General features: G+C 72.8%; 59 protein-coding genes (2 of these 59 running past the window's edge). 33 read left to right on the forward strand and 26 right to left on the reverse strand.

Going from position 1 to position 53,902, the window contains the following annotated elements; translation table 11 throughout:
• Positions 1–1,321 carry the 5' portion of a phosphoglucomutase (alpha-D-glucose-1,6-bisphosphate-dependent) gene (gene pgm / locus ACIBTU_RS01335; protein ID WP_399123803.1) on the reverse strand. It extends 302 nt beyond the left edge of the window, so the window shows 1,321 of its 1,623 coding nt (coding positions 1–1,321); the start codon lies at positions 1,319–1,321; the stop codon falls past the left edge of the window.
• 93 nt (positions 1,322–1,414) lie between these two features.
• The gene (locus tag ACIBTU_RS01340; protein WP_399123804.1) at positions 1,415–2,158 is read right to left on the reverse strand and encodes a Clp protease N-terminal domain-containing protein; all 744 of its coding nucleotides are present in this window, start codon (positions 2,156–2,158) and stop codon (positions 1,415–1,417) included.
• 235 nt (positions 2,159–2,393) lie between these two features.
• Between ACIBTU_RS01340 and ACIBTU_RS01345 the strand changes: the two genes are divergently transcribed.
• Both ACIBTU_RS01345 and ACIBTU_RS01350 read left to right on the forward strand, forming a co-directional pair.
• On the forward strand, positions 2,394–2,888 hold the full coding sequence (locus ACIBTU_RS01345; protein ID WP_399123805.1) for a hypothetical protein: 495 nt from the start codon (positions 2,394–2,396) through the stop codon (positions 2,886–2,888).
• Between the two features lie 400 nt (positions 2,889–3,288).
• Positions 3,289–3,729 (forward strand): OsmC family protein, encoded by a 441-nt coding sequence (locus tag ACIBTU_RS01350; RefSeq protein ID WP_399123806.1) that lies wholly within the window; start codon positions 3,289–3,291, stop codon positions 3,727–3,729.
• Positions 3,730–3,761: 32 nt separating this feature from the next.
• On the opposite strand, the gene ACIBTU_RS01355 is transcribed toward ACIBTU_RS01350, so the two are convergent.
• On the reverse strand, positions 3,762–5,474 hold the full coding sequence (locus ACIBTU_RS01355; RefSeq protein WP_399123807.1) for a chitinase: 1,713 nt from the start codon (positions 5,472–5,474) through the stop codon (positions 3,762–3,764).
• A gap of 197 nt (positions 5,475–5,671) precedes the next feature.
• Between ACIBTU_RS01355 and ACIBTU_RS01360 the strand changes: the two genes are divergently transcribed.
• The gene (locus ACIBTU_RS01360) at positions 5,672–5,968 is read left to right on the forward strand and encodes a DUF1905 domain-containing protein (protein ID WP_399123808.1); all 297 of its coding nucleotides are present in this window, start codon (positions 5,672–5,674) and stop codon (positions 5,966–5,968) included.
• A gap of 15 nt (positions 5,969–5,983) precedes the next feature.
• Here ACIBTU_RS01360 and ACIBTU_RS01365 read toward each other — a convergent pair whose 3' ends face one another.
• On the reverse strand, positions 5,984–6,484 hold the full coding sequence (locus tag ACIBTU_RS01365) for a DinB family protein (RefSeq protein WP_399123809.1): 501 nt from the start codon (positions 6,482–6,484) through the stop codon (positions 5,984–5,986).
• 255 nt (positions 6,485–6,739) lie between these two features.
• Here ACIBTU_RS01365 and ACIBTU_RS01370 point away from each other — a divergent pair, with 255 nt between their 5' ends.
• From ACIBTU_RS01370 to ACIBTU_RS01395, 6 genes are all read left to right on the forward strand, one after another.
• Positions 6,740–7,171, forward strand: coding sequence for a hypothetical protein (locus ACIBTU_RS01370; protein WP_399123810.1), 432 nt, complete (start codon positions 6,740–6,742; stop codon positions 7,169–7,171).
• A 57-nt stretch (positions 7,172–7,228) separates the two neighbouring features.
• The gene (locus ACIBTU_RS01375; protein ID WP_399123811.1) at positions 7,229–7,678 is read left to right on the forward strand and encodes an ATP-binding protein; all 450 of its coding nucleotides are present in this window, start codon (positions 7,229–7,231) and stop codon (positions 7,676–7,678) included.
• A gap of 162 nt (positions 7,679–7,840) precedes the next feature.
• On the forward strand, positions 7,841–9,151 hold the full coding sequence (locus tag ACIBTU_RS01380) for a hypothetical protein (RefSeq protein ID WP_399123812.1): 1,311 nt from the start codon (positions 7,841–7,843) through the stop codon (positions 9,149–9,151).
• 49 nt (positions 9,152–9,200) lie between these two features.
• The gene (locus tag ACIBTU_RS01385) at positions 9,201–10,079 is read left to right on the forward strand and encodes a universal stress protein (protein WP_399123813.1); all 879 of its coding nucleotides are present in this window, start codon (positions 9,201–9,203) and stop codon (positions 10,077–10,079) included.
• Positions 10,080–10,130: 51 nt separating this feature from the next.
• The gene (locus ACIBTU_RS01390; protein WP_399123814.1) at positions 10,131–10,940 is read left to right on the forward strand and encodes a MerR family transcriptional regulator; all 810 of its coding nucleotides are present in this window, start codon (positions 10,131–10,133) and stop codon (positions 10,938–10,940) included.
• Positions 10,941–11,129: 189 nt separating this feature from the next.
• Entirely contained in the window at positions 11,130–12,338 is a 1,209-nt protein-coding gene (locus tag ACIBTU_RS01395) for a glycosyltransferase (RefSeq protein WP_399123815.1), read from the forward strand.
• Here ACIBTU_RS01395 and ACIBTU_RS01400 read toward each other — a convergent pair.
• From ACIBTU_RS01400 to ACIBTU_RS01410, 3 genes are all read right to left on the reverse strand, one after another.
• On the reverse strand, positions 12,325–12,648 hold the full coding sequence (locus tag ACIBTU_RS01400) for a hypothetical protein (RefSeq protein ID WP_399123816.1): 324 nt from the start codon (positions 12,646–12,648) through the stop codon (positions 12,325–12,327). The two genes, ACIBTU_RS01395 and ACIBTU_RS01400, sit on opposite strands and share 14 nt — an antisense overlap.
• Positions 12,649–12,718: 70 nt before the next feature.
• The gene (locus ACIBTU_RS01405; RefSeq protein ID WP_399123817.1) at positions 12,719–13,519 is read right to left on the reverse strand and encodes a family 1 encapsulin nanocompartment shell protein; all 801 of its coding nucleotides are present in this window, start codon (positions 13,517–13,519) and stop codon (positions 12,719–12,721) included.
• A gap of 5 nt (positions 13,520–13,524) precedes the next feature.
• Entirely contained in the window at positions 13,525–14,511 is a 987-nt protein-coding gene (locus ACIBTU_RS01410) for a Dyp-type peroxidase (protein ID WP_399123818.1), read from the reverse strand.
• Between the two features lie 303 nt (positions 14,512–14,814).
• On the opposite strand from ACIBTU_RS01410, the gene ACIBTU_RS01415 reads away from it, so the two are divergent.
• The 4 genes from ACIBTU_RS01415 to ACIBTU_RS01430 all read left to right on the forward strand — a co-directional run bounded on the left by ACIBTU_RS01415 (position 14,815) and on the right by ACIBTU_RS01430 (position 18,921).
• On the forward strand, positions 14,815–15,855 hold the full coding sequence (locus tag ACIBTU_RS01415) for an NAD(P)-dependent alcohol dehydrogenase (RefSeq protein WP_399123819.1): 1,041 nt from the start codon (positions 14,815–14,817) through the stop codon (positions 15,853–15,855).
• A 135-nt stretch (positions 15,856–15,990) separates the two neighbouring features.
• Positions 15,991–17,214 carry a cytochrome P450 gene (locus tag ACIBTU_RS01420; RefSeq protein WP_399123820.1) on the forward strand — a complete coding sequence of 408 codons (1,224 nt, stop codon included), beginning with the start codon at positions 15,991–15,993 and terminating at the stop codon, positions 17,212–17,214.
• 191 nt (positions 17,215–17,405) lie between these two features.
• A complete protein-coding gene (trpS, locus tag ACIBTU_RS01425; protein WP_399123821.1) occupies positions 17,406–18,473 on the forward strand; it encodes a tryptophan--tRNA ligase in 1,068 nt (355 codons plus the stop codon).
• Positions 18,474–18,492: 19 nt separating this feature from the next.
• Positions 18,493–18,921: a hypothetical protein gene (locus tag ACIBTU_RS01430; RefSeq protein ID WP_399123822.1), complete on the forward strand. Its 429-nt coding sequence runs from the start codon at positions 18,493–18,495 to the stop codon at positions 18,919–18,921.
• Here the strand turns inward: ACIBTU_RS01430 and ACIBTU_RS01435 are convergent.
• From ACIBTU_RS01435 to ACIBTU_RS01465, 7 genes are all read right to left on the reverse strand, one after another.
• Positions 18,902–20,152, reverse strand: coding sequence for a cytochrome P450 (locus ACIBTU_RS01435; protein WP_399123823.1), 1,251 nt, complete (start codon positions 20,150–20,152; stop codon positions 18,902–18,904). The genes ACIBTU_RS01430 and ACIBTU_RS01435 overlap by 20 nt on opposite strands.
• Positions 20,149–20,781: a GTP-binding protein gene (locus tag ACIBTU_RS01440; RefSeq protein WP_399123824.1), complete on the reverse strand. Its 633-nt coding sequence runs from the start codon at positions 20,779–20,781 to the stop codon at positions 20,149–20,151. The genes ACIBTU_RS01435 and ACIBTU_RS01440 overlap by 4 nt, the downstream gene beginning before the upstream one ends.
• Complete coding sequence (locus tag ACIBTU_RS01445; protein WP_399123825.1) at positions 20,762–21,121, reverse strand: DUF742 domain-containing protein; 360 nt, start codon at positions 21,119–21,121, stop codon at positions 20,762–20,764. The genes ACIBTU_RS01440 and ACIBTU_RS01445 overlap by 20 nt, the downstream gene beginning before the upstream one ends.
• Positions 21,118–21,537, reverse strand: coding sequence for a roadblock/LC7 domain-containing protein (locus ACIBTU_RS01450; RefSeq protein ID WP_399123826.1), 420 nt, complete (start codon positions 21,535–21,537; stop codon positions 21,118–21,120). Before ACIBTU_RS01450 ends, ACIBTU_RS01445 begins: the two co-directional genes overlap by 4 nt.
• Positions 21,538–21,637: 100 nt before the next feature.
• Complete coding sequence (locus ACIBTU_RS01455) at positions 21,638–23,389, reverse strand: sensor histidine kinase (RefSeq protein WP_399123827.1); 1,752 nt, start codon at positions 23,387–23,389, stop codon at positions 21,638–21,640.
• Positions 23,390–23,847: 458 nt separating this feature from the next.
• Positions 23,848–24,126, reverse strand: a complete 279-nt coding sequence (locus tag ACIBTU_RS01460; RefSeq protein ID WP_399123828.1) for a zinc-ribbon domain-containing protein — start codon at positions 24,124–24,126, stop codon at positions 23,848–23,850.
• Between the two features lie 76 nt (positions 24,127–24,202).
• Positions 24,203–24,844, reverse strand: coding sequence for a MerR family transcriptional regulator (locus ACIBTU_RS01465; protein ID WP_399123829.1), 642 nt, complete (start codon positions 24,842–24,844; stop codon positions 24,203–24,205).
• Positions 24,845–24,962: 118 nt separating this feature from the next.
• Between ACIBTU_RS01465 and ACIBTU_RS01470 the strand changes: the two genes are divergently transcribed.
• The 3 genes from ACIBTU_RS01470 to ACIBTU_RS01480 all read left to right on the forward strand — a co-directional run bounded on the left by ACIBTU_RS01470 (position 24,963) and on the right by ACIBTU_RS01480 (position 27,605).
• A complete protein-coding gene (locus ACIBTU_RS01470; RefSeq protein ID WP_399123830.1) occupies positions 24,963–25,442 on the forward strand; it encodes a DUF4188 domain-containing protein in 480 nt (159 codons plus the stop codon).
• Positions 25,443–25,543: 101 nt separating this feature from the next.
• Entirely contained in the window at positions 25,544–26,035 is a 492-nt protein-coding gene (locus ACIBTU_RS01475) for a peptidylprolyl isomerase (protein ID WP_399123831.1), read from the forward strand.
• A gap of 250 nt (positions 26,036–26,285) precedes the next feature.
• Positions 26,286–27,605, forward strand: a complete 1,320-nt coding sequence (locus tag ACIBTU_RS01480; RefSeq protein WP_399123832.1) for a S28 family serine protease — start codon at positions 26,286–26,288, stop codon at positions 27,603–27,605.
• A 21-nt stretch (positions 27,606–27,626) separates the two neighbouring features.
• On the opposite strand, the gene ACIBTU_RS01485 is transcribed toward ACIBTU_RS01480, so the two are convergent.
• Together ACIBTU_RS01485 and ACIBTU_RS01490 are read right to left on the reverse strand one after the other, a co-directional pair.
• On the reverse strand, positions 27,627–28,451 hold the full coding sequence (locus ACIBTU_RS01485; RefSeq protein ID WP_399123833.1) for an SAM-dependent methyltransferase: 825 nt from the start codon (positions 28,449–28,451) through the stop codon (positions 27,627–27,629).
• 51 nt (positions 28,452–28,502) lie between these two features.
• Positions 28,503–30,794 carry an FUSC family protein gene (locus ACIBTU_RS01490; RefSeq protein ID WP_399123834.1) on the reverse strand — a complete coding sequence of 764 codons (2,292 nt, stop codon included), beginning with the start codon at positions 30,792–30,794 and terminating at the stop codon, positions 28,503–28,505.
• A gap of 106 nt (positions 30,795–30,900) precedes the next feature.
• Between ACIBTU_RS01490 and ACIBTU_RS01495 the strand changes: the two genes are divergently transcribed.
• Complete coding sequence (locus ACIBTU_RS01495; RefSeq protein ID WP_188335215.1) at positions 30,901–31,101, forward strand: hypothetical protein; 201 nt, start codon at positions 30,901–30,903, stop codon at positions 31,099–31,101.
• A 22-nt stretch (positions 31,102–31,123) separates the two neighbouring features.
• Here the strand turns inward: ACIBTU_RS01495 and ACIBTU_RS01500 are convergent, their stop codons facing one another.
• The 3 genes from ACIBTU_RS01500 to ACIBTU_RS01510 all read right to left on the reverse strand — a co-directional run bounded on the left by ACIBTU_RS01500 (position 31,124) and on the right by ACIBTU_RS01510 (position 34,068).
• Positions 31,124–32,758 carry a penicillin-binding transpeptidase domain-containing protein gene (locus ACIBTU_RS01500; RefSeq protein ID WP_399123835.1) on the reverse strand — a complete coding sequence of 545 codons (1,635 nt, stop codon included), beginning with the start codon at positions 32,756–32,758 and terminating at the stop codon, positions 31,124–31,126.
• 86 nt (positions 32,759–32,844) lie between these two features.
• Complete coding sequence (locus ACIBTU_RS01505; protein WP_399123836.1) at positions 32,845–33,720, reverse strand: SGNH/GDSL hydrolase family protein; 876 nt, start codon at positions 33,718–33,720, stop codon at positions 32,845–32,847.
• Positions 33,721–33,906: 186 nt separating this feature from the next.
• A complete protein-coding gene (locus ACIBTU_RS01510) occupies positions 33,907–34,068 on the reverse strand; it encodes a hypothetical protein (protein WP_399123837.1) in 162 nt (53 codons plus the stop codon).
• 152 nt (positions 34,069–34,220) lie between these two features.
• Between ACIBTU_RS01510 and ACIBTU_RS01515 the strand changes: the two genes are divergently transcribed.
• On the forward strand, positions 34,221–34,703 hold the full coding sequence (locus tag ACIBTU_RS01515) for a GNAT family N-acetyltransferase (RefSeq protein WP_399123838.1): 483 nt from the start codon (positions 34,221–34,223) through the stop codon (positions 34,701–34,703).
• A 42-nt stretch (positions 34,704–34,745) separates the two neighbouring features.
• Here the strand turns inward: ACIBTU_RS01515 and ACIBTU_RS01520 are convergent, their stop codons facing one another.
• On the reverse strand, positions 34,746–35,267 hold the full coding sequence (locus tag ACIBTU_RS01520; RefSeq protein ID WP_399123839.1) for a hypothetical protein: 522 nt from the start codon (positions 35,265–35,267) through the stop codon (positions 34,746–34,748).
• Between the two features lie 180 nt (positions 35,268–35,447).
• Here ACIBTU_RS01520 and ACIBTU_RS01525 point away from each other — a divergent pair, with 180 nt between their 5' ends.
• The 4 genes from ACIBTU_RS01525 to ACIBTU_RS01540 all read left to right on the forward strand — a co-directional run bounded on the left by ACIBTU_RS01525 (position 35,448) and on the right by ACIBTU_RS01540 (position 39,349).
• The gene (locus tag ACIBTU_RS01525) at positions 35,448–36,773 is read left to right on the forward strand and encodes a lipase family protein (RefSeq protein ID WP_399123840.1); all 1,326 of its coding nucleotides are present in this window, start codon (positions 35,448–35,450) and stop codon (positions 36,771–36,773) included.
• Positions 36,774–36,816: 43 nt separating this feature from the next.
• Positions 36,817–37,284 carry a RidA family protein gene (locus tag ACIBTU_RS01530; RefSeq protein ID WP_399123841.1) on the forward strand — a complete coding sequence of 156 codons (468 nt, stop codon included), beginning with the start codon at positions 36,817–36,819 and terminating at the stop codon, positions 37,282–37,284.
• Positions 37,285–37,430: 146 nt separating this feature from the next.
• Positions 37,431–38,453 carry an SPFH domain-containing protein gene (locus ACIBTU_RS01535; RefSeq protein ID WP_399123842.1) on the forward strand — a complete coding sequence of 341 codons (1,023 nt, stop codon included), beginning with the start codon at positions 37,431–37,433 and terminating at the stop codon, positions 38,451–38,453.
• On the forward strand, positions 38,450–39,349 hold the full coding sequence (locus tag ACIBTU_RS01540; RefSeq protein ID WP_399123843.1) for a hypothetical protein: 900 nt from the start codon (positions 38,450–38,452) through the stop codon (positions 39,347–39,349). Before ACIBTU_RS01535 ends, ACIBTU_RS01540 begins: the two co-directional genes overlap by 4 nt.
• A 7-nt stretch (positions 39,350–39,356) precedes the next feature.
• On the opposite strand, the gene ACIBTU_RS01545 is transcribed toward ACIBTU_RS01540, so the two are convergent.
• From ACIBTU_RS01545 to ACIBTU_RS01555, 3 genes are all read right to left on the reverse strand, one after another.
• Positions 39,357–39,848: an HPP family protein gene (locus tag ACIBTU_RS01545; protein ID WP_399123844.1), complete on the reverse strand. Its 492-nt coding sequence runs from the start codon at positions 39,846–39,848 to the stop codon at positions 39,357–39,359.
• A 106-nt stretch (positions 39,849–39,954) separates the two neighbouring features.
• Positions 39,955–40,083, reverse strand: a complete 129-nt coding sequence (locus tag ACIBTU_RS01550) for a hypothetical protein (protein ID WP_399123845.1) — start codon at positions 40,081–40,083, stop codon at positions 39,955–39,957.
• 246 nt (positions 40,084–40,329) lie between these two features.
• Positions 40,330–40,803 carry a peroxiredoxin gene (locus ACIBTU_RS01555; protein WP_399123846.1) on the reverse strand — a complete coding sequence of 158 codons (474 nt, stop codon included), beginning with the start codon at positions 40,801–40,803 and terminating at the stop codon, positions 40,330–40,332.
• Positions 40,804–40,993: 190 nt separating this feature from the next.
• Between ACIBTU_RS01555 and ACIBTU_RS01560 the strand changes: the two genes are divergently transcribed.
• From ACIBTU_RS01560 to ACIBTU_RS01575, 4 genes are all read left to right on the forward strand, one after another.
• On the forward strand, positions 40,994–41,842 hold the full coding sequence (locus tag ACIBTU_RS01560) for an isocitrate lyase/phosphoenolpyruvate mutase family protein (RefSeq protein ID WP_399123847.1): 849 nt from the start codon (positions 40,994–40,996) through the stop codon (positions 41,840–41,842).
• A 65-nt stretch (positions 41,843–41,907) separates the two neighbouring features.
• On the forward strand, positions 41,908–42,318 hold the full coding sequence (locus ACIBTU_RS01565) for a hypothetical protein (protein ID WP_399123848.1): 411 nt from the start codon (positions 41,908–41,910) through the stop codon (positions 42,316–42,318).
• Between the two features lie 100 nt (positions 42,319–42,418).
• Positions 42,419–44,026 carry a phosphodiester glycosidase family protein gene (locus tag ACIBTU_RS01570; protein WP_399123849.1) on the forward strand — a complete coding sequence of 536 codons (1,608 nt, stop codon included), beginning with the start codon at positions 42,419–42,421 and terminating at the stop codon, positions 44,024–44,026.
• A 151-nt stretch (positions 44,027–44,177) separates the two neighbouring features.
• Positions 44,178–44,462: a hypothetical protein gene (locus tag ACIBTU_RS01575; protein WP_399123850.1), complete on the forward strand. Its 285-nt coding sequence runs from the start codon at positions 44,178–44,180 to the stop codon at positions 44,460–44,462.
• Here the strand turns inward: ACIBTU_RS01575 and ACIBTU_RS01580 are convergent.
• Positions 44,383–44,880 carry a hypothetical protein gene (locus ACIBTU_RS01580; protein WP_399123851.1) on the reverse strand — a complete coding sequence of 166 codons (498 nt, stop codon included), beginning with the start codon at positions 44,878–44,880 and terminating at the stop codon, positions 44,383–44,385. The genes ACIBTU_RS01575 and ACIBTU_RS01580 overlap by 80 nt on opposite strands.
• A gap of 147 nt (positions 44,881–45,027) precedes the next feature.
• Between ACIBTU_RS01580 and ACIBTU_RS01585 the strand changes: the two genes are divergently transcribed.
• Positions 45,028–45,675: a hypothetical protein gene (locus tag ACIBTU_RS01585; RefSeq protein WP_399123852.1), complete on the forward strand. Its 648-nt coding sequence runs from the start codon at positions 45,028–45,030 to the stop codon at positions 45,673–45,675.
• Positions 45,676–45,764: 89 nt separating this feature from the next.
• Here ACIBTU_RS01585 and ACIBTU_RS01590 read toward each other — a convergent pair whose 3' ends face one another.
• Positions 45,765–47,129 carry an FAD-dependent oxidoreductase gene (locus tag ACIBTU_RS01590; protein WP_399123853.1) on the reverse strand — a complete coding sequence of 455 codons (1,365 nt, stop codon included), beginning with the start codon at positions 47,127–47,129 and terminating at the stop codon, positions 45,765–45,767.
• 229 nt (positions 47,130–47,358) lie between these two features.
• Between ACIBTU_RS01590 and msrA the strand changes: the two genes are divergently transcribed.
• The 3 genes from msrA to ACIBTU_RS01605 all read left to right on the forward strand — a co-directional run bounded on the left by msrA (position 47,359) and on the right by ACIBTU_RS01605 (position 50,337).
• Positions 47,359–47,871 carry a peptide-methionine (S)-S-oxide reductase MsrA gene (msrA, locus tag ACIBTU_RS01595; RefSeq protein ID WP_399123854.1) on the forward strand — a complete coding sequence of 171 codons (513 nt, stop codon included), beginning with the start codon at positions 47,359–47,361 and terminating at the stop codon, positions 47,869–47,871.
• Positions 47,872–48,145: 274 nt separating this feature from the next.
• Entirely contained in the window at positions 48,146–49,387 is a 1,242-nt protein-coding gene (locus ACIBTU_RS01600; protein WP_399123855.1) for an alanine--tRNA ligase-related protein, read from the forward strand.
• Positions 49,388–49,554: 167 nt separating this feature from the next.
• Positions 49,555–50,337, forward strand: coding sequence for a hypothetical protein (locus ACIBTU_RS01605; RefSeq protein ID WP_399123856.1), 783 nt, complete (start codon positions 49,555–49,557; stop codon positions 50,335–50,337).
• Between the two features lie 64 nt (positions 50,338–50,401).
• Here ACIBTU_RS01605 and ACIBTU_RS01610 read toward each other — a convergent pair whose 3' ends face one another.
• Positions 50,402–50,914, reverse strand: a complete 513-nt coding sequence (locus tag ACIBTU_RS01610; protein ID WP_399123857.1) for a hypothetical protein — start codon at positions 50,912–50,914, stop codon at positions 50,402–50,404.
• 471 nt (positions 50,915–51,385) lie between these two features.
• On the opposite strand from ACIBTU_RS01610, the gene ACIBTU_RS01615 reads away from it, so the two are divergent.
• The 3 genes from ACIBTU_RS01615 to ACIBTU_RS01625 form a co-directional block, all read left to right on the forward strand.
• The gene (locus tag ACIBTU_RS01615) at positions 51,386–52,135 is read left to right on the forward strand and encodes a hypothetical protein (RefSeq protein ID WP_399123858.1); all 750 of its coding nucleotides are present in this window, start codon (positions 51,386–51,388) and stop codon (positions 52,133–52,135) included.
• 2 nt (positions 52,136–52,137) lie between these two features.
• Positions 52,138–52,752: a TetR family transcriptional regulator gene (locus ACIBTU_RS01620; RefSeq protein ID WP_399123859.1), complete on the forward strand. Its 615-nt coding sequence runs from the start codon at positions 52,138–52,140 to the stop codon at positions 52,750–52,752.
• Between the two features lie 193 nt (positions 52,753–52,945).
• Positions 52,946–53,902: the 5' portion of an alkane 1-monooxygenase gene (locus ACIBTU_RS01625; RefSeq protein WP_399123860.1), read on the forward strand. The gene runs 249 nt beyond the window's last position; 957 of the gene's 1,206 nt are visible here — the first part of the coding sequence; its start codon is at positions 52,946–52,948; its stop codon lies off the right edge, out of view.

The raw sequence follows: 53,902 nt of genomic DNA on the forward strand, positions 1-53,902 counted from the left end.
AGGCGGCGCCGGACGCCCCGTGCTCGGCCGCGAGTTCCGCGTAGTAGGCCGACGGCGTCTTCCCGGTGACGGCGGTGATCTCGGCGGCGAGCAGGGCCAGCAGGATGCCGTCCTTGTCCGTCGTCCAGACCGTGCCGTCCGTGCGTACGAAGCTCGCGCCGGCGCTCTCCTCGCCGCCGAACGCCACCGAGCCGTCGACCAGTCCGGGCACGAACCACTTGAACCCGACCGGCACCTCCACCAGTTCACGCCCGAGCGAGGCGGCGATCCTGTCGATGACGGCGCTGGAGACCAGCGTCTTGCCGACGGCCGCCGACGCCGACCAGTCGGGCCGGTGCGTGAACAGGTAGTGGATCGCGACGGCCAGATAGTGGTTCGGGTTCATCAGGCCCGCGTCCGGGGTGACGATGCCGTGCCGGTCGGCGTCCGCGTCGTTGCCGGTCAGCAGGTCGTAGTCGTCCCTCCGGGCGAGGACCGAGGCCATGGCGGGCGCCGAGGACGGGTCCATCCGGATCTTGCCGTCCCAGTCCAGTGTCATGAAGCGCCACGTCGGATCGACCTCGGGGTTCACCACTGTGAGGTCGAGCCCGTACATCTCGGCGATCCGCGCCCAGTAGTCGACGCTCGCGCCGCCCAGCGGATCGGCGCCCACGCGCACCCCGGCCGCCCGGATCGCCTCCACGTCCACGATGTTCCTCAGGTCCGCGACGTAGTGCTCACGGAAGTCGTACGGCTCCCAGGCCGGCTCGGCGTCCGAGCGGGGGGACCACGCGGGGTCCTCCAGCAGCTCGTTGGCGCGGTCCGCGATCCACGAGGTGGTCGTCGAGTCGGCGGGACCGCCGTTCGGCGGGTTGTACTTGAAGCCGCCGTCGCGCGGCGGGTTGTGGCTCGGCGTGATCACGATGCCGTCGGCGCGGTCGGCGGGCCCCGTCGCGTTCCAGCGCAGGATCGCGTGGCTCAGCGCGGGCGTCGGCACGAAACCGTCGTGCGCGTCGGCCAGCACCCGCACCCCGTGCGCGCTCAGCACGCCGAGGGCGGTCTTCAGCGCGGGCCGGGACAGGGCGTGCGTGTCCGGGCCGATGAACAGCGGGCCCGTGATGCCCTCGGCCGTGCGGTGTTCGACGATGGCCTGCGTGATCGCGGCGATGTGCTTCTCGTTGAAGGCGCCGTCGAGGCTGGAGCCGCGATGGCCACTCGTGCCGAAGACGACACGCTGCTCGGGGCGCGTGACGTCGGGCTCCCTCGTGTAATAGGCGTCGATCAGCTCGTCGAGGTCGACGAGGTCGTCCGGCCGGGCGGGGGTTCCAGAGCGGTCAGTCATGGGAGCAGTCTCCCATCCGCGGCATGGGCGGGACCTGGACGCCCGGCGACGTGTCCGGTCCGGCGGCGCGCGGCCACCGGACCGGACGGACCGTCAGCCTTCGGACCCTTCCTGAGCGTCCTGCGCGTACTGCTCCAGGACCCGGGCGATGTCGGCCTCGGACGCCTCCTTGGTGATGCCGAGTTCGGCGAGCACGCCGGTGCCGTTCGCCTGCTCCAGGAGTGCGAGCAGGATGTGCTCGGTGCCGACGTAGTTGTGCCCGAGGCGCAGCGCCTCACGGAACGTCAGCTCCAGCGCCTTCTTGGCGTCCGCGTCGAACGGGATGAGCGCGGGGACGTCGTCGCCGCCCTCCGGCAACGCCGCCGTCGCCGCCTGCCGCACGGTGTCGAGCAGGACGCCCTGCGCGCGGATCGCCTTGGCGCCGAGGCCGTCCGGCTCGTGCAGCAGCCCGAGCAGCAGGTGGGCCGTGCCGATGGAGCTGTGACCGCCGGCCTTCGCCTCGTTCTGCGAGGCGACGACGACGTTGCGCGCCCGCGGGGTGTAGCGGTTGAAGCCCTGCTGCGGGTCGAGGTCGCCCTCGGAGCCCTTCGCCACGAAGCGCTTCTGCGCCGCCTGCCGGGTGACTCCCATGCTCTTGCCGATGTCCGTCCAGGAGGCGCCGGAGCGGCGGGCCTGGTCGACGAAGTGGCCGATCAGGTGGTCGGCGATGTCGCCGAGGTGGTCTGCGGCGAGCACCGCGTCCTGGAGTTGTTCGAGGGCGTCGGTGTGGACGTTCTTGATGGCCTCGATCAGGTCGTCGAGGCGTACGGGCTGATTCATGCCGACCGGATTCGTCATGAGGCAACCCTAGGTTGACAGTGCGGGGGTGTCAACCTTCAGTTGACACTCTGCTTCGGGAGGTGATCGGGGAAATGCGACCCGAAGGGTCTGCATTTCAGGGGCGCGGGGAACTGCGCGACCAGCCCCCACCGGCCGTCGGTCGGCGACGAAGAGGCGGAGCTACGGCGCCGAACCGGACCCGCCCCCCCGCGTAGGCTGCCGACCCGTCGACCCTCAGGGAGGAACGAGAACGATGCCCGCCGCCCACGTCACCCTCACCGACGTACTGGCCACCGCCGCATCGGACGCGACCGGCGCCCTGTGGCGCCTGGAGGGCGCGGCCCGCCAACTGGACGCGAACATGATCCGGCTGCGCCCGGACACGCGTGGCACCGCCCACGTCGAGGCGGACCTGGACGTACTCCTCCTCGTGGTCGCCGGAGGCGGCACGCTCCATCGGGCGGACGCCGACGAGGAGTTGGCCCCCGGCGTCCTCGCCTTCGTCCCGCGCGGCGAACAGCGAGCCGTGAGCTCGGGCCCCGACGGCCTCGTCTACCTCACCGCCCACCGCCGCCGCCCCGGCATGACGATCCGCCGCGCCCCGAGCGCCGTGACGGCGGAGGGCGGCGAGGCGCCGTGCCTGCTGCCCCGGGTCTGCGCGGAGTGCGGCCGCGTGACCGAGGACTCCGCCGCGCGCTACTGCTCGCGCTGTGGCGAGCGCCTGCCGACCGCGGAGAGCCGGCCGTAGCGATCGCCGCGCAGCCGTCCGGCCATAGTCATCCGGCCGTAGTTCCGTCGACAAGATCGCGCCAGTGGTCGTATTCCGAACTTCGGTGTCCGGCATGCGTACGGCCCCTCGCGCCCGGAGTACGTCACTTCCGGCCACTGATTCAACACGGACGGTTGCCGAAAGCCGGGGGTCCGGGATGAGATCGCGCCCGGCGCGCGGCAGACTCTGGCCCGCGGCGGACACCGGCTCCCGCTCCGGCCGCCGCGGAGTGGGGAAGCACCACCCGGGGGAGCCCGCGCGTGTGGGGCGCGCGGGCTCCCCGACCCTGCGGGACCACCCCCGCCCGGACCACCCCCGGCCCCCCCCCCGAGCCTCCGCTCCGGGGGCGCCGCGCGGCCCGCGTCGATAGCGTTCCGCCATGGCCGACTACCGCATCGAGACCGTCCGCAACGGCGATCGCGACTGGACCGCCCGCAACGACCGGGGCGCCGAGGTCCGCATCGCCCCCGCCGACTCCGCCGGCGCCCAGCCCTCCTTCACCCCCGTCGAGCTGCTCCTCGCCGCCCTCGGCGGCTGCGGCGGCCTCGTCGTGGACCGCACCGCCCGCACCGTCGAGCACGACGCGCTGCGCATCGTCGTCGAGTCCGTGTCCCGTCCCGAGGACGACGGACGCATCGGCGCCGTCCGCGTCTCGTACGAGATCGAGCTGCCCGAGGGCGACACCCGCGCCGCCGAGACGCTCGAGCGCGGCATCCGCCTCACCCACGAGAAGTACTGCACGGTCAGCCGCACCGTCGAGCACGGCGCCCGCGTCGAGGCACTGGGCCCCGACGGGACGATGCTCTTCATGGGCGGCTGACCGCGGACCGATCCACCTCTGCCACGGCTCCGCTACGGCAGGGCGTGCACCTTCGGCCCGACCGCACTCGACCAGGCGCCGCCCGCCGTCGCGTCCCAGTTGGTCGACCAGGTCATTGCGCCGCGCAGCCCCGAGTACGTCTTCGACGGCTTGAACGTGCCGCAGCCCGTGCCGCGCGCCAGGCAGTCGAGGGCCGCGTTGACCACCGACGGGGCGACATAGCCGCTGCCCGCACCGCGCGTGGACGCCGGGACGCCGAGTCCGACCTGCGAGGCGTCGAGGCCGCCCTCCAGCTGGATGCAGGCGAGCGCGGTGAGGAAGTCGACCGTGCCCTGGCTGTAGACCTTGCCGTCGCAGCCCAGCATCGAACCGCTGTTGTAGTACTGCATGTTGACGACCGTGAGGATGTCCTTCACGTTCAGCGCGGTCTTGAAGTACTCACCCGCCGTCGACTGCATGTCGATCGTCTGCGGCGCCATCGTCAGCACGAACTTCGACCCCGCCTTCGTGGCGAGCTGGCGCAGCGCCTTGGTCATGTACGTGGAGTTCAGCCCGTTCTCCAGGTCGATGTCGACGCCGTCGAAGCCGTACTCCTGCATCAGCGCGTACGCGCTGTCGGCGAAGGCGGTCGCGGAGGCGTCGCTGTTGACGGAGATGCTGCCCTTCTCGCCGCCGACCGAGAGGATCACGGACTTGCCCGCGGTGTGCTTCGCCGCGATGTCCGCCTTGAAGTCCGCGGCGGAGGCGTACCCGACCGCCGGGTCCAGGTTGAACGTGATCTGCCCGGGCGTGGTCGTCGCGTCGGCGAAGGACACGGCGATGATGTCGTACTGCGCGGAGACGTCACGGAGCTTCTGCACCGTCGCGCCGTTGTCGAAGTTCTGCCAGTAGCCGGTCAGCGCGTGCGCCGGCACCGTCCCGCCCCCGCCTCCGCCGCCCCCGGACTTCGCCGTGCGCGCGCTCACCGCCGTGGACCGGGCCGACTCGCCCGCCGCGTTCGACGCGCTGACCTGGAAGCTGTACGCGGTGTCGGCCGCGAGCCCCGTGACGGTCGTGGCGGCGCCAGCGACGGAGGCCACCTTCGTGCCGTCCCGGTAGACCGTGTAGCCGGTGGCGCCCGTGACCGGCGTCCAGGACAGGTCGACGGACGAGGCGGTCACCGTGCCGGCCGCGAGCCCGGCCGGCACCGCCGGGATCACGACCGGGTCGGTGCCGCCGCCCCCGTCCGGGCCGCGCACGTCGATGTCGTCCGCGTAGTAGGCGCTCTGCCCGTACCAGCCGTGGGTGTAGATCGTGACCGACGTCGTGTTCGCGCCGGTCGTGAAGCTCGTCGTCAGCTGCTGCCAGGACGATCCGCCGGGGGTCCAGGTCGAGACGTCGGTCGTGCCGGTGCCCCGGGCGCCGAGATACACGTAGCTGCCCTGCACCCAACTGCTCATCTGGTACGTCGAGTTGGGCTTGACCGCGACGGTCTGGCTGCACTCGGCGGTGTCCTGACCCGAGGGGGTCGCCTTGAGAGCCTTGGCGCCGCCGTGCACGGGGGAGGTGACGGCGGTGCCGCTGTTCGCGCTGCACGTCCAGCCGCTCAGGTCCGCCTCGAAACCGGCGTTCTTGGCGACGTTCACATCGGCGGCCTGGGCGGGCGCGGCGAGCGTCGTGACGCCGAGCGCCGCGGCCGAGGTGACGGCGAGCAGGGCGCCGAGCCGCCGGCGGGTGCCGGATCTGCGATGACGTACACGGTCCACGGGTGCCTCCGGGGGGAGAGGTGAGGAACGGGAGTGAACGGTGGCCACCGCTGCTGTGCGCCAAAGTTGGTCCAGACCAATCGAGTTGTCAAGGGTTCACGTTCCGACCGGACGCGATGAGTTCTCCGGCGGCGCGCGGTCAGTACGGGTGGGCGGGCCGCACCGGACCGGCCCTCAGACGATCACCGGAGGCCGCGATGAGCGCGCACGCGAACGCCGGAACGGCGCTGAACAAGGAGTTCAGCGCCGTCCTGGAGAAGAGCCCGGAGCCGGGCGGATGGACCTATGTGGTGTGGCCGGAAGCGGCCGCCTTCTTCGGCACCCGGGGCCTGGTCAAGGTCCGCGGCACCGTCGACGGCCGCCCCTTCACCAGCTCCTTCATGGCTCTCGGCGACGGCCGCCACAAGCTGCCCGTGAAGGCCGAGCTGCGCCGGACGATCGGCAAGGAGGCGGGCGACTCCGTCATCGTCCGGCTGGAGGAGCGGCTCGGCTGAGCGGGCCCCGGCGGCTCAGAGCAGGCCGCGCACGTACGCCGCCTGGCCGGCGTGCTGAAGGTCGTCCGACAGCACGCTGAGCAGCCGGACGCCCAGCGACACCGGCGGGTCCCACCGGGTGTCGACGATCCGGTCGAGCGCCGCGTCGTCGAGCCCGGCCAGGAAGGCCACGGTCTGCTCGTGCACCGCGTCGTAGTACTCGCGCAGCACCGCGCCGGATTCCACCCGCACCTCGCCGACCTGCTTCGGCGAATGCCCGTACCCCGTGTCCGCCTCGGGCAGCGGCAGGTCGAAGCGCTCGGCCCAGCCCTGTGACCGCCACACCTGGTCGCGCCCCGCCGCGTCCGCCATGTGGTCGTCCTGCACCCGGGTGAGGTGCCAGATCAGCCAGGCGACGGAATTCGCCTCGGCCGTCGGGCGGGCATGAAGATCCGCCACGGAAATACCGTCGAGGACCGCGTGCACTTCTTCGCGAATTCTTCCGTAACCGTCGATGAGTACCTCGTGTGAGCGCATGAGCAGCAGTGTCGTCCACCGTGCCGGTTTCGGCCAATTCTGGGCCCTGCTTTGGTAAGAGACTGGCGTGAATGCTGTGGTGACAGTGGGTCCTGAGTGTCGATACTCAACAGGTGGGATGGTTGAAATCCGTTCCGCGACAACGGGACACGGCACGTCGAGAACCGCATCGCCGGCTGTTCCCGCCGCCGCGCTCGATCACTGATCAATTGCTCACCAAGTACTGATCAATGACGTCAGGCAATGGGGGAGATCGTGCACGACGAATTCCTGTGCCATGTCACCGCGTACGGAATCTGCGGCGGACGGCGCGTGGGGGTCCCGCTCGGTACCTACCGCGCCCCGACCCTGCCACTGGCTCTGTGGTGGTTACGGGACCGGGCGACCTGGATCGCCGAGCGCCTCGACCCCCGCCCCGGGCTCCCGCACTTACCCGACGGGGCCCTCGTGCCCGTGGCCGAGGACGCCCCCGACGTACCGGCCCGGCTGCGCGCCTGGTGCGCCGACGACGGGCATCAGGACCGCGCCGCCGAGGAGCTGGCCGACGGCCGGCTGGTGCGGATCGCCGCCCGCGACGACACGACCGAGTACGAGCTCCTCGCCGAATCCGTCGACGCCCTGCGGATGGCCAGGACAGCGCTGCGCGTCACACCCCCCGGCAGGACTGCCCTGCCCGTCCCGGGGTAGCAGCCCGCTGCGGAAGCCTCCCCGACGGAGGTCCTCCCGGTGCGAGAGAGACGCGGAATGACCGAAAGATTCGACGAGGCGCCGTCGCCGAGACGCGGCGCGGCGACCATGGAACCCCTGTGGCGGGCGACCCACTACTCGGGCGGCGCGGGGTGCAGCGCCCAGGCGCGTGCCTTCGCGGAGGCCTTCCTGGCCGGGCTGCGGCAGACCTGGAGCGTGGCCCTGGACAGGGTGACCGCGGGCGACGTCCTGCTCGTCGTCAGCGAGCTGATCACCAACGCGGACCGGCACAGCCCCGGCCCCTGCGTCCTCGAGCTCGAGGGAACGCCCCGCCAGGTCACCGTCACCGTCTACGACAGCGGGGCCGCCGTCCCGCGCCGCCGGCCGCGCGATCCCGCCCGGGTCGGCGGACACGGACTCGAGATCGTGGGCGCGCTCGCCGAGCTCAGGGTGGAGCGCGTACCGGTCGGCAAGCGCGTCAGTGCCGTCCTGACGCTCCCGGCCTGAGAGCCCGGCCCGGCCTTCCCGCTGCCCGACTTAAGGGCCCTTTTGTGCGCCGCGCCGCCTGAAATGACCCTTTTGTCCGTTTATCGGTTCTACGGTGCGGGGGTCGGTGTCCGTGTGGGGGGACGTACAACGCGCCCTCGCGCGGCGCGGGTTGGGATGTCCATGAGTTCCAGCAAGGCAATGAGCCGCAGGGAGATGGGGCGCCTGGGCCTCGGGGTCGGTCTCGGCGCCGCCGCCGTGACGACGCTCGGCGGATGCGCCGGCGAGGCCGAACAGCCCCGCCCGCAGGCCGGTCCGGGCCGCCGGCCCGACAAGCCCGCCGGGCCGAAGAAGGCCGCCCCGCGGCTCATCGGGGACGGCTCCACCTCGTACACCGGGGCCCAGCCCCGCCAGCCGGGCGCGCCCGCGCCGCTGGAGCCGGGGCAGACCCCGCCGCAGTTCGTGATCTTCTCCTGGGACGGCGCAGGAGAGGTCGGCAACGGGCTCTTCCCGCGCTTCCTCGACCTGGCCCGCGAGCACAACGCCCACATGACCTTCTTCCTCTCCGGGCTCTACCTCCTGCCCGAGTCCAGGAAGCGGCTCTACAACCCGCCGAACAACCCGGTCGGCGCCTCCGACATCGGCTACCTCACCGACGCCCACGTCCGGGAGACCCTGAAGGGCGTCCACCAGGCCTGGATGGACGGCCACGAGATCGGCACCCACTTCAACGGCCATTTCTGCGGCGGCTCCGGCTCGGTCGCCAACTGGACCGGAGCCCAGTGGCGCAGCGAGATCGAGCAGGCCCGCACCTTCGTCAAGTCCTGGCGCACCCACACCGGTTGGCACGACCACCCGTCGCTGCCCTTCGACTACGACAAGGAACTCATCGGCGGCCGCACCCCCTGCCTGCTCGGCCAGGAGAACCTGCTGCCCGTGGCCCGCGAGCTCGGCTGGCGCTACGACGCCTCCTCGCCCGGCGGACTCCAGCGCTGGCCCGACAAGAAGATGGGCGTCTGGGACCTGCCCCTGCAGGGCATCCCGTTCCCCGGCCACCGCTTCGAGGTCCTGTCGATGGACTACAACATCCTCGCCAACCAGTCGAAGAACTCCACCCGCGCCCCGTCCTACAACTACCCGGGCTGGCGCACCCAGGCCACCGAGTCCTACCTCGCCGGATTCCAGCGGGCCTACGAGACGAACCGCGCCCCGTTCTTCATCGGCAACCACTTCGAGGAATGGAACGGCGGCATCTACATGGACGCCGTCGAGACCACCCTCAAGCAGATCTCCGACAAGAAGGACGTACGGCTCGTGTCCTTCCGTCAGTTCGTCGACTGGCTGGACGCCCAGGACCCGGCCGTCCTCGACCGGCTGCGCTCGCTCCAGGTCGGAGAGCGGCCGCCCGGCGGCTGGAACACCTACCTGCGCCCCGAGAGGACCGGGACGGCGGGGAAGCCGGCCGGGGGCGGCGTCGGACAGCGAGCGAAGTGAGGCAGGATCGGGCGGAGACACACGTACGCCGCACGAGGAGGAGAGTCGGATGAACAGGCCGGTCACCGCGGGAGTGGACGGATCACCCGAGAGCGCGGCCGCCGCCGCGTGGGCGGCCCGCGAGGCGGTGCGCCGCGACCTGCCGCTGCGCCTCGTGCACGTCGGACAGCTCCTGCCCGAGACCCTGGTGCTCGCCGCCGACGAGGCCGCGCAGATCCAGTGGGCGCACGACCTGCTCGCCGAGGCCCGGCGGGAACTCGCCGAGCGCCACCCCGGGCTCGCCGTCACCACCGACGTCCTGGAGGACGACGGCGCCGGCGAGTCCCTGATCGCCGCCGCGGCCGGCGCGGAGCTCCTCGCGCTCGGCTCGCGCGGCCACGGCCCGCTCGTCGGCTTCCTGCTCGGCTCCGTCGGGCAGCAGGTCATCGCGGGCGCCGAGCGCCCCGTCGTCCTGGTGCGCTCCGGCGACGAGGCCTCCGCCGAGGCCGCCGGGCGGGATGTCGTCGTAGGACAGGAGGGCGATCCGCAGGACAGCGCGGACGCCCTGGACTTCGCCTTCCGCACCGCCGCCGCCCGCGGTGCGCGGGTGCGGGCGGTGCGCGCCTGGAGCCTTCCGCCGGTCTTCGCCTACAGCCCGGCCTCGCTCGAACTCCTCGACGAGTCCGGCGGCCTGGAACCGTACGAGAAGAAGGCCCTCGGCGACGCCCTCGCCCCGCTCCGCGAGCGGTACCCCGACGTGCCGGTCGTCGAGCACACCGAGATCGGCAGCGCCGGACAGGTCCTCCTGTCGGTCGCCTCCGACGCCCAGCTCCTCGTCGTCGGGCGGCGCGCCCGCCGCACCGCCGTCGGCGCCCGCATCGGCTCCGTCGCGCACGCGGTCCTGCACCACGCGCCCTGCCCGGTGGCGGTGGTGCCGCACCGGGCTTGAGTCTCCCCTTACGTCAGGCTGCATGCTCGACCCCGACGAAAGGGCACGGGCATGCAGTACGCGATCGGGCAGCTCTCCGAGGCCGCCGGGGTGACGGTGCGCACCCTGCACCACTACGACCGCACCGGGCTGCTCTCGCCGAGCACCCGCACCCCGGCGGGCTACCGCCGCTACGGCGACGCCGACCTGGCCCGCCTGCGACAGATCCTCTTCTACCGCGAACTCGGCTTCCCCCTCGACGAGATCGCCGCGATCCTCGCCGACCCGGACGCCGACGTGCTGGACCACCTGCGGGCCCGCCGGCGTCAGCTCGCCGAACAGATCGAACGCCTGACCCATCTCGCCGGACTCACCGACCGGGCCATCGAGGTGCAGACGACCGGTGTGCGCCTCACCCCCGAGGAGCGCCTCGACGTCTTCGGCGACATCACCTTCGACCTCAGTTACGCGACCGAGGCCGAGGTGAGAGGGCGGGACTCGGCGGGCCACCGCACCGCGATGGCCCGCGCCGCCGCCCACTCCAAGGAGGACTGGCGCACCCTGATGCGCGAGGCGGCCGCCTGGCGCCGCGACCTCCTCGCCGCGTACGACGACGGCCTGCCCGCCGACGGCCCCGAGGCCATGGCCCTGGCGGAGGAACAACGCCGCCACACCGCCCGCTGGTTCACCCCGTGCCCACCGGAGACCCACCGCCGCATCGCCGACGACTTCGCCCGCGACCCCCGCGCCTTCGCCCTCGTCGTGCCGCCCGGCCAACAGCGTCCCGGCCTCGCCGCGTACCTCCAGGCCGCGGTGCACGCTAACGCGGCCCGCCTCGACGCCGACCCGGAGACCTTTGAGGGTTCCCCGGATCAGCGATGAAGGCCCCGCCCGTCTCGGGGCGCGCGGTGCGTGGCATCGCGGCCGGCCGCGGCGCACAGGCCGCGCCCGCAGACGTCCCGGCTGCCCCTGCGCAGCGTCGAGGATCCGGCGCCTTCGCCCTCGAATCACCCGAGCCGGGCGGCCGCCTGGCCGAGCCGACCGCCTACACCCACCCTCCCCGGAGCAGCCGTGAAGATTCTCATCGCCACCGCGGGGTCCCGCGGAGACATCGCGCCCTACACCGGGCTCGGCGCCGGACTGCTCGCCGCCGGGCACGACGTGCACGTCGCCACGCAGGAGGAGTTCGCCCCGATGGTGCGGACCGCCGGGCTAGGGTTCCGGGCGCTGGCCGAGGGGACGCGGCGGGCCGTGGAACCGGGGCGGCCCCGGGACCGGCGTGCGCTGATGCGGAGCGCCGCCGCGTTCGTCGCCGAGATCGGGCGCGGCTTCGAGAGCGCCGTGGAGGCGGACACCGACCTGATGCTGCTGTCCGCCACCACCGCCCCGCTCGGCCCGCACCTCACCGAGGCCACCGGCATTCCGGCGCTCGGCGCGCACCTCCAGCCCAACGCTCCCACCGGCGCGTTCCCGCCCGTCGTCGCCGGGACGCGCTCGCTCGGACGGTTCGGCAACCGCCTCGCGGGCCGTTTCGCGCTGCGCATGGTCGACCGCGTCTACGCCCCCGCCGTACGGGACCTGCGCGCCCGTCTCGACCTGCCGCCCGCGCACGGCCCCGAGATCCGGCGCCGCGAGGAGCGGGCCGGCCGTCCGGTGCTGCACGGCTTCAGCGAGGCGCTCGTGCCGCGCCCCGCGGACTGGCGGCCCGGACTGGAGGTCGTCGGCACCTGGTGGCCGTACCTCGGCACGCGTGAACTGCCGCAGCAGGTCGAGGACTTCCTCGCCGCCGGGCCGCCGCCCGTCCTGGTCACGTTCGGCAGCATGGCGGCGGGGGAGGGGGAGCGGCTGAGTGCCCTCGCCGTCGAGGCGCTGCGCGGCGCGGGGCTGCGCGGCATCCTCCAGTCGGGCGCCGCCGGGCTCGCCGCCGACGCCGACGGCATCCTCCCCGTCGGCGACCTGCCCCATGAACTCCTGCTGCCCCGCACCGCCGGCGTCGTGCACCACTGCGGCGCGGGCACTTCGGCCGCCGCCGCCCGCGCGGGCGCGGCCTCGGTGCCGGTGCCGGTCACCGCGGACCAGCCGTTCTGGGCCGAACGGCTGTACCGCGTGGGTGCCGCCGTCGCCCCGATCCCGTTCGCGGAGCTCACCGCCGCCCGTCTCACCACGGCCCTGCGTGCCCTGCCGGAGGCGACCGGCGCACCCGATGTCGCCGCCCGCATGGCCGCGGAGGACGGCACCGGCGCCGCGGTGAAGGCCGTCGAACGCCTCATGCGTGACTGAGGATCGTCACCAGCGCCGTGCACTCCAGGGCGAGCTGCGCGCCCAACGCCCACCGGCGCACCCGCACGCTTGACGCCGCCTGCACCACCACCAGCGCGACGAGCCCGAGCACCAGAGCCGCGGCGAGCACCTGGTTCGGCAGCGAGGAACCGCACTGCTCGCCGTAGGTGAGACAGCGTCCCGCCCGTTCGGACATCAGGGTCAGCACGGCCGCGCCGAGGGCCGCGGGCAGGAACAGCACGGCGGCCACGACGGACCAGAAGCGCAGGCGCTGCGGCGTGTCGGAGGGCGGGGCGGGGAGGTGATCCATGGCGCCATGGAACGCGCCGGGCCCGCACCGGCGCACCGGTGCGGGTACTCAACCGCCGGGGGGCGCGTACTCAGGCGTTGAGCGCCACCACGGCCTCGTCCGTGTAGGGCAGGAAGGTCAGCGTCTGCTGGAAGTACAGCTCGATGCCGTGCGCGTCGTGCGCCGTGTAGCCGATCGCCAGGTCCTGCCCGAGCCGCAGCTCGAAGTCGCCGCCCCGCGTGGACAGCACGAACGCGCCGTTGAGCGCGGGCGCCCAGATCAGCTCGCCGTTCAGGATGCGGCCCAGATGATTGGCGATCGGATAGCCGTGGTCGGAGGTCTCGCTGACGGCCGTGTAGGCGTCCGCGCCGAGCAGCAGCGCGTACGGGCCGTCGACACCGGCGAGGCGCAGCGCGGTCAGGGCCCGGCTGATCGTGTCGGGGTAGTCGCGCGGCTCGGCCGGCAGGCTGAGCACCGGGTTCGAGGTGCGCTGGCGCAGCCCGGGGATGCCCGCCGCCGCGTACCCGTCGAAGATCGCCTGGTCCTCCGCGAAGGCCATGGCGCGGGCCGCGTCCTTCACCGGCTGCCAGTCGGAGTCCTGCGCGCCCCGCTCCACGTCGTCGACGGCGTCGCGGCTCACGGTGAACGGCACCCGCAGGTCGACCAGCTGCTGCACCCCGCGCAGCCGGGCCAGGACGCCCGGCGCGGGCGGACTGATGTCGCTGAGATGGCCGGTGCCGACCGCGGCGAGCTCGGGCCCGTCGGGCCCGGTGACGTCCACGACGCGGCGGCCCGCCACATGGCGCTGGAAGGTGCGCCGCGCCTCCTCCTCGATCTCGGCCCAGGCGGCGGGGGTGATCGGCGCGAGTTCCCGGTGCAGGTTCGTACTCATGGTGCTCAGGCTCCTTTGAGGCTGCCGATGCCGAGGGTGCCGTCGACGGGGTCGGCGGTCCGGGCGGGCGGCGCGGGCAGGTCGTCGAGGAAGTCGGCGGTCGGCACGTGGAACAGGCAGCCGGTGACCGCCGTGGAGAAGTCGAGGATGCGGTCGTGGTTGCCGGGCGGATCGCCGAGGAACATGTTGCGCAGCATCCGCTCGGTCACGTCGGGCGTGCGCGCGTAGCCGATGAAGTAGGTGCCGAACTCGCCCGAGCCGACCGTGCCGAACGGCATGTTCTCGCGCACGATCTGCCGCTGCGTGCCGTCCTCGTCGACGATCGTGTTGAGCGCGACGTGCGAGTTCGACGGCTTCACGTCGTCGGCCATCTCCACGTTCGTGAGCTTGGCGCGGCCGATGACCTTCTCCTGCTCGGGCGTCGGCAGGGCCTCCCAGGCCGCCATGTCGTGCAGGTACTTCTGCACGATGACGTAGCTGCCGCCGCGGAAGTCCGGGTCCTCGTCGCCGATGTGGACGGCGGCCGGCGCGGCGTTCCCCGTGGGGTTCTCGCTGCCGTCGACGAAGCCGAGCAGATCGCGCTCGTCGAAGTACTTGAACCCGTGCACCTCGTCCATGACGGTCACCGCGCGGCCGAGCCGCTCGACGAGCAGCCGGGCCAGTTCGAAGCAGAGGTCCATGCGCCGGGCGCGGATGTGGAAGAGGAGGTCGCCGGGGGTGGCCGGGGCCAGGTGGCGGGGACCGGCCAGCGCCTGGAAGGGGTGCAGCTCGCGGGGGCGGGGCCCGTCGAAGAGCCGGTCCCAGGCGGTCGAGCCGATGCCGGTGATGCAGGTGAGGGTGTCCTCGGGGGCGCGGAAGGCGACGGATCTGCGCAGCCCCGAGAGGTCCTCCAAGGTGCCCCGTACGGTCTCCTCCCCGCCGGGCGCGACGGTGACGACGAGGAAGACCGAGGCTTTGACGGGTGCGGCGAGGACGTCCTGCGGTTGAACCACGAGCTCTCCCTGCACAGGTGGCGGCGAATACTGGCCTTTGACACCTTATGGGCAGTGGTGGAACGCGGCATGTGCGTCTGATGGAACGATGTGTCCGACCTCACCCCCGGACGGCGCGGCGGCGGCCCGGAGCAGGTTGGTTCGATGTTAAACTTTGAACCAGGCCCCGACCGTTCTCCCCCGTACGGTCGGGGTCCTTTTTTGTCCTGTGGCATGTCCCATGGGGACATGTGTCCCGATGGGACGCGAGTGGGAGTACGGTGGAGGGGCGGGGGCAGGCGAGAGCGACGAAGGAGTCGAGCCATGAAGGCACTTCAGTACCGGACCGTCGGAGCAGCCCCCGAGGTCGTCACCGTCCCCGATCCGGAACCGGGCCCCGGGCAGGTCCTCCTGAAGGTGACCGCGGCCGGTGTCTGCCACTCCGACATCGCCGTCATGAGCTGGTCCGCGGAGGAGCTCTCCTTCCCGCTGCCCCTCACCCTCGGCCACGAGGGCGTCGGCACCGTCGCCGCCCTCGGCGCGGGTGTCACCGGCCTGAGCGAAGGCGACTCCGTCGCCGTCTACGGCCCCTGGGGCTGCGGCGCCTGCATCAAGTGCGCCGAGGGCAAGGAGAACTACTGCCTGCGCGCCCGCGAACTCGGCATCCACCCGCCCGGCCTCGGCGCCCCCGGCTCCATGGCCGAGTACATGATCGTCGACGACCCGCGCCACCTCGTGCCCCTCGGCGGCCTCGACCCCGTCGCCGCCGTGCCGCTCACCGACGCCGGCCTCACCCCGTACCACGCCATCAAGCGCTCGCTGCCCAAGCTCGTGCCCGGCTCCACCGCCGTCGTCATCGGCACCGGCGGGCTCGGCCACGTCGCCATCCAGCTGCTGCGCGCCATGACCGCCGCCCGCGTCGTCGCCCTCGACGTCTCCGAGGAGAAGCTCTCGCTCGCCCGCACCGTCGGCGCCCATCAGGCGCTCCTCTCGGACGCCGGCGCGGCCGCGAAGGTCCGTGAGCTCACCGGCGGGCGCGGCGCCGAGGCCGTCTTCGACTTCGTCGGCATCCAGCCCACCGTCGACACCGCCGGCGCCATCGCCGCGACCGAGGGTGACGTCACCCTCGTCGGTATCGGCGGCGGCGCCCTCCCCGTCGGCTTCGGTCGGCAGAACTACGAGGTCAGCGTCACCGCCCCGTACTGGGGCAGCCGCGCCGAGCTGATCGAGGTGCTCGACCTGGCGCGGGCCGGGGACGTCTCCGTGCACACCGAGACGTACTCGCTCGACGACGCGCCCGAGGCGTACGCGCGCCTGCACGACGGCAAGATCAACGGCCGGGCCGTCATCCTCCCCAACGGCTGAGACCGGCCGGGTGCCGTCGGTTTTCGGCCACGAGGTTCGTGCAGCGCTCAACTGTCGGCGCGGAGCACCCTGTTCCGGGTGACGGGTGATCAATAACCTGAGGTGGACCGTCCGTCACCCCACTCAGGGAGCTCCATGTCCACCGCGCAGATCCCCGACATCCTGTCGCCGGAGTTCGCCGCGAACCCCTATCCCGCCTACCGCGCCATGCGGGAGTCCGCGCCGCTCGTCCGGCACGAGCCGACACAGAGCTGGATCGTCTCGCGGTACGCCGACGTCGAGCGCGTCTTCAAGGACAAGGAGGCGCAGTTCACCACCGACAACTACGACTGGCAGATCGAGCCGGTGCACGGCAGGACGATCCTCCAGCTCAGCGGGCGCGAGCATGCGGTGCGCCGGGCGCTCGTCGCCCCGGCCTTCCGCGGCAGCGACCTCCAGGAGAAGTTCCTGCCCGTCATCGAGGCCAACTCCCGTGAGCTGATAGACACCTTCCGCGCCACCGGCTCCGCCGACCTCGTCGCGGACTACGCCACCCGCTTCCCGGTCAACGTCATCGCCGACATGCTCGGCCTCGACAAGGCCGACCACGCCCGCTTCCACGGCTGGTACACGACCGTCATCGCCTTTCTCGGCAACCTCGCCGGCGACCCCGACGTCGCCGCCGCGGGCGAGCGCACCCGCGTCGAGTTCGCCGAGTACATGATCCCGATCATCCGGGCCCGCCGCGAGAACCTCGGCGACGACCTCCTCTCCGCGCTCTGCGCCGCCGAGGTCGACGGCGTCCGCATGAGCGACGAGGACATCAAGGCCTTCTGCAGCCTGCTCCTCGCCGCCGGCGGCGAGACCACCGACAAGGCCATCGCCAGCATCTTCGCCAACCTGCTCACCCACCCCGAGCAGCTGGCCGCCGTCCGCGAGGACCGCTCCCTGATCCCCCGCGCCTTCGCCGAGACGCTCCGCTTCACCCCGCCCGTCCACATGATCATGCGGCAGTCCGCCGTCGACGTGGAGCTCAGCGGCGGCACCGTCCCCGCCGGCGCCACCGTCACCTGCCTCATCGGCTCCGCCAACCGCGACGAGAACCGCTACAAGGACCCCGACCGCTTCGACATCTTCCGCGAGGACCTGACCACCACCACCGCCTTCTCGGCCGCCGCCGACCATCTCGCCTTCGCGCTCGGCCGGCACTTCTGCGTCGGCGCGCTGCTCGCCAAGGCCGAGGTCGAGACCGGCGTGAACCAGCTCCTCGACGCCATGCCCGACCTGCGGCTCGCCGAGGGCTTCGACCCCGTCGAACAGGGCGTGTTCACCCGCGGCCCGAAGTCCCTGCCGGTGCGCTTCACGCCCGTGGGAGCCTGACCTCCGCCGTGGTCCCGTGTAGCATGGCCGTATGCATCGTTCTTCGTGCCTGAACTGGTGGCGCCTCACTTAGAGGCGGCCACCCACTCACGCACGTACAAGGGCCGTCCCCGGACGGCCCTTTCTGCTTCCCCCGGAAGTCTCCCGGAAGCGGTGCCGTCCCGAGGGCGACCACGACCCCGGGAGAGACCATGAGCAGCACCGACACCCTCGGCACCACCACCGCCCAGCAGCGCAGCGCCGAGCTGGAGCAGCTGATCCGCAAGGACCCCGCACGGTTCCGTGTCCTGACCGGAGACCGTCCCACCGGACGCCTCCATCTCGGCCACTACTTCGGCACGCTGCACAACCGCGTCAGACTCCAGGACCTCGGCGTCGAGACCCTCGTCCTCGTCGCCGACTACCAAGTCCTCACCGACCGCGACATCGCCGAGAACCTGAAGGAGTACGTCGAGGAGCTCGTCCTCGACTACCTCGCCATCGGCATCGACCCCGAGTGCTCCACGATCTTCACGCACAGCGCCGTACCCGCCCTCAACCAGCTGCTGCTGCCCTTCCTCAGCCTGGTCTCCGTCTCCGAACTCAACCGCAACCCCACCGTCAAGGACGAGATCGCCCACTCCCGGCAGGCCTCCGTCAGCGGCCTCATGTTCACCTACCCCGTCCACCAGGCCGCCGACATCCTCTTCTGCAAGGCGAACCTCGTCCCTGTCGGCCAGGACCAGCTGCCCCACCTGGAGATCACCCGCACCGTCGCCCGCCGCTTCAACGAGCGCTACGCCAAGGACCGTCCGGTCTTCCCCGAGCCCGAGGCGCTGCTCTCCACCGCGCCGCTGCTCCTCGGCACCGACGGCGGCAAGATGAGCAAGAGCCGCGGCAACGCCATCTCCCTGTCCGCCGACGCCGACGAGACCGCCCGCCTCATCCGCGGCGCCAAGACCGACGCCGAGCGCCGCATCACGTACGACCCCGCGCACCGGCCCGAGGTGTCCTCCCTCGTGCTGCTCGCCGCGCTCTGCGAGGAGAGCGACCCGCACCAGGTCGCCGAGGAGATCGGCGACGGGGGCGGCGCCGCGCTCAAGCGCCGGGTCACCGAGGCCGTCAACACCCGCCTCGCCCCGATCCGAGCCCGTCGCGCCGCGTTCGCCGCGGACCGGGGACTGGTCACGGACGTGCTCCGGGCCGGCAACGCCCGCGCCAACGAGATCGCGGAGCGGACCCTCCGGGAGGTGCGGGAGTCCATGGGCGCCGCCTACTGAAGGGCTTACGCTGGCCGGCGTGCAGCAGAACCGGAGGCGGGACCGACGACCGGAGCGGCGGCCGGCGCCGGGCCGGACTCCGGTGCGGGCCCTGCCCCTGGCCGGCGCCGACCTCGTCCTCGTAGGGCACTTCAGCGCGCGGCACAAGGATCACACGGCCCGCATGGACGCCGCCGAAACCGAGCTGACCGCAGCCGGAGCCCGCGTCGTCGGGCGGATCGTGCAGCGGCGCGGCGTGTCCGCGGGCGGGGCCGCCAAGATGCACCTGCCGCACTCCGCCCGTACGGTCCTCAGCCCCGGCAAGGCGCGGGAGGCGGCGGCCCTGGTCGCGCGGACCGGGGCCGACGCCGCCGTGTTCGTCACGCCCGTGACGGACCGTCAACGGACTCTGCTGGCGGAACTCTTCGTCTGCCCGGTGCTCGGCCCGCTCAGTGCACCACCGGAGTGAACCGCACCGGCAGCGAGGTCAGGCCCCGCATCCAGATCGACGGGCGCCAGGTCAGCTCCGCCGGCTCCACCGCGAGCACCAGGTCCGGCAGCCGGTCCAGGAGCGTCTCCACCGCCGTGCGCGCGATGACGTCGGCGAGGAGCGGCGCCGGATAGGGGCAGCGGTGCTCGCCGTTGCTGAACGACAGGTGCGCCGCGTTCTCCGCGCCCACGTGCGACTCGGGCCAGATCTGCGGGTCCGTGTTCGCCGCCGCGAGCCCCAGCACCACACAGTCGCCGGCGCGGATCAGACGGCCGCCGAGCTGGGTGTCGCGCACCGCCCACCGGCCGATGAAGTTCTGCGTCGGCGTGTCCAGCCACAGCACCTCGTTGAGCGCCTCGCCCACGCTCACGCGGCCGCCCGACACGTTCAGCGCGAACCGCTCGTCGGTCAGCAGCAGACGGAGCGTGTTGCAGATCCAGTTCGCCGTCGGCTGCTGGGCCGCCGCGATCACCGAGATCAGGTCCTGCACGATCTCCTCGTCGGTCAGCCCCGCCGGGTCCAGGATCATCCGCGAGGTCACGTCCGCCCCGGGCCGCTCCCGCTTCTCCTTGACCAGCCGCTGGATCCGCTCGCCCACGCGCACGTACGCGGCGACCGGATCGTCGCCCTCGCCCGCGTCCAGCGACATCCGCAGATCGTCCACCAGATCCTGCGTGTCCGTGCCCAGCTGCGGCATCCCGCACATCTGCACCGCGGCCCGCATCGGCAGCGCGTGCGCGTACGCCGCCATCAGCTCGGCCTGCCCGCTGCCCGCGAACCGCGAGATCAACGCGTCGGCGATCTGCCCGCAGTCCCGGGCCAGTTCGAACTGGTCGACCTGCTCCAGGGCGTGCGTGATCACCCCGGCCCGCCGCTGGTGCTCCACGCCCTCCGTGAACAGTACCGAGGGCTGGTAGCCGACGAACGGCATCAGCGGCCAGTCCGCGGGGATGTTCTCCCACTGGTTCCAGCGGCGCGAGTCACGGGCGAACAGCTCGTCGTGCGCGGTCACATAGCTGACCTCGGAGTAGCCGAGCACCAGCCACGCCGGCACGCCCCCGTCGAGCAGCACGGGGGCCACCGGACCGTGCTCACGGCGCAGCGAGCGGTACAGCTGGGACGGTGTCTGCTGGTACTCCAGGCCGCTCAGCGGGACCGCGCCCGCGTGCGCCGGGCAGCCCGCGGGTGCGGTGGGGCTCTGGTCGGTCACGGTGTCTTCTCCTGGGCCATGGCCAGTTCGTAGAGGTGGTCGACGAGGGTGATCAGCACGTCCTTGCCGGAGGATCTGACCCGGGCGTCGCAGTCCACCATCGGCACGTGGGCGGGCAGTGCGAGCGCCTGGCGTATCTCGTCGAGGGAGTGCCGCACGGGCTCGTCGTCGAACCGGTTGACCGCCACGACGAACGGCGTGCCGTGGTGCTCGAGCCGGTCGATGGCGTACCAGGAGTCGTCCATGCGCCGGGTGTCGACGAGGACGACCGCGCCCAGCGTGCCGGAGAACAGCCGGTCCCACAGGAACCAGAACCGCTCCTGGCCCGGAGCGCCGAACAGGTAGAGGACCATGCGGTCGTTGAGGCTGATGCGGCCGAAGTCGAAGGCGACGGTGGTGGTCGTCTTCGAGGCGACGCCCGCCGTCGAGTCGACGCCCACGCCGGCCTGCGTCATGACCTCCTCGGTGTTCAGCGGGCGGATCTCGCTGACCGAGCGGACGAGCGTGGTCTTGCCGACGCCGAAGCCGCCCACCACGACGATCTTCAGGCCGGTGTCCGCGGTGTGGCCGAGCGGGGTGCGCGCGGAAAGCTCCGAGGTCGCGGACAGTTCAGAGGTTGCGGAGCCCATGGAGCACCTCCTTGAGAAGGGCGGAATCGGGGAGCGCGGCGACCCCGGGGGCCGCGCGCGGATGACGGGCGGTGACCTTGCCGCCGGCCAGCAGGTCGCCGAGCAGGATGCGGACCACGGTGATCGGCATCCTGAGCTCGGCGGCGATCTCGACCACGGCCGTCGGATGCCGGCACAGCTCCAGGATCCGGACGTGCTCGGACTGCATGCCCGCGACCGGGGCGCACTCGCTGACCACCAGCGTGACCAGGTCGAACGAGGTGTCGTCGACGCGCGAGCGGCCCCCGGTGACGGTGTACAGCCGGTCCGGGTCGCCGGTGTCCACCGGCCGCCGGGTCACGCGGCGCCGCTCCCCACGACGGGCTCGCGCGGCGCGGCCCGCAGGTGCTCGCCGATCTGCTCCACCAGCTCCGTCATCTGGTGCCCGACGACGCCCGGGTCGGCGTCCTCGTCCGCGAGCACCGCGAGGTGGGCGCCCTCGCCCGCGTCCACGATGAACAGCAGGCCGCCGTGGAACTCCGTCATGGAGTGCCGGACGCCGCCGGTGCCGTCGCCGAACTCGACCGAGGCGCCCTGCGCGAGGGCCTGGATGCCGGAACAGATCGCCGCGAGCTGGTCGGCCTGGTCGAGCGTCAGATGCTCGCTCCAGCACAGCTTCAGGCCGTCCCGGGACAGGACCAGGGCGTGCCGGGTGCCGGGGGTGCGCTCCAGGAGGTTCTCGAGGAGCCAGGTCAGGCTGGTGTCAGTGGTCTGCACGGCGGGTCGGGCGGACCGGTCCGGCGGGGGAGCCGGGGTGCCGCCCGTGCCTCCAATCTCAGGTGTCGAGCGGGGGGTGAGTGGGTCTCGGGCGCGGCGGCTACGCGGGACGGTCCGGCCGGTCCGCGTCGTCCGTGGGGCCGGCGGGGCGCCGTCCGGGGGCGTCCGGGGCGGACGGGGCGCCGTCGTGGAGCCCGCTCTCCGCGGTCTTGCGGCCCCGGTGGAAGGCGCCGAAGCGGGCACCCGCGCTCCGGGCGGGGTCCGCGGCGCGCCCGGGGGAGGGCGCGGGGCGGGAACGCTCCTGCTCGGCGGCGGCCATGGTGCGGCCGGGGGCGCGCACCGGCAGGCCGCCCGGCGTCGCGCCGCTCGCGGGCGCGGGACGCGGATCGGGCACCTCGGCCCGCTCGTGGGTCTCCTCCGGCGCCGGAGGCGACGCGGGCCCGGGGACCGGCGCCGCGGCGGGAGCGGACTCGGCCGGGGCGGGCGGCGCCATGGCGGCGGGCCGCACGGCCTCCCGCCGCTGGGCGAGCAGTTGCGGCGGCAGCAGGACGACGACGCCGGTGCCGCCGCGCGAGGACGGCCGGAAGTTGACGTCGATCCGGTACTTCAGCGCGAGCCGGCCCACGACGGCGAGCCCGAGCCGGGTGCCCTGGAGCGAGGCGAGGTCGGTGACCTGGCCGGAGACCGCCTCCTCCGCGCGGCGCATCGCGGCGTCGGCCATCTTCAGGCCGCTGTCCTCGATGGTGACGACGATCCCGGCGGACCGTTCCTCCACGTAGACGTGCACCTCGTCGATGGGCGGCGAGAAGTTGGCCGCGTTGTCCATCAGCTCGGCGAGCAGGTGCATCACGCCCTCGGCGGCGAACCCGGCGATCGCCGCGTTCGTGGCGCAGTGCAGACGCACCCGCTGGTAGGCGGCGATGCGGCCGACGGCGCCGCGCAGCACGCTCTCCATGACGATGGGCTTGTTCCAGGCGCGGCTGGAGCGGCCGCCCATGAGCAGGGCGAGGCGGTCCGTCATCAGGCCGAGCTGGGAGGTGGAGTGGTCCAGGCGCAGCAGATCACCGAAGACCTCCTCGCCGTGACGTTCCTGCATGCTGCGCAGATCGGCCAGCATGCTCACGGACTTGGCCTGGACACGGCTGAGCGCCTTCGCGGAGGCGGCCTGCGCGGCGGCGGCGCGGCGCTCGCTCAGCGCGAGCTCGCGCAGGAACGCCTCGGCGGGCACGCGGAGCACCGGGGTCGCGGGCCAGTCGAGCTCCGCGAGGACCGCGTCGGCGGACACCCCGTCGTGCAGCCGGGCCACGGCGGTCGGGAACGTCTCCTGGGTCATGCGGGCCAACTCGGCGGTGCCACGGTCCAGTTCGGCGCGCGCGGCGTCCCGTTCGGCGGCGACCTGTCGGGCGCGGCGGTCCATCGACTCCAGGGCGGCAGTGAACTCGTCCAGGATCCGGCGCAGTTGAGGATCGGAGGGGGACTGTGCGCCCGGCGCCGCCTCGGTGCCCTCCTCGATGCGGCGCAGCACGGCGGGCAGCCCGAGGTTCACGAGCTGGGCGGTCTCGGCGGACTGCTGCGTCAGCCGTCCCTGCGTCAGGGCGAGTTCCTCGCGGGCCCGCCGGGCGTCGCGCCGGGCCCGGTCGCCGCCCGTGTGTCCCAGGAGGACGGCGACGGCCAGAGCCGCCCAGGCGACCGCGACCGTGACGACCGCCCAGCCGGTGGCGCCCGACGGGGCGAGAGCGGCCGAGGCGCCCGCCGCCGCGGCCGCCGCCACGAGCACGGCGAGCGGTCTGCCGAGCGAGGTGCGCCGGGCCTTCGCGGTCGCGCGCGGGCGGGGAGGAGCAGGCACTGACATTCCGCGGTCCTCGGTCCTTGAGTGCGGGGGGTGATGCGCCGACCGGTCACGTCGACGGCTCGGTCCACCAGGCGGACGCCGAACGGGACGCCGATCTTCCGGACCGTACGAGCGCTCATGCTAGTCATGCCGCGGGCCGAGCAGACCGGACAATCCGGGTAGTACGCCCTGGCGGTGACTTCGTCGCGAACTCGCCTTCCGTGACAGGGGGCGTGATACGGCGTGAGGAACCGGAAGGGGTGGCGGAAGCCGGTCCGGGCGGGGGCGGGACCGCCCTCGAGTCCGGGCTGGGAACGACGGATGCCTCCGGCGCGAGGGCGCCGGAGGCATCGGAGTCGTCCGGGGAAAGTCGCCGGGCGGATATTTTCGGCCAACGTCGGGCGGGTGCCGGTCTCGCGCCGGGCCAACGTCGGGCGGGTGTCAGTCCCGCGCGAGGCCCACGCCGGGCCGGCCGGGGCTCAGCCCTGGATGTGCTGCTGGTGCGCGCTGCCGCCCGGCGCCGGTGAGGCCTGCGCGAGCATTCCCTCGGCCTGCTCCTTGGGCAGCCGCTGCTCTAGCCCGCAGAACGTGCACTGGGTGCGGTACTTGACCGAGACCGGGAAGAGCGGCACGAAGAACAGCGTGAACTTCGTGACGTGCTTGCGCAGGGCGTGCGCGGCCGGATTGCCGCAGTGGCCGCACAGCAGCGTGAGCATGGCGAGCTGGTACACGTAGCCCCGCGTGCCAAAGATGATCATGACGTCCCCTCCCGATGCCGACCCGCCGCCGGGATCCCGGGGCCTGACGTCATCGTAGGCAGCCCCGGCCCGGTCCTCACAAGCCGTAACGCCTGGTCGTCAGCTCCTCCTGGGCGAGCCGGCGCAGCGCGAGCAGCACCGGCTCGAAGAGCACCGCGGCGCCGACCACGATCTCCGCCTTCTCCGTGGTGTCGTCGTACCGGTCCAGATGGTCGAGGTCCACCGTCGCGATCTCCTCCACGGCGCGCCCGTAGGGGGTCAGCTGTTCGGGCGGGAACTCGTAGCCGACCCGGGGCAGGGTCGCCAGCGAGCTGATCAGGGCGCGGTAGCTGGGCGACAGCGCGCCGATCTCCCGCGCGTGCGTCCAGCCCAGCTCGTCGAGCAGCGACTCGACCAGCGCCGTCGCCCGCACGATGTACGGGTCCTCCGGGTCCGGGTCCGGCGGCTGGGGCAGCGCCCACATCGCGGCCCCCACCCGGAACGTCGTGTCGAGCGAGTCGTCGTCGATCGCCGCGATCACCTCGCGGGCCGTGGCCACCGGCACCCGGCCGACCTGGATCAGCGCCCGGATCAGTGCGAGCCGGCGCACGTGCGCCTCCTCGTACTCCGCCTGGGTCGCGCTGATCCGCCGCCCCGGCGGGAGCAGTTCTTCGCGCAGGTAGTACTTGATCGTGCCCACCGGCACCCCGCTGCGCTCGCTCAGCTCCGCAAGCCGCATCTCTTGTGCCCCTTCTTGGAAAGTGTCACTATCCAACCACGGCCTCGGTGATCGCCGCAGCCGCAGCACACGCATGGCCTGCAGTCTCACATTCGAAGTCCGACGGATCGGGGGAGTCGTGTCCGCGCAAACTCAACTGGGACGCTCGACCGCTGCAGTCGATGAGGACGTCGTCGTCTTCCTCATCGGCATGCGGATCAATCACTTCTGGGCGGTGCACCGCTGGCTGCCGGTGTTCTTCGCCATGCCCATGATGCTCAGGGAGCTGGGCAAAGACCGCAGTCTGGGACTGCTCGACCACATTCTGGGCACCGCGAGCCCGCGCTCCTACTTCGTCATCCAGTACTGGGAGTCCAAGGACAAGCTCCTCACCTACGCGGCCCTGCCCGACAAGCGGCACCGCCCGTGGTGGGCCCGGATCAACAAGCTCGTGCGCAAGAGCGGCGGCCACGTCGGCCTCTGGCACGAGACCTACGTCGTCCCGGCCGGCTCGTACGAGACCATCTACGGGGACATGCCGCCCTACGGGCTCGCCAAGGCCTACGGGATGCGGTCGCTCAAGGACGGCGTGCAGGCGCGCGACCGGTTGTCGACCTGATTCGGTCACGGGCGGTCATGCTCCGGCTACCGGGTGTCCCGGCGCGGTCGTACGGGCGGGCCGAATCGGCAATCCGCCCGTCGTGATGAAAAGATTGGGCCATGGCAATCAAGACCTACTTCGACATCACGATCAACGACGAGCCCGCCGGGCGGATCACGTTCAACCTCTTCGAGGACGTCGTCCCGAAGACCGCGGAGAACTTCCGCGCGCTGTGCACCGGTGAGAAGGGCTTCGGCTACGCCGGCTCCTCCTTCCACCGCGTCATCCCGCAGTTCATGCTGCAGGGCGGCGACTTCACCGCCGGCAACGGCACCGGTGGCAAGAGCATCTACGGCGAGAAGTTCGCCGACGAGAACTTCCAGCTCAAGCACACCAAGCCGGGCCTGCTCTCCATGGCCAACGCGGGCCCGAACACCAACGGCTCGCAGTTCTTCATCACCACCATCGTCACCGACTGGCTCGACGGCAAGCACGTCGTCTTCGGCGAGGTCGAGGACGGCATGGAGCTCGTGAAGAAGATCGAGTCCCTCGGTTCGCGCAGCGGTGCCACCGCCGCCAAGATCACGATCTCCGAGTCCGGCCAGCTCTGATCCGTCGGCTCTGATCCACGGGTTCTGAGTCACGGGCTCTGATTCACGGGTTCTGATCCACCCGTAGAGGCCGGGCCCCGCCACACGGCGGGGCCCGGCCTCCGCGCGTTCCCGGACGCACCCGCACCCGGGCCGGGGACAGTAACGAGCAGTAACTTCCCGCACTCAACTCCCGGCGGCCCCGGGCGCGTTAGGGTCACGCTCACCGATCGTGATCCACATCGTCGTGCCCACAACCCGGGAGGCATCCGTGCGCCTGCGCACCGTACCCACGCTCCTGCTGTCCGCCGCGCTGACCGCCGGCGCCCTCGCCGCGACCGCCGCACCGGCGTCCGCCGCGGATCGGTCCTTCGAGGACCGGCTGCGCGCGATACCCGGCGTGTCCGTCACCGGCGTGACGGACAAGGAGGGCTTCCCGCTCTACTCCCTGGCGATCACCCAGCCCGTCGACCACAATGATCCGGCGGCCGGCACCTTCCAGCAGCGCTTCACGCTCTGGCACAAGTCCGCCGACCGGCCCGTCGTCTTCTACACCGGCGGCTACGGGCTCTCCTCCTCGACCCGCGAACCCACCGCGCTCCTCGACGCCAACCAGCTGAGCATGGAGCACCGCTTCTTCGGCCCGTCCGTCCCCGCCGGGGCCACGCCCTGGAACAAGATGACCGTCCAGCAGGAGGCCGCCGACGAGCACGCCGTCGTCCAGGCCGTCAGACCGCTGTACGAGAAGACCTCGAAGTGGCTCGCGACGGGCGGCTCCAAGGGTGGCATGACCGCGACCTACCACTACCGCTTCTACCCGCGCGACTACGACGGCGTCGTCGCCTACGTCGCCCCGAACGACGCGAACAACGACGACGACAGCACGTACGAGCGCTTCTTCACGTCCGTCGGCACCCAGCAGTGCCGGGACGCGCTCGCCGCTGTCCAGCGCGAGATGCTCGTCCGCCGCGACACCCTGCTCCCCAAGTTCGAGCAGACCGCCAAGGACGAGGGCTACACCTTCACCGAGACGCTCGGCACCACCGACCGCGCCTACGAGTTCGCCGTCCTGGACCAGGTGTGGAACTTCTGGCAGTCCGGCACCGCCGCCGACTGCCCCACCGTCCCCGACGCGAAGACCGTCTCCGACGACGCGCTCTACGCCTGGTCCCTCGACCACGGCTTGTCCGTCTACGAGGACTCCACCCTCGGCGCCAACGGCAGCGGCCCCTACTACCGGCAGGCCGCCGCCCAGCTCGGCTGGGCCGACCTCAAGTTCAAGAACCTCAAGGGCGTCCGCCACTACCCGGACATCTACCAGCCCAACTCGGTCCTGCCCGAAGGCATGCGCACCACCTACGACGGCACCGCGATCAAGGGCGTCGACAAGTGGGTCCGCAACGACTCGCGGCGCATGCTCTTCGTGTACGGGCAGAACGACCCGTGGAGCGCCGAGCAGTTCACCCCGAGCGCCCACGACTCGTACAAGTACGTCGTGCCCGGCTCCAACCACGGCGCGCGGATCGCCGCCCTGCCGGCCGACCAGCGGGACGCCGCCACCGCGACGATCCGCCGGTGGGCCGGGAAGTAGTCCCTGCCTCGGAGCCCGGCGTCAGGCCTTGCGGGCCACACCGCCGTACGCGTCGACCGCCGGGTTCGGGTACGGCGCGGCGCCGGGCTCCGGCCGCCAGTCCGTGACCCGCACGACGCCGGGCTCCAGCAGCTCCAGACCGTCGAACAGCGAGGTGACCTCCGCGACCGAGCGCACATGGTACGGGACCGCGCCGCTCTCCTTGTACGCCGCGGACGCGGCGATCATGCCCGGGCTCGTCCCGGTGCCGTCGCTGACCGCCAGGAAGCTGCCCGGCGCGAGTCCCGCCATCAGTTCGCCGATGATCCCCTGCGCGCGCTCGACCGGGTCGACGTGACCCAGCGTGCCGAGGATGAGCAGGGCGACCGGCCGCGACAGGTCCAGCGTGTCCGCGGCGGACTCGAGGATCTTCGCCGTGTCGTACAGGTCCGCGTCGAGATACGCGGTCGCGCCCTCGGGCGTGCTGGTCAGCAGGGCCCGCGCGTGGGTGAGGACCAGCGGGTCGTTGTCGACGTAGACGATCCGCGCGTCCGGAGCCGCGCCCTGGGCGACCTGGTGGGTGTTGTCCCCGGTCGGCAGGCCCGTGCCGATGTCCAGGAACTGCCGCACCCCGTGCTCGGCGACCAGATGACGCACCACGCGGCCCAGGAAGTGCCGACTGCACACGGCCACGTCGACGAGCCCGGGGAAGATCTTCTTGATCTGGTCGCCGACCTGCCGGTCCACCTCGTAGTGGTCCTTGCCGCCCACGAAGTAGTTCCAGAAGCGGGCCGAATGCGGCGTCGTGGTGTCGATGCGGCTGCGCAGCTCAGACGCGGCGGCGTATCCGGAACCCTGGTCCGACATGAAGTGCCTCCTCAAACACGGGTGTTCGAGCCAGTCAATCATCAACTCCCGTCACGCACGCGGGCCCACGGGAACGTCCAGCGGCCGGGCCAGACCCGTGATGCCCTCGTCGAGGCGCTGCAGATGCCGCAGCACGCGGAACGTCACGGTGTTCGCGGCCGGCACGCCCAGACCGTCCGTCTCCAGCATCGCCGCGATGCTCGCGCCCGACTCCACGCGGCCGTCCCTGTCGGCCTCCGTCACGTGCGCGACCAGCACGTCGATGTTGTGTGCGATGCGCCGCGCCGCACGCCCGAGCCGGGGATCGGCCCCGACCCGCTTGCTGTACGGCACGAGCTCGGCCGTCGCCGCGAGGGAACGCGCGTGGTACGCCGAGGTCTCCAGCAGCGCCACCAGATAGCGGGCCGTCTGGCGGCGCTCGCGCAGCGGCGTGATCGGATGCGTCAGCGGCTGCGTGGACGCCCGCAGGTCGTCGAGCGCCGTGTCCAGGTCCCGCGCCTTGTCGAGGAGATCGGCCGCGGGCCCGCCGCTCAGCTGCTCCACCGCGCCCGCCACCACGTCGCCGAGCCGCTCCAGGACCGTGGCCAGCTGCTCGTCCGTACGGCTGTCCGTGCGCACCGGGAGGACCAGCATCGCGGCGATGATCCCGCAGGCCGCGCCGAGCGCCGTCTCCTCGATGCGCAGCACGAGCACGTCGACGCTGTAGGTGTTGAGCAGGGTGTAGAGCAGGCCGAGCATCGCCGTCACGAAGAACGACATCAGCGCGTACGACAGCGGGGCGGTGAAGAACATGGCGAACACGCAGAGCAGGACGAGGCCGAACGCGATCCACGTGTGGTTCCCGACCACGCCCGCGAGCCCCACACCGGCGACGACGCCGAGCACCGTGCCGAGCAGCCGCCGGTAGCCCTTGACCACGATCTCGCCCGTGGACGCGGTGTTCAGGAACACGACCCAGCAGGTGAGCACCGCCCAGTACCAGCGCTGCGTGGACAGGAACTCGCCGCCGACGATGGCGAGCGAGGAGCCCACCGCGACCTGGAACGCGGCGCGGGTCGTCGGACGGCGCAGCCCCGACGGCTCCTCCTCCGCCTCCTCGGCGACCTCCTTCTCCACCGAGATCGACACGTCCTCCGCGTCGAACTCCTCGCGCGAACGGGTCGTCGCGGGGGAGTCGTCCGACTCGTCCTGCGGGCCGTCCAGCGCGAGCCGCAGACCGAGCACGGCGCGGGCCGCCTCACCGATGCCGCGGAACACGTCCTGCACGGCGAGGGTGGCGCCCGGCGGGATGCGCTCCTCGTCGCGGTAGCCGAGCAGGCGGTTGCGGATCTGGGCGACGGCCGTGCCCCGGTTGGACTCCGCGGGGCGGATCACCATCAGGTGCAGGGCGCCCAGATCGCGGCGGAGCGTCGCCGTCGCCTCGTCCTCGCGGCGCAGCAGCCGGCCGGTGGCGGGCACGGGCGCGCCCGGCAGATGGAGGGTCAGGGTGTCGGCGCGGTCCGCGCTGCGGGCGTTCAGGAGCAGCATCCCGAGCCGCTCGGCCGCGACCTCCGCGTCCGCGACACGGCGTTGCACGAGCGCGGCCGCCGCCTCGTCGCGGGTGCCGTCCTCCAGGCGGCCCTGGATCATCAGCGCCGACTCGTGCAGCCGGGCCGTGTGCCGGCGCAGGTCGTCCAGGACGTCGTCGAGCTCCTCGGGCGGCGCGTCCAGCAGCCGCGTCTGCGCCGTGACCAGCTGCCCGAGCCGGGCCCGGAACGCCTCGCGCAGCCGGCCGAGTACCCGCTGCGGGGTCTCCGGCACCAGCGCGAAGCGGGCCACGGCGCTGCACGCGAAGGAGATCGCCAGGACTCCGTACAGAGGCGGCAGTTGGCCGGTGCCCGCGCCGACGAACAGGGAAACGAAGTACACCTGGAAGCCGATCAGGCCGAGCGCGGTGCCCCGGTCGCCGAAGCGCCGGGAGTAGACCGCGCCGAAGATCAGCGCGATGAAGAAGAGATCGCCCGCGACAACGCGGTGGTTGAGGACCGCGCCCAGGGATATCGCCACGAGCGCGACCGGCAGTCCGAGCGCGAGCGTGACGGCCTGTCCGCGGACGGTCTTCTCGCGGATCGCGAACGTGCTCACCATCGCGGTCATGGCTCCCACGACCATCTGCGTCACGCTCATGCCGATGAGCGCGAGCACGGCGAGCGCGAGGCCGATCGCGGCGACGGTCCGCAGTCCGGCCATCAGCCGGAGCAGACCGGGGTCGGACGCCACGATGCGGTCCCAGGTTCCCTTGAGGGTCGGCCGTCGCGCCACCGTGTCACTCCAAGATCGATCCGTCGTGCCGCCTCCGAGCATACGAGCCCACGGAAGCGGTTCCGACGTGCGGCCGTTCGGTCGGAACCGGGCGGGACGCGCCCACCGGTTGCGCCCGCCCGGCGCGGTCGCATCGGACGATCAGCACATGATCGATGTAGTGGTGATGCTGAGTGGAGTCGTCGGAGTCGCCCTGCTCGCCGAGGCGGTGTGGGCGATGCGGCGCAGCGTTCAGGAAGGGGGTGACACGACCGCGGTCGTGGCCAAGGGCGTCAGCATCGCGCTGGCCGCCTCACTGTGCGGGGCGCTGGGCCTGGCCGCCGTGCTCTTCTTCGCCGTCCCGCACTGAGCCTTCGTCTCGCCGTCCCGCACTATCCCTTCTCGTCGACCGCCTTCAGGACGGCCGCCACGAGCGGTCCCGACGACTCGCCGCCCCGGCCGCCGCGCTGCATCACCGCGGCCGCGGCGAGGTCGCCGTGCCAGGCGGCGAACCAGCCGTTGGGGTCCTCCTGCCCGACGACCTCCGCCGAGCCGGTCTTCGCGCCGATGTCCCCGGAGAGCCCGGCCATGGACCCGGCGGCCGAGCCGGAGGCCGCCGTCGTGTGCAGCAGGTCCCGCAGCCTCCGGTGGGCCGTGCGGTCGAGGGTGCGCGTGGCCTTCGCGAGCGCGCGGTGGTCGACGGACGGCGCGACGAGGTACGGCTGGCGGAACGTACCGGTGCGCGCGGTGGAGATCACCGACGCCATCGTCAGCGGGTTCATCCGCACCTCGCCCTGACCGATCAGCGCGGCCGCCTTCGACGCGGCGTGCTGCACCGGCACCGACCCGTCGAACGCGTCGACCCCGACCGACCAGCGGGTACCGATGCCGAACACCTCACGGGCCTGGCGGGGCAGATCGTCGTCCGCGAGCTTGCCGGCCTGCGTGATGAACGCGGTGTTGCAGGACGCCGCGAAGTCGGCCCGGAACGTGCCGCCCGGGATCTCGAAGTCGTCGACGTTGTGGAAGGTCCAGCCGCCGTAGGAGGCGTTCTTCGGGCACGGGTGCGGCGCGTCCGGCGTGGCCAGCTTCTTCTCCAGGAGCAGCGACGCCGTGATCATCTTCATCGTGGAGCCGGGCGCGAGCCGCCCCTCCAGCGCGGTGTTCGGCCCGTCGGCGCGGGAGTTGGCGACCGCCAGCACCTCGCCGGTCGACGGCCTCAGGACGACGATCGAGGCGTCCGCGCGCTTGGCCACCTCCTCCTCGGCCGCCTGCTGCACCCGGCGGTCGATGGTGGTCCGCACCTTCCCGGGCCGCCCCTCGGCGACCGAGAGCAGCGTCTCGCCGGAGGGCGGCTCGGCGTCCCCGCCCGCCCCGCCGTCCGGCACCACCCGCAGTTCGAGCCCGGGCCGCCCGCCCACGGCCTTGCCGTACGTCCGGCCGAGACCGGCCGTCACCGGCGCGAGCGAGGGGAAGTCCCCGGCGTCGAACGCCTTGCCGTCGCGGTCCGTCGCCCGCACCGGTGCGGGGCCCGTGTCCCGCACCGAGAGCCGCTCGCCCGCGTCCAGCCGAGGATGCAGCACCGACGGCGCCCAGCGCACGACCGCCTTCCCGTCCCCGGCCCGCCGCACCACGGTCAGCGCGTCCTCGTAACGGAGCGGCGCCCGCGCCCCGTCGTAGCGGAACTCGGCGCGCACGGCGTAGGGGACCCGGGTGCCGCGCGCCGCGCCGGGCCGGATCGTCACCGGGGAGAGGCGTGCCCCGTCGAGGTAGTCGCGCAGCGCGGCCTTCGAGGCCTTCTCGTCGTCGGTGCGGGACGCGGCGCGGCCGGCGTCCCCGTCGGCCCACGCGTCCAGGAACCCGGCGGCGGCCGAGCGGACCTCGGCGGCGGACAGCGGGCCGGTGCGGGGTGCCTCCTCGCCGGGCGAGACCACCGCCCAGGCCGCCGTGCCCGCCCCGGCGAGGGCGAGCGCCGCCGCTCCCGCGAGCCATGTCTTCCTGCGCCTGGTGTGCCGCTCGCCGCCCACGGGCCCTCCGACCTCGTCGTTCCACGCCCCGAGGCCACCGTAGGCAGGCTGCCGAGGCGTGTCCCTGTCGGACTGCGCCGTTCAGGTCAGCGCAGGCCCAGCGCGTCCGTGGTCAGGTCGGCCATCGCGGCCTCGCCCCGCGCGTTGGGGTGCACGGGCACGAAGTTGGTGCCGAACAGCGCGGGCTCCACCCAGCGGGTGCCGCTCGACTGGCACGCGTCGTGCCCCTCGGAGGCCGTGCCCAGGTCGACGTACGTGGACCCGGTCTCGGCGGCGGCCCGGCGCACCGCCTCGTTCAGGTGCGTCTGGATGTCCCGCACGTACGGGACGTCGCCGGAGGCGATCGGCATCTTGAGGAAGCAGCCCGCCTGGGCCTTCGCCGGCATGATCCACGGGTAGCCGAGCACCGCGACGCGCGCCTTCGGCGCCTTGTTGCGCACCGCCTCCAGCGCGGCCTTCACCGCCGGGTACGTCTTGCCGTCGATGTCCTTGGCGAAGCTGTCGCCGTACAGGGTGCGGCACGGGTCGCCCTGCCCGGCCGTGGCGATCCCGGCGGAGGCACAGGCCAGGATCGTGTTGATGAACGTGTTGTTGTCGTTGCCGCCGATCGTCAGTGTCACCAGGCGGGTGTCGTCGGAGAGCGCGTCCAGCTGCGGGGCCACGCCCGGGTACTGGGACCCGGCGAAGTCCTTGGTCTGCGCCCCGCCGCAGGTCGCGTCCTTGAGTGCGGCGCCGGTGCGCGCGGCGATCACGTGGGGGTAGTTCGCCGTGGACCGGGCGCACAGCGGGCTCGCCGAGGGGTCCAGGGGCAGCACCCCGGACGCGGCGCTGTAGCTGTCGCCGAGGGCGACGTAGGGGAGGGGCTGCCCGGTGGCATGGGCCGGCCCGCCGAGGGTGACGAGGGCTGCGCCGGCCGTGGCCGCCACGGCCGCGACACGGCCGCCGAACGCGCGGATCGCCATCTGAACTCCTTCGAACGAATGCGGCTCGGCCCACAGGCCAAGTTCCGTGTGAGAACAGGGGGTTCCAGCGCGCTGAAGTTGAAGCTACCGACGAGTTCGAAAACGAGTCAATAGGCGTGCACGGACATGACAAACGGGCGGGTGGGGCCGATGAGGCCCTGCCCGCCCGTAAAAGGGTGCCGCAGCTCAGCGCACGTGCTCTCCCGGCGCGGGGCGGGCGAAGTCGAGGACGTTCTCGGCGGTGCGCTCGGTCTCCCGGGCCGCCGAACGGACGTCGGCGAGCACGTCGCCCTGCTCGTCCACGAGCTGGTCGTAGATGGGGGCAGGGGAGCTGGAGGGTGCGGGCACGGTGTGAACTCCTGTTGGTGTGGATCTTCAGGTCCCCTGGGGCGGGGGACGAGAGGGGGACAGACAGGGACCTTATGCGGGCGCGCGGGCCCGCGCGTGAGCGGGGGTCCATTACTGACGAGTTGTCCAGGAAGCCGTGCGAGACTCGGATCATGCTGATCAGGGATGCCCGCGCGGAGGACTGGGAGCGGATCTGGCCCTTCTGGCGGAAGATCGTCGCCGCCGGCGAGACGTACACCTGGGACCCCGACACCGGCGAGGCCGAGGCCCGCACGCTGTGGACGGGGTCGGGCCGGCGGGTGTTCGTGGTGGAGGACGACGCCGGGGCGGTCGTCGCCTCCGCGTACGTCAAGGCCAACTACGGCGGGCCCGCGGCGGACGTCGCGAACGCCGGGTTCATGGTGGACCCCGAGCGGTCCGGACACGGCTACGGGCGGGCGCTCGCCGAGCATGTCCTGGCCGAGGCGAAGGCGGACGGCTTCCGGGCGATGGTCTTCAACGCGGTCGTGGAGACGAACCCGGCCGTACGTCTGTGGACCTCGCTGGGCTTCACGGTCCTGGGCACGGTCCCGGACGCCTTCGACCACCCGCGCCACGGACGGGTCGGGCTGCACGTGATGCATCGGGTGCTCTGAGGCCCGAGGCGCTCGACGGCCGGGTGCTCCGAGTCCGGGCGCTCAATGACCGGCGAGCAGTTTCACCGCGACCACGCCCGCGCCGATCACCGCGTTGAGCGCGCCCACGACCACCGCGCCGAGCGGACCCGCGCCCGTGCGCAGGCCGCCCGCGCAGCCCCACGCCGCCAGGGACGCCACCTCGCTGCCGACCGCGATCCACAGGGCCGTCGTCAGGTGCAGGGCGCCCAGCGCGGACAGGCCGATCAGCAGCAGCGGGCCGACGGCGCTGGTCAGCAGGGGGCTGGAGACGAAGAGCGTGTGCCGGATCTCCGCGAGCCGGGGCATCCGGCCGTGCGCCACCGGATGGGCCTGCATGTCGGCGACCAGCGTGGCCAGCCACAGGCCGAGCGCGGTGACGGCGACCGAGGCCGCCGCGCCGAGGTGGGAGGCGTGCCCGTTCTGGGCGAGGCCCACCAGCACGGCCAGCAGGGTCAGTGACGCGTAGATGCGCTCCTTGAGCCGCTCGCCCAGTACGCCGGCCCGCTCCTGCGCCGTGATCTTTGGCGCCGTCCCCTCGGTCATGTCCGCAATCTAGGACGGCCGCGCCCCACGCCCGCAAGTTACTCAACCGTAACCAGCGGACCGCTACCGGCGGTAACTCCCGGGCCGATAGCGTCCGGCGACGCGTGGGGAGCCGGTGCCATCGGCTTTCCGCGCCCTGTCGGCCTGCCCGCCTTCCGGCCCGTACCCAGGAGGTACGCCATGCCCGCCCCCACCCGTCTGCTGGCCGCAGCCGTCACCGCCGCCGCCTGCCTCGGCGCCCAGGCCCTGCCCGCCGCGGCCGCGTCCGGCGCGTCCGGGGAGGTCTCGCGCGGGGTCCCGATCCCCGCGTTCTACGACCCGCCCGCCGCGCTCCCCGCCGCCGACGGCGCCGTGATCCGCACCGAGCCGCTGCCGCTCGCCCTCAGCCTGCCGACCCTGCGCGGCCCGCTGCCCGGGACCGCGACCCGGCTCATGTACAAGACCACGGACGCCTCCGGACGGCCCGCCGCCGTCACCGGCGCCTACATCGAGCCCGCCGCCCGCTGGCGCGGCACCGGCCCCCGCCCGCTCGTCGCGCTCGCCCCCGGCACCATGGGCCAGGGCGACCAGTGCGCGGCGTCGATGGGCCTGGAGCATCCGCTGCGGCTCAACGGGCAGACCGTGTCCGTCGGTTACGAGGACCTCGCGATCTACCGGCTGCTCGCCAAGGGTGTCGCCGTCGTCGTCACCGACTACATCGGCCTGGGCGCCACCGACCGGCTGCACACCTACGTCAACCGGCTCGACGAGGCGCACGCCGTGCTCGACGCCGTGCGCGCCGCCCGCTCCCTGAAGCAGGCCACGGTCACGAAGGACTCACCCGTGGGCCTGTTCGGCTACAGCCAGGGCGGCGGCGCCACCGCGGCCGCCGCCGAACTCCAGCCCGCGTACGCCCCGGACGTCCGGCTCTCCGGCACGTACGCGGGAGCGCCGCCCGCCGACCTCACCGAGACGACGAAGGCCATCGACGGCACCGACCTCGTCGGCGCGCTCGGCTGGTCGCTCAACGGCTTCCTCCAGTCCGACCCCGAACTGCGGCCGATCGCCGAGGCTCACCTCGGCGCCAAGGGGGCGGCCGCCCTGAAGGACCTGTCGACCATGTGCGTCGGCGACGCGATCTTCTCCTACTCGTCGCAGCGCAGTTCCTCGTGGACGAACGACGGGAAGTCGCTCGCGCAGATCATCCAGGCCGAACCGCGGCTCCAGGCCTTCCTCGCCGAGCAGCGCATCGGCAAGCTGCGGCCCGCGAGTCCGGTGCGGGTCGCGACCGGGGTGAGCGACGACCTCGTCCCGCACGGCCAGGCCCGGCAGTTGGCCGTCGACTGGTGCGGGCGCGGAGCCCAGGTCACGTACAAGCCGGTGGTGCTGCCGGGCGTCGGCCGGGCGCTGATCAACCACTTCGCGCCACTCCTGACCGACCAGGGGCCCGCGGTCGACTGGCTCACCGACCGGCTCGCCGGGAAGCCCGCGGGGACGAACTGCTCGACGCTGCCCTGGAAGCCCTGACGCGGGGAAATTCGGGGGAGTCCGGGGCGGGTCCTGTGTCAGCATGACCGGGTTTTCCGCCCCGCTCCGCCGATCGAAGGGACCTGCCGCCGTGGCCCGCTCCGTCACGCTCATCCGTTCCGACGCCCTGTCCGACGTCGCCGAGTACGCCTACGCCGCGACGGCTCCGGCCGAGGCGCGGCTCGTGTTCCTCGCCGGGTCCTGCCCGCTGGACGACGACGGCTCGACCGTGGCCGTCGGTGACTACGCGGGCCAGGCGGCGCGCTGCGTCGCGAACCTGCGGACCGCGCTCGCCGCCGCGGACGCGGCATTGGAGGACGTCATCAGCACCCGTGTCCTGGTCGCCACGACGCGGCAGGAGGATCTCGTCGCCGCATGGCAGGTCGTACGGGACGCCTTCGGCGATCACGACGTGCCCAGCACGCTGATGGGCGTCACGGTGCTGGGCTACGCCGACCAGTTGGTGGAGGTGGAAGCCGTCGCGGCCGTCGTCGACGCCCCTGTCTCCTGACCGCTCCCTTTTTTGGTCGCCTTGACGAAAAAGACTCCCCGGATTTAAAGTCAGTTCGACTTGAAGTCGTGCCGGCTCGACGCCGTGCCGACCTGAAGTCCTGCCGACTCGACGTCGTGCTGACTCGAACGAGGGGAGCTTTCGTCATGGCCGACATCACCAAGCGCTTCGGCTGGCGCCATCTGCGGGGCACGCCGACCGCCCACATCCGTCACCACCGCGGCGGCCGGCTCGCCCACGACGGCGCCGGGGTGAGCTTCTGGTTCCGCCCGCTGGTCGCCGCCCTCTCCGAAGTGCCGGTCGACGACCGGGAACTGGCGATGACCTTCCACGGCCGCACCGCCGACTTCCAGGACATCGCCGTCCAGGCCACGCTCACCTACCGGATCGCCGACCCGGCCGTCGCCGCCGAGCACCTCGACTTCTCCGTCGACCCGGACACCGGCGTCTGGCGCGGGGCTCCGCTGGAGCAGCTCTCCACCCTCCTGACGGAGACCGCACAGCAGCACGCGCTCGACGTCCTCGCGCGCACCCCGCTGGAGTCCGCAGTGACCGACGGCGTCACGGCCGTACGGGAGCGGGTCGCGGCCGGGCTCGCCGCCGAACCCCGGCTGCCCGCCTCCGGCATCGAGGTCGTCGCCGTCCGCGTCATGGCGCTGCGCCCCGAGCCCGAGGTCGAGCGCGCGCTGCGCACCCCGGCCCGCGAGCGGATCCAGCAGGAGGCCGACCGGGCCACGTACGAACGCCGCGCCGTGGCCGTCGAGCGCGAGCGGACCATCGCCGAGAACGAGCTGGCGAGCCGGATCGAACTCGCCCGCCGGGAGGAGCAGCTCGTCGAGCAGCGCGGCACCAACGCCCGCCGCGAGGCCGAGGAGCAGGCCGCCGCCGACGCCGTACGCGCCACCGCGGAGGCCGAGCGCTCCGTCCGGCTGGCCCGCGCCGAGGCCGAGGGTGCCCGCGAGATCGGCGAGGCCCGCGCCCAGGCGCAGGCGGCGTGGCTGCGGGTGCACGCCGACACCGACGCGGCCACCCTGCACGCGCTCACCGGCACCCGGCTCGCCGAGAACCTGCCGCGCATCGACAGCCTCACCGTGTCTCCGGACGTGCTGACCGGGCTGCTGGCCAAGCTCGGCGCCGGACAGGGCGCGGACGGCGGCCGGCCGGCATGAGCCTCGCCCCGCGCGCCGTCCTCGTCCACCGCACCACCGAGTACGAGGAACTGGTCGCCCACCACGGCACCCACGGCCAGGCCGCGTTCTTCCTGAGCAGCCGGGGCCGAGCCATCGAGGAGATCGCGGAGCGGCACCACCGGGCGCACCGGGCCCTCGCCGAGGCGGCCGCGGCCGTGCCGCTGAACTGGCGCCAGGCCCGCGTGGAGCGGGCCGACCTGGACCGTTTCCTGTTCGCGCCGGAGGACGTCGTGGTGGTCGTCGGTCAGGACGGGCTGGTCGCCAACGCGGCGAAGTACGTGGTCGGGCGGCCCGTGGTGGGTGTGGACGCCGAGCCGGGCCGCAACCCGGGCGTGCTCGTCCGGCACCGGCCCGCGGACGTGTCCCGGCTGCTGCCGGCCGCGCTCGCGTCCGGTGCCGGGGTGGACGAGCTGACCATGGTCGAGGCCGTCACGGACGACGGCCAGCGCCTGGTCGCGCTCAACGAGATCTACGTGGGCTCCGCCGGTCACCAGACCGCCCGCTACCGCCTGGGCCTCGAGGCCGACGGGGGTGTCGTCGAGGCCCAGGCCTCCTCCGGGGTGCTGGTCGGCACCGGCACGGGGGCCACGGGCTGGATCCGCTCGGTGTGGCAGGAGCGCGGCAGCGGCCTCGCGCTGCCGGCGCCGACCGACGACCGCCTCCTGTGGTACGTCCGCGAGGCCTGGCCCTCGCCGGCCACCGGGACGCGCCTGAACGGGGGCGAACTGCGGGCCGCCGCCCGGCTGAGTCTGACCGTGGAGTCCGAGCGGCTCATCGCCTTCGGCGACGGCGTGGAGAGTGACGCGCTCGGCCTGACCTGGGGTCAGACCGTCCGGGTGGGCCGCTGCGCGGACCGGCTCAGGCTGCTCGTCTGAACGGGGTTCACCAGGTCAGCGGGTAGCGCACCGGGTGGGCGCCGACGCGGCCGGGGAGCAGTCCGATGGCGACGAGGAGGGCGGTGCCGAGCGCCAGGAGCGGGAGGAACGGCAAGGGGTGCGGCGCCTGGAGCACCACGATGACCGTGGTGGCCACGGCGGGGGAGTGCGAGGTGTGGGTGAGCATCATCGCGCCGAGCGAGAGACCGGCGGCGACGGCCGCGGCCCAGCCGTTGCTGCCCATGACGGCGAGCGTGCCGAAGCCAATGGCGGCGGAGAGCAATTGGCCGCAGATGATGTTGCGCGGCTGCGAGATCGGCAGACCGGGAGCGCCGTGCACCAGCGCGGCGCTCGCCGCCAGCGGCGGGATCAGCAGCGGCTGGTGGAGCAGGACCCCGACCCCGACGAGCACGAGCAGGGCGCCGATCGCGAAGGCGGTGGTCCGCAGTACGTGCAGGGGGTGCGGACGAGGCGCGGCGGGCAGGGGCGGCGTGGGCATGCGGGACTCCGGTCGGGCGGCTGGGGTCCGTCGATCATAAACAAAACGTTGAATGAGGGTTCAAGTATCCATATGGTGATCAGCGCCCTTCAGGGCGCCGCCCGGATCAGAGGGTTACGCGCGTCGGCCGGGCCTCGGCGCGCCCGTAGGCCAGCACCCGGGCGAGGACCTCCCGGAACCGGGCGACATCCTCGGCAGGCGCCGCGAGGACGGCCTCGATCTCGCTGTCCGCCACCCCCAGACTCACCTCGGGAGCCGCTGGCCGTCGTTGATAGAACCGCTTCATGACGTTCCGATTCACGGCCCTCGCCGCCGGGACAGGGGACCGCCTACGGCTGTGTGCGCGAAGCCGTCCTGGAGGGCGACGTCTTCCGTGTCTCCCTGGATCCCGAGGCGCTGGATGGGGCGCAGAGGGAAGCGCGCAGGCCGGAGGCGGTCACCCACGCCGCGGTGCCGGTGGTGACGACCGGCGAGGCGCCTTCTAGCGGGCCGCCGAGCGCAGGACCTCCAGCGCCCGGTCCGCGTGCGCGCTCATCCGGAACTCGCTGCGCACGACCTCCAGGACGCGGCGGTCCGTGCCGATCACGAACGTCGCCCGCTTCGTGGGCAGCGGGCCGAAGCCGCGTGCCACGCCGAACTGCCCGCGCACCACGCCCTCCGGGTCGGAGAGCAGCGGGAAGCCCAGCGTGTGGCGCCCCGCGAACTCGGCCTGCCGCTCGACCGCGTCGGAGCTGATCCCGACCGGCCGGGCGCCCACCTCGGCGAACTCGGCCGCCAGATCGCGGAAGTGGCAGGCCTCGGTGGTGCAGCCCGGCGTCATCGCGGCCGGGTAGAAGAACAGCACGACCGGCCCGTCCGCCAGCAGCGAGGACAGCGTCGTCGGCGTCCCGGTCGCGTCGGGCAGCTCGAAGTCCGGGACGACGGAACCGACTTGGATCCGGTTGGCTGTGGGCACGGCACACTCCACGGTTCGGGGGTCGGGCGCGGTTCTACGGGACGAGCGCGATCGTACTCGCCGGTATGGAGAGGGATCAGGGGCGGGGCCCGGCGGCCGCGGGAGACCTCGCCTCCCGCGTCACCCTCGCTTCACGTCGATGTCGGATTCCTGCCAGAACCCCGCCCCGCCCCGGTGCTTCACTCCCCGTATGACCACCACCCCGCACGACGAGCTCGCCCGCCGCTTCCGCGCCCTGCACACCGCCGCCCGCCCGCTCGCCCTCGCCAACGCCTGGGACGTCGCCTCCGCCCGCGTCGTCGAGGCCGCCGGCGCACCCGCGATCGCCACCACGAGCGCCGGGATCGCCTGGTCGCTCGGCCGCCCGGACGGGGACGCGCTGAGCCGCGAGGACGCCCTCGGCACGATCCGCCGGGTCACCGCCGCCGTCACCGTCCCGGTCACCGTGGACATCGAGAGCGGGTACGGCGCCGACGCCGCGGAGGCCGGCGAGACCGTGCGGCAGGTGCTCACGGCCGGAGCCGTCGGCATCAACATCGAGGACGGCACCCGCCCGCCCGCCGAACTCGCCGCACGCATCCGCGCGGCCCGCGCCGCCGCCGACGCGGAAGGCCTCGACCTGTTCGTCAACGCCCGCGTCGACACCTACCTCTTCGGACTCGGCCCGGAGGCGGACCGGCTCGCCGACACCCTGGACCGGGCCCGGCAGTACGTGGACGCGGGCGCCGACGGCGTCTTCGTGCCCGGAGTCGTCGACCTCGACGTCCTCACCACTCTCGCGTCGAAGATTCCCGTACCGCTCAACGCCATGGCCGGAGCGGGCGCCCCCACCGTCGCCGAACTGGGCCGGGCCGGTGTGGCCAGGGTCAGCCTCGGCTCGGGCGTCGCGCAGGCCGCGTACACGGCCGCCCACCGGGCCACGCTCGAACTCCTCGGCACCGGCGGCTACGGACCGCTCGCCGGCGCGCTCGACTTCGGGGACCTGAACGCCCTGCTCACGGCAGGGCCCGGCGCGGACGCCCGCGACGCCCAGGGGTAGCGTTCCGGCGGGGGCGCCGGCCGTGCCGGGCCCTGAACGACGGGGTGCGCGGGAGGGAGCCGGCGATGGTGGAGTGGCGATGGATGAGCCGAGGCGCCCGGCAGGTCCCCGACCCCTGGGCGACCCCGCTGATCTGGACCTTCGCCTACGCGGGCGCGTTCGCGCTGGTCGTCCTCCTCGACGTGTGCGGGATGCTCGACCGCACCGGCGTCGCCCTGGTCACCGTCTCCCTGCTCGCCGCCCTGCTGGGCAGCCGCGGCCGCTTCGGGGCGGCCCCGGGAACCGCCCTCCTGTGCTGGATCTGCCTCAACGTCCTCGGCACCGAACCCGCGGGCGAACTCTCCTGGGCCGGCCACCGCGACCCCGGCTGGATGGCCTGCCTCCTGACCGCCACGGTCCTCGGCACGGCCACGGCCCGCATCCTCCACGCCCGCGCCGCCTACCGCCGCCTGAGCCCGCCGGACGACCCGAGCTGAACGTCACCCCGTGACGGAGCCTCACGTCGCGCACTCCTTGACGCGGGACGGTCGGGCCACGCACCGTGTGCCGGGGCCGCGTTCCGACGGAGGGGGAGACGTGAACAGACGACTGCTCGGCGCGTGCACGGTGATCTCGGCGCTGGCGGTGGTCGGAGGCCTGGTCGCGCCCGCCGCGTCCGCGCCCCGGACCGACCGCGATCGGGGCCTGCCGCTCGGCGCCCCGGGCCTGACCGAGACCCGGACCACCCGCACGCTCCAGCCCGGCGTCACCCTCACCCGTATCGTGCGCGGCGCCGACGCCCCCGCACTGCCGTGGACCGTGGAGGTCTCCATCCCCGGCGGCCCGGGCTCGCCCGACCCCGACGCCCCGCCCAGCGCCCTCAACGACCGGGCCAGCGCCGACCAGTTGGTCGCCCGGCTGCGCGCGGACGGCTTCGACGCACGCGCCGAGCAGGTCGTCACCGAGGCGGTCGCCGACTACGCGGGCGGCAGCCTCGGCTGGCGCGTCCGCGTCGGGACCTTCGACGCCCGGACCGGCGCCGACTCCGTACGGACCCGGCTGCGCGCCGCCGGGTACACGGGCTCCGCCGTCTACACCGGGTGGGACGGGGAGGCGCGTGACCGGGGACCCTGGCGCGTCGACGTCCTCACCATCGACCCGCACCGTTTCCGGGGCACGTTGAAAGCCTCGTACGGACCCGACGTGGAGCAGCGCGAGACGACCAGCGAACTGGCCGCCGACGCCGGAGCCACCGCGGCCGTGAACGCGGGCTTCTTCGTCCTCGACCCGCGCGCGGGCGCACCCGGCGATCCGGCCGGCATCGGCGTCTACGACGGACGGCTGCTGAGCGAACCGGTGCGCGGGCGGCCCGGGTTCGTGTTCCGCGAGGACGCCCGGCACGGGGAGATCAGCCGCCTGTCCTGGAAGGGCCGGGTGGCCGGCCCGCACGGCTCGCTCCCGCTGGACGGGGTCGACCGCGTCCCGGGCCTGATCCGCAACTGCGGCGGCACCGCCGACGACACCCCCACCGCGCTCCCGCTGCACGACGTCACCTGCGCCGACCCGGACGAACTCGTCGCCTTCACCCCCGAGTTCGGCGCCCGCACCCCAGCCGGTGACGGGGCGGAGGCGGTCCTCGACCCTATGGGCAAGGTCGTCGAGGTGCGGACGCCGCGCGGCGGTCCGCTCCCGGCCGGCGGCAGCTCGGTCCAGGCCACCGGAGACCTCGTCGACGACCTGGAAGGGCTCGCGACCGTGGGGCGGCACCTCGCGGTGCGCGGCGACCTGCGCGACGAGGACGGCCGCAAGGTCACGCCCGCCCCCGACACCAGCGTGCTCAACGGCGGGCCCGAACTCGTACGGGACGGACGCCCGCACGTCACCCCCGCGGCCGACGGCATGGTCCAGCCGGGCAACCCGAGCTTCTACTACGGCTGGGTCCACAAGCGGAACCCGCGCACCCTCGCCGGGGTCGACGCCGCCGGACGCACCGTCCTCGTTACCGCCGACGGCCGGGCGACCGACGCGCTCGGACTGTCGATCCCCGAGAGCGCGGCCGTGGCACGGAGCCTCGGCCTACGCGACGCCGTGAACCTCGACGGGGGCGGCTCGACCACGATGGTCGTGGACGACGCCGTGATCAACAAACCCTCCGACGCGACCGGTGAACGGCCGGTGGGAGACGCCCTGTTGATCCTTCCCTGAGCGGAGTACCGACGGTGGGCGCCGCCGGAGTCGTCCGACTATCCGTGGATTGCGTCCATCGTGTGAACCTCGGCCGGCGCCGCAACCGCGCGGCGCCCCGAGCGCCTCTCGGGGAGGGACAGGAACGGCTCACCCCACCGAGGAGAGCGGCATGCAGACGATCACGACGCACCCCGACGACCTGCTGACGTACGACGCCCCGCCGGCCGGCGACTGGCTGCTGCCCCCGCCGAACCCGGCCGACCGGCTGCCCTGCCACGTCGACCCGCGCGACCTGCGCCGCCTCGACCTGCACGCCCTGCTCACCGCGGCCGGAGTCGCCCCCTCGCCCGGCGACACCGAGGCGATCGACCGGCTCAGCGCCCTGCCCGACAGCGTGCATCACGCGCTGCGCCGCTGGCTCGGGACCTGCGGCCGCTGCGGGTCCACGACCTGAGCGCCGCCCCGGCCCGCGACGTCAGCCGGGTCGGGTACAGGCTGTACGCGGCGAGCGGCCTGACCTCCACCGAACACACGACACCGCCGACCCCGATTCCGACCCCAGCCTCGGCCCCGTCCCCCGGGCCCGTCCCCGGACCCAGGTGGGTGCGCAGCAGCTCCAGCACCTTCGCCGACAGCCGCGCGAGCGTCCCCTCGCTGCGGCCGGGCAGCAGCGCCACCTCCACGTGCGCGACCGGGGTGTCCTCGGCTCCGCTCCCCATCACGTACGTCTCCGTGGCCGCGCGGAAGAAGACCTTGCACGTCCCCTGGGAGCCCGCGGCCTCCACCACCAGCGCGTGCAGCGCGGCGGCGAAGGCGCGCCGGTCGAAGGCGCCGGCGAGCCCGGGCGAGTAGTCGACGGTGACGTGAGGCACGGCGCCTCCAGGGCAGGTGCACGGGGCGGAAAAATAAGTTCAGAATGCAACTACAGTGTCTGTCACCTTAACCCCCCGCTTACCGCCCGCGCCGTCCGGGGCAGAATCGCGGCGTAGCGCCGACGACGTACGGGGAGGGCGGGGCGGATGCCCGAGAAGGAGATCGCCGGGGCGCGGCAGGAACTGCGCCGCTCGGTGGAGGAGTTGGCCCGGCACATGGAGCGGTTCGCGTCCGAGCTGGTTCCCGGATCGGCGCCCGGCCTCAGCGGTTTCGACGACCTGTGGACCGACGATCCCTGGACACCGGACGGCCGTTACCAGTCCCTGTCCGGGCGCCTTCCTCTCCCGGCGGAGGCTCTCGGGCCGGACTCCGGGTTCCCGGAACGGGTCGGTTCCGTCCTGGCGGCTGCGGGCTGGACGACGGGGAGCGGGGCGGGGGAACCCGAGAGCGTCCGGACGCGGTACGCCGCGATCGTCTCCGGCACCCGGGACGGCTTCGAGATCCAGTTCCGGCTGTCGGCCCGGGCCGTCGACCTATACGGCCGCACCCCCGTGACCCGGCTGTACACCTGGGTGAGCCCGGAACCCGTCGTCACCGCGCGGACCGTGAGCCGGGGGCACGAGCTGTGTCCCGAGTGCGAGGGGCTCGGCCGGTGCCCCACCTGCGAGGGCCGCATCGTCTTCCTGCGCAGCGGCTCCTACACCGGCTACCGCTCCGGCTGCCCGGACTGCCACGGCGACAACGTCTGCCTGGTGTGCCGGGGCGTGGGCCAGCGGCCCCGGCGGTCCGGCTGAGCCGGTTCAGGTGCCGTCACGCGGGCGAGCCGCCGGCTCCGGAGGTCCCGGGGCCGGCGGCTCGCACCGTACGGACTGGCGGTGGCGGATCAGGCGCCGCTCGCGTCCAGCATCTCGTCGCGCTCGACGATCTTCACGCGCTCGCGGCCCTGCGGCTCGCCGAGCGCCTTCTCGGCGGCGTCGAGCTTGTACCAGCCCTCCCACGTCGTGTAGCGCACGCCGCGCTCGCCGAGGAAGGCCTCGACTGCCTCGGGGGCCGGGGTGGACGGCGTCTGGAGGCGGCCTTCGGCGTGGTCCTCGAGCAGGTTGGCGATCGTCTCGTTGGCGTCGCCCTTGGTGTGCCCGATCAGGCCCACGGGGCCGCGCCGGATCCAGCCGGTGACGTACGTCGACGACAGGTGCGCGCCGCTCTCCTCGATGACGCGGCCGCCCTCGTCGGGGACGGTGCCGGTGGTGACGTCCCACGGCAGCTTGGGCAGCTCGTCGGAGAGGTAGCCGACGGCGCGGTAGACGGACGTGACGTCCCAGTCGGTCGTGCGGCCGGTGCCCTTGACGTTGCCCGTGCCGTCCAGCTCGGTGCGCTCGGTGCGCAGGCCGACGACCTGTCCGTCCTCGCCGAGGATCTCGACCGGGGACTCGAAGAAGTGCAGGAAGAGCTTGTGCGGGCGGTCGCCGACGTCGCGGATCGCCCAGTTCTCCAGCGTCTTGGCGACCATGTCGGTCTGCTTGTTCTTGCGGCGCTCCGCGATCGAGCCCTCGTCGTAGTCGATGTCCTCGGGGTTGACGATGACCTCGATGGTGGGGGAGTGGTCCAGCTCGCGCAGCTCCATGGGGCTGAACTTGGCCTGGGCCGGTCCGCGGCGGCCGAAGACGTGGATCTCCACGGCCTTGTTGGCCTTGAGCCCGTCGTGGACGTTGGCCGGGATCTCGGTCGGCAGCAGTTCCTCGGCGGTCTTCGCGAGGATACGGGCGACGTCGAGGGCGACGTTGCCGACGCCGAGGACGGCGACCTTCTCGGCCGACAGGTCCCAGGTGCGGGGCACGTCCGGGTGGCCGTCGTACCAGGAGGCGAAGTCGGCGGCGCCGAAGGAGCCGTCCAGGTCGACGCCGGGGATCTTCAGCTCGCGGTCGAACATGGCGCCGGTCGAGAAGACCACGGCGTCGTAGAACGAGCGCAGGTCGTCCAGGTGGACGTCGGTGCCGTAGTTCACGTTGCCGAAGAGGCGGACCTGCGGCTTGTCGAGGACCTGGTGCAGGGCGGTGACGATGCCCTTGATGCGGGGGTGGTCGGGGGCGACGCCGTAGCGGATCAGGCCGAAGGGGGCCGGCATGCGCTCGAAGAGGTCGATGGACACCCCCGGCTCGGCGGCCGCGGCGGACTTGAGCAGCGCGTCTGCGGCGTAGATGCCGGCGGGGCCGGCTCCGACGATGGCGACCCTCAGGGGGCGGGGCATGTTCAGGTTCCCTTCGAGTGGTCCAGGGGGTACTCGAGGAGATCTTAAAGTAAGGCAAGCCTTAGTTGGCAGGCGGGTCCCGTCTATGGGGTCATAAGGGAAGGTTATGAGATGCCATAGCCTGGCTTGGGTGCCTGCGGTCTTCGGGCATAGACCGTACGGTGCCGCTGTTGCACACGTCCGGGCGGGGCTGAAGGTCAGCCGTGCCACGTAGTACAGGGAGCGTCGCATGACCAAGGAAACCGAGAAGGCCGTACTGGCGGGCGGATGCTTCTGGGGGATGCAGGACCTGATCCGGAGGCTGCCCGGAGTGCTCTCCACCCGCGTCGGCTACACCGGCGGTGACACTCCGAACGCGACGTACCGCAACCACGGCGACCACGCCGAGGCCATCGAGATCGTCTACGACCCGTCGGCCACCGCCTACCGCGACCTGCTGGAGTTCTTCTTCCAGATCCACGACCCGAGCACCCGCGACCGCCAGGGCAACGACCTGGGCCGCAGCTACCGCTCGGCGATCTACTTCGCGGACGACGCCCAGCGCGCGACCGCCGTCGACACCATCGCCGACGTGGACGCCAGCGGCCTGTGGCCCGGCAAGGTCGTCACCGAGGTCGAGCCGCTCGGGGACTTCTGGGAGGCCGAGCCCGAGCACCAGGACTACCTGGAGCGCTACCCCGAGGGATACACCTGCCACTTCCCGCGCCCGAACTGGAAGCTGCCCCGGCGCGCGCAGGCCTGAGAGAAATTCGGGTGACCCGGTCGGCGGGACGCGTTACCGTCGACTCATGAACGTCATCCATCGCAGCAGCACCGCGACCGCGCGAGCGACCAGCTCGCCGGTTGCCGCCGCCTGACGTTCCACCTTCCCACCGGCGACCGGACACGGTCCGCCGGTGTTTCTCTGTGGTGCCCCTGATGGCTTCCACCCTGTGACGACCGCGCGGCCCGCCGTCCGGCGCCTCCGCCCCCGACGCGCCGACCCCACGGTCACGCGGACGCACAGGAGACACCCCATGAACAGCGAGTCCACGAACACCGGCACCGACACGCGAACGGGCACGAGGACCACCACAGGTGCCGGCGTCGACACCGACACGGTCGTACGGACCTTCGTCGAGTACTTCGAGGACCGCGGACACCGCCGCATCACCGGCTCGACCCTGCTGCCCCCGCCCGGCGACCCGGTGCTCTTCACCACCTCGGGCATGCACCCCCTCACCCCGTACCTGGAGGGGCGCCCGCATCCGCTCGGCCGGCGCCTGGTCAACGTCCAGCGCTGTCTGCGCACCACCGACCTCGACGAGGTCGGCGACCGCACCCACCTCACCGTCTTCGAGATGCTCGGCAGCTGGTCGCTCGGCGACTACGAGGGGCGCCAGAGCCTCGAATGGGGCTACGACCTGCTCACCGAGGGCTTCGGCATCGACCCCGGCCGACTGCACGCCACCGTCTTCGGCGGCGACGAACAGGTCGGCCCGGACACGGACTCCCTCGAGCTCTGGCAGGAACGCGGCGTGCCCGTGGAGCTCACCGTCGACGACAACTGGTGGTCCAACGGACCGGTCGGCCCCTGCGGGCCCGACTCCGAGATCTTCCTGTGGACCGGCGACACCCCGCCACGCTCCACCCCCACCCAGGACGACCGCTGGGTCGAGATCTGGAACCACGTGATGATGCGGCACCGCCGCCTCGACGACGGCTCCCTCGTCCCGCTGCCGCAGCGCAACGTCGACACCGGCCTCGGCCTGGAACGCCTCACCAGCCTGCTGCAGGGCCGGACCTCCGTGTTCGAGTGCGACGTCTTCGACCCGTGGCGCCGGCTGGTCCCGACGCTGTGGCCGCTCGACGAGTCCGACCTGCGCCTCGTCTGCGACCACCTGCGCTCCGCCGTCGTCATCCTCGGCGACGGCGTCCGCCCCTCCCACACCGGCCGCGGCTACGTGCTGCGCAGGCTGCTGCGCCGCACGCTCACCGTCCTGTGGCGCGGCGACCCCTCGCGCAGCCTGGGCGACCTGCCCCCCGGCCTGGTCCGGCACACCCAGGACCACTTCCGCCAGGACGGGGGCCCGGAGCCCGACGCCGTACGGCAGTTGCTGGCCGACGAGGAGCGACGCTTCCGGGGGCTGCTCGAGCGCGGCCGGCGCGTCCTGGCCCGCCCCCGTTTCCAGGGGCCGCTGGACGACGAGGACTTCCGGTACCTCCACGACACGCACGGCCTGCCCCGGGACCTGGTGGTGAGCCTGCGCGACCAGTGAGCCTCTCGTGTGGATCTCGTGAAGATCGTGGAGGCCAAGTGAGTGACGGCGGACGGTTCTGGCGGCGTGTTGCCCCGTAATGGCCGATTTGTCTGTTCATCCTTCCATGTGAAGAACCATCAGACATGGAGGTGGTGCGGATGAAGCCGTCCGCTCGAGGAATCATCGTGGCAGGGGCGGGACCCCTGCTGGCGCTGGGGTGCTGGACGGCCAACGCCGTGGCCGCCTCGGACGCGCCGCACCCGGCGGCGTCCGGGCAGGCGCAGGCGCCGTCCGTGGTGCAGGGTGCCGTTCCGGGGCTGGACGTCCCGGGATACGGGGATGACGGCGACGCGCAGGAAGGGCCTTCGGGTTACGGCGCGTCGGAGGGCCCGAAGGGCCATGACGAACACGGCCCCAAGGGTGGCGACGAGCAGGGCCCCAAGGGTCATGACGAGCACGGGCCCAAGGGTGGCGACGAGCAGGGGCCGAAGGGCGGCGAGGACGAGGGGCCTTCGGGCTACGGCGAGGAGACCCCGCCGACCTCGCCCCCCGTGACGCACCCGCCGGTGACCCATCCTCCGGTCACCACCCCGCCCGTGACGCACCCGCCGGTCACGACGCCCCCGGTGACGCATCCCCCGGTGACGCATCCTCCGGTCACCACCCCTCCGGTGACGCACCCTCCGGTGACGCACCCGCCGGTCACCACCCCGCCGGTGACGACGCCTCCGGTGACGCACCCGCCGGTCACGACTCCTCCCGTGACGCACCCGCCGGTGACCCACCCTCCGGTCACGACGCCTCCCGGGACGACGACCCCGCCGACGGGCCACCCGAAGCCGCCGGAGCTCGCCGAGTCCGGTAGCGAGAAAGGGCTGTACGTGCTCGCCGGGATCGCGGCGGCCTGCGTCGCCGCCGGTGCCGTCTGCCTGCGGATCGCCCGCCCGGCGAAGCGCCGCGCGCACTGAGCGGAGCCCGCGAGGGCATGTGCCCGTGGCCGGACCCCTCGTCCGGCCGCGGGCACACGCGTTCCTACTTCTGCCGGGCGTGCTTGGCGCCGTAGAACACCGAACGGGCCGCGCGGATCCTGGCCGCCTGCCGGTCGGTGTCGCGGGCGAGGTCCAGCGCCGCCCGCAGCACGTCGGGATCGGCGAGCCGGCCGCTGCCGTCCGGCGGCACCCGCCACATGTACGTGTGCTGCTGCACGCCGGTGATGTCGTCGGCGTGCGGGGACGGTACGGACAGCTCCGTGCCGGCGCCCAGGAGCACGGCGTCGTCCTGCGTCTGCGGCCAGTCGTCCGCGCTGCCGGGCTGGGTCAGGATGTAGAACACCGGACGCGGTGGCGCGTGCTCCTCCAGGACCGGCACCTTGCCGGCGTCGTCGCCGAGCTCCCACAGGACGGTCAGCCCGAGGGGCTGGTGCACCCGTAGCGCGTCGAAGCGGCGACCGGCCGGCAGCCGGGCGAGAAAAGGTGCCTGCTCCCACTGCGCGAAGGCCTTTTCAGGCTGCGCATGACAGGCGGCTAACCACTGGGCCCCGTCCATGAGTTGACCGTACGTCACACCCCTGCGGTCGGACAGCGTGAACGCCGGTTTGTCCGGGGAGGTGCCGCTTCGCCCGTGCGGGGCGCGCGCCCGGGGCCGGATGGACCGACGGACTCCGGCGGCTGGGAACCGAAGCCCGCGCAGCGCCCCGGGGCGCGCTGGGGGCCGCCGGGGCGAGAGGGGAGGACAGCGGCCCCGGCACCACTCCACGAGGCCGTGTGGTGCGGTGCATGAGCTCAGTGCACCGCGCAATTCCGGCCACGGCGAGGGTGCGTGAGTGATCGGGGTGTGCGCACGGTTCACACGGGGCGCGAACACCGCCGGGATCAGGTCGAGTCGGGGGCCGGAACCGTTTCGGGGGACGTCCGCCACAGCGGCCCCTCCCGAACCGCGCCTCGATTCCGGCCACTTCGCCCCCGTCACTTCCTCCCCACGGATTGACCACCGCGCCTCCACGACTACAGTGCGGGAATGCCACACGAGGGAACGCCGAGCGGCTACCGGACCGACGGGCTGTGGGCCGCCTCAGCGATCGCGTTCGCCGCGCTGGTCGTCGGCTGCGGGATCGCCCTCCTCGGCATGCTGGAGTTCGGTGAGCACTGCACGCAGGGCCTGACCGAGGGACCGGGCCGGCTGCTCAGGGTGCGCGACCAGGCGTTCCCGCCCGCCACCGTCTGCGCGTTCGAGCAGGGTGAGGTCGCGTCCGTCGGCGGGCGGGCGCCGCTGGGCTTCCTGCTGTGGGCCGGACTGGTCGTCATGGTCGTCGCCCTGCTCGGGGCCCTGGTCGCCGAGTGCCTCGACCCGCGGCCCGGCAGTGATCTGGTGCGCCCCATGTCCCGTACCGAGAAGGTGCGCCGGACCGGTGCGGCCCTCTTCGTGCTGGGCTCCGTCTTCCTCATGGCCTACTTCCTCGCCGCGTGGCGGCTGCTGCCCAGCCCTTCGGCAGCCTGTTCCGACGGCGACGGCTGGAGCCCCGGCGCGCCGCGGACCCTCGACGCGAGTCTCTTCCCGCCCCAGGCGACCTGCCGGTTCGCCAGTGGGGAGACGAGGGGGATCAACCCCGACTGGCTGGTGTCGTTCGTCGTCGAACTGACCGTCCCCGCGCTGCTCGCCGCCTTCGCCTTCGGGCTCGCGCTGCGGCGCCGCGCGGCCGAGCGGGCGGACGGCGGGCCGGGGACCTCACCCCTTCCCGGCCGTCGTCCTCCGTCTAGAGTGGGCTGATCATGACGCGCTTCCGAGAGGCCGTCCGCGACCTGCTCCGCGAGCGGGTGCTGGACGCCGCATACGAGCTGGTGACGACGGAGGGCTGGGGGCGGCTCCGGGTCGCGGCCGTGGCACGGGCCGCGGGGGTGAGCCGGCAGACGGTCTACAACGAGTTCGGCTCGAACTCGAAGGACGCGATCGGTCTGGCCCTCGTGGAGCGCGAGGCCGAGCGGTTCCTGCTCGGGATCCAGCGGGAACTGGACGCGCACCGCGACTCCCTGGACGCCGCGGCCTGCGCGGGCGTCGGGTTCGTCCTCGGCCAGGCCGCCGACAACCCGCTCATCAAGTCCGTGCTCACGGCGGCCCGCGGCGGCGAGGACGACGATCTGCTCGCCTACCTGACGACCCGCCCCGAGCCGGTCTTCGACACCGCGACCGTCATGCTCGACGCCTACGCGGCCGACGCCTGGCCTGAGATCGACGCGCTCTCCCGCAGTCTCGCCGTGGAGACGATCGTCCGGCTCACGGTCAGCCACATCGTGCAGCCCGCCGCCTCGCCCGAGGAGTCGGCCCGGAGGATCGCCGCGATCACCACACGGATCGCCTACCCCGCGCCCGCCGGCGACGCATCCTGACGGGGCATCAACACCCTTACGTCTCCCGGGCCTTCACCGGAGCGGCGCCCCGCGTCCCCACTGTGACCGCTTCTTCACGTCTCGATTGCACCGATCCCTGCGCGGGCCATTGACGCCCGGCCGGACGGGTGTCACTTTGCCGGACAGTACGTGCCTGAAGTGTCCAATGACGTGATCCGTGAGGAGACCGGCCGTGCCTTTGCACCACGAGACCGAACCCCTGCACGAGGCACCGCCCTGGCGGGACCCGAAGCGCTACCTGTGGCTGATGGGCCTGATCGTGCCGTGCTTCCCCTTCATCGCCTGGGGCCTGGTGGAACTCACCGGCCTCGGCGTCTTCTGGTGGAGCGGAGTGATCCTGCTCTATGTCCTCTTCCCGGTCATCGACCAGCTCATAGGCAAGGACTCCGCGAACCCGCCCGACAGTGCCCTTGCCCGCCTGGAGGCCGACCGCTACTACCGCTGGTGCACGTACATGTACCTGCCGCTCCAGTACGCGGGCCTCGTCGCCGGCTGCGCGCTGCTCACCGGCGGCGGCCTCTCGCTCGCGGGCCGGATCGGCCTGACCGTCACCCTCGGCGGAGTCGCCGGCATCGGTATCAACACCGCCCACGAACTGGGCCACAAGAAGGAGTCCACCGAGCGCTGGCTCTCCCGCGTCGCGCTCGCGCAGACCTTCTACGGTCACTTCTACATCGAGCACAACCGGGGCCACCACGTCCGGGTGGCCACCCCCGACGACCCGGCGAGCGCCCGGCTCGGCGAGAGCTTCTGGCGCTTCCTGCCGCGCACCGTCGTCGGCAGCCTCGCCTCCGCCTGGCGCCTGGAGAAGCGGCGCCTGACTCGGCGCGGCGGCTCCCCGTGGACCCCGCGCAACGACATCCTCAGCGCCTGGGCCATGTCCGCGGCCCTCTTCGCCGCGCTCGCGATCGCCTTCGGGCCGGAGGTCCTGCCCTATCTCGTGGGCCAGGCCGTCTTCGGCTTCTGCCTGCTCGAAGTCATCAACTACACCGAGCACTACGGCCTGCTGCGCGAACGCACCGAGAGCGGCCGGTTCGAGCGTTGCGCCCCCAAGCACAGCTGGAACAGCGACAACGTCGCCTCCAACGTCTTCCTCTACCACCTCCAGCGGCACAGCGACCACCACGCG

The organism is Streptomyces sp. NPDC050145 (genome assembly GCF_044460245.1).
Lineage (GTDB): Bacteria > Actinomycetota > Actinomycetes > Streptomycetales > Streptomycetaceae > Streptomyces.

What these genes read in the sequence shown, in the direction of transcription:
- ACIBTU_RS01340 (WP_399123804.1), bottom strand. Translation starts at nt 2,158, where the DNA reads ATGACGAATCCGGTCGGCATGAATCAGCCCGTACGCCTCGACGACCTG.
- ACIBTU_RS01345 (WP_399123805.1), top strand. Translation starts at nt 2,394, where the DNA reads ATGCCCGCCGCCCACGTCACCCTCACCGACGTACTGGCCACCGCCGCA.
- ACIBTU_RS01350 (WP_399123806.1), top strand. Translation starts at nt 3,289, where the DNA reads ATGGCCGACTACCGCATCGAGACCGTCCGCAACGGCGATCGCGACTGG.
- ACIBTU_RS01360 (WP_399123808.1), top strand. Translation starts at nt 5,672, where the DNA reads ATGAGCGCGCACGCGAACGCCGGAACGGCGCTGAACAAGGAGTTCAGC.
- ACIBTU_RS01365 (WP_399123809.1), bottom strand. Translation starts at nt 6,484, where the DNA reads ATGCGCTCACACGAGGTACTCATCGACGGTTACGGAAGAATTCGCGAA.
- ACIBTU_RS01375 (WP_399123811.1), top strand. Translation starts at nt 7,229, where the DNA reads ATGACCGAAAGATTCGACGAGGCGCCGTCGCCGAGACGCGGCGCGGCG.
- ACIBTU_RS01380 (WP_399123812.1), top strand. Translation starts at nt 7,841, where the DNA reads ATGAGTTCCAGCAAGGCAATGAGCCGCAGGGAGATGGGGCGCCTGGGC.
- ACIBTU_RS01385 (WP_399123813.1), top strand. Translation starts at nt 9,201, where the DNA reads ATGAACAGGCCGGTCACCGCGGGAGTGGACGGATCACCCGAGAGCGCG.
- ACIBTU_RS01390 (WP_399123814.1), top strand. Translation starts at nt 10,131, where the DNA reads ATGCAGTACGCGATCGGGCAGCTCTCCGAGGCCGCCGGGGTGACGGTG.
- ACIBTU_RS01400 (WP_399123816.1), bottom strand. Translation starts at nt 12,648, where the DNA reads ATGGATCACCTCCCCGCCCCGCCCTCCGACACGCCGCAGCGCCTGCGC.
- ACIBTU_RS01405 (WP_399123817.1), bottom strand. Translation starts at nt 13,519, where the DNA reads ATGAGTACGAACCTGCACCGGGAACTCGCGCCGATCACCCCCGCCGCC.
- ACIBTU_RS01415 (WP_399123819.1), top strand. Translation starts at nt 14,815, where the DNA reads ATGAAGGCACTTCAGTACCGGACCGTCGGAGCAGCCCCCGAGGTCGTC.
- ACIBTU_RS01420 (WP_399123820.1), top strand. Translation starts at nt 15,991, where the DNA reads ATGTCCACCGCGCAGATCCCCGACATCCTGTCGCCGGAGTTCGCCGCG.
- trpS (WP_399123821.1), top strand. Translation starts at nt 17,406, where the DNA reads ATGAGCAGCACCGACACCCTCGGCACCACCACCGCCCAGCAGCGCAGC.
- ACIBTU_RS01440 (WP_399123824.1), bottom strand. Translation starts at nt 20,781, where the DNA reads ATGGGCTCCGCAACCTCTGAACTGTCCGCGACCTCGGAGCTTTCCGCG.
- ACIBTU_RS01455 (WP_399123827.1), bottom strand. Translation starts at nt 23,389, where the DNA reads ATGTCAGTGCCTGCTCCTCCCCGCCCGCGCGCGACCGCGAAGGCCCGG.
- ACIBTU_RS01460 (WP_399123828.1), bottom strand. Translation starts at nt 24,126, where the DNA reads ATGATCATCTTTGGCACGCGGGGCTACGTGTACCAGCTCGCCATGCTC.
- ACIBTU_RS01465 (WP_399123829.1), bottom strand. Translation starts at nt 24,844, where the DNA reads ATGCGGCTTGCGGAGCTGAGCGAGCGCAGCGGGGTGCCGGTGGGCACG.
- ACIBTU_RS01475 (WP_399123831.1), top strand. Translation starts at nt 25,544, where the DNA reads ATGGCAATCAAGACCTACTTCGACATCACGATCAACGACGAGCCCGCC.
- ACIBTU_RS01485 (WP_399123833.1), bottom strand. Translation starts at nt 28,451, where the DNA reads ATGTCGGACCAGGGTTCCGGATACGCCGCCGCGTCTGAGCTGCGCAGC.
- ACIBTU_RS01490 (WP_399123834.1), bottom strand. Translation starts at nt 30,794, where the DNA reads ATGCTCGGAGGCGGCACGACGGATCGATCTTGGAGTGACACGGTGGCG.
- ACIBTU_RS01495 (WP_188335215.1), top strand. Translation starts at nt 30,901, where the DNA reads ATGATCGATGTAGTGGTGATGCTGAGTGGAGTCGTCGGAGTCGCCCTG.
- ACIBTU_RS01505 (WP_399123836.1), bottom strand. Translation starts at nt 33,720, where the DNA reads ATGGCGATCCGCGCGTTCGGCGGCCGTGTCGCGGCCGTGGCGGCCACG.
- ACIBTU_RS01515 (WP_399123838.1), top strand. Translation starts at nt 34,221, where the DNA reads ATGCTGATCAGGGATGCCCGCGCGGAGGACTGGGAGCGGATCTGGCCC.
- ACIBTU_RS01520 (WP_399123839.1), bottom strand. Translation starts at nt 35,267, where the DNA reads ATGACCGAGGGGACGGCGCCAAAGATCACGGCGCAGGAGCGGGCCGGC.
- ACIBTU_RS01525 (WP_399123840.1), top strand. Translation starts at nt 35,448, where the DNA reads ATGCCCGCCCCCACCCGTCTGCTGGCCGCAGCCGTCACCGCCGCCGCC.
- ACIBTU_RS01530 (WP_399123841.1), top strand. Translation starts at nt 36,817, where the DNA reads ATGACCGGGTTTTCCGCCCCGCTCCGCCGATCGAAGGGACCTGCCGCC.
- ACIBTU_RS01535 (WP_399123842.1), top strand. Translation starts at nt 37,431, where the DNA reads ATGGCCGACATCACCAAGCGCTTCGGCTGGCGCCATCTGCGGGGCACG.
- ACIBTU_RS01540 (WP_399123843.1), top strand. Translation starts at nt 38,450, where the DNA reads ATGAGCCTCGCCCCGCGCGCCGTCCTCGTCCACCGCACCACCGAGTAC.
- ACIBTU_RS01545 (WP_399123844.1), bottom strand. Translation starts at nt 39,848, where the DNA reads ATGCCCACGCCGCCCCTGCCCGCCGCGCCTCGTCCGCACCCCCTGCAC.
- ACIBTU_RS01560 (WP_399123847.1), top strand. Translation starts at nt 40,994, where the DNA reads ATGACCACCACCCCGCACGACGAGCTCGCCCGCCGCTTCCGCGCCCTG.
- ACIBTU_RS01565 (WP_399123848.1), top strand. Translation starts at nt 41,908, where the DNA reads ATGGTGGAGTGGCGATGGATGAGCCGAGGCGCCCGGCAGGTCCCCGAC.
- ACIBTU_RS01575 (WP_399123850.1), top strand. Translation starts at nt 44,178, where the DNA reads ATGCAGACGATCACGACGCACCCCGACGACCTGCTGACGTACGACGCC.
- ACIBTU_RS01585 (WP_399123852.1), top strand. Translation starts at nt 45,028, where the DNA reads ATGCCCGAGAAGGAGATCGCCGGGGCGCGGCAGGAACTGCGCCGCTCG.
- ACIBTU_RS01590 (WP_399123853.1), bottom strand. Translation starts at nt 47,129, where the DNA reads ATGCCCCGCCCCCTGAGGGTCGCCATCGTCGGAGCCGGCCCCGCCGGC.
- msrA (WP_399123854.1), top strand. Translation starts at nt 47,359, where the DNA reads ATGACCAAGGAAACCGAGAAGGCCGTACTGGCGGGCGGATGCTTCTGG.
- ACIBTU_RS01600 (WP_399123855.1), top strand. Translation starts at nt 48,146, where the DNA reads ATGAACAGCGAGTCCACGAACACCGGCACCGACACGCGAACGGGCACG.
- ACIBTU_RS01610 (WP_399123857.1), bottom strand. Translation starts at nt 50,914, where the DNA reads ATGGACGGGGCCCAGTGGTTAGCCGCCTGTCATGCGCAGCCTGAAAAG.
- ACIBTU_RS01615 (WP_399123858.1), top strand. Translation starts at nt 51,386, where the DNA reads ATGCCACACGAGGGAACGCCGAGCGGCTACCGGACCGACGGGCTGTGG.
- ACIBTU_RS01620 (WP_399123859.1), top strand. Translation starts at nt 52,138, where the DNA reads ATGACGCGCTTCCGAGAGGCCGTCCGCGACCTGCTCCGCGAGCGGGTG.